The organism is Nocardiopsis sp. NPDC101807, from assembly GCF_044766605.1.
GTDB lineage: Bacteria > Actinomycetota > Actinomycetes > Streptosporangiales > Streptosporangiaceae > Nocardiopsis > Nocardiopsis tropica.
Map to the genome: position 1 here is coordinate 890,659 of NZ_JBIWMK010000002.1, position 56,419 is coordinate 947,077.

Annotated in this window: 53 protein-coding genes (1 of these 53 cut by a window edge); 30 read left to right on the forward strand and 23 right to left on the reverse strand. The window is 72.8% G+C overall.

Annotated features, from left to right (window positions below):
• The first annotated feature begins 511 nt into the window (after positions 1-511).
• Positions 512-1,606: an NAD(P)-dependent alcohol dehydrogenase gene (locus ACIRPH_RS09190; RefSeq protein ID WP_402911394.1), complete on the forward strand. Its 1,095-nt coding sequence runs from the start codon at positions 512-514 to the stop codon at positions 1,604-1,606.
• 82 nt (positions 1,607-1,688) lie between these two features.
• Positions 1,689-2,771, forward strand: coding sequence for an MBL fold metallo-hydrolase (locus tag ACIRPH_RS09195; RefSeq protein ID WP_402911397.1), 1,083 nt, complete (start codon positions 1,689-1,691; stop codon positions 2,769-2,771).
• A 351-nt stretch (positions 2,772-3,122) separates the two neighbouring features.
• Here ACIRPH_RS09195 and ACIRPH_RS09200 read toward each other — a convergent pair whose 3' ends face one another.
• Positions 3,123-3,992 carry an alpha/beta fold hydrolase gene (locus ACIRPH_RS09200; RefSeq protein WP_402911399.1) on the reverse strand — a complete coding sequence of 290 codons (870 nt, stop codon included), beginning with the start codon at positions 3,990-3,992 and terminating at the stop codon, positions 3,123-3,125.
• Positions 3,993-4,099: 107 nt separating this feature from the next.
• Here ACIRPH_RS09200 and ACIRPH_RS09205 point away from each other — a divergent pair, with 107 nt between their 5' ends.
• Positions 4,100-4,603: a CGNR zinc finger domain-containing protein gene (locus ACIRPH_RS09205; RefSeq protein ID WP_402911402.1), complete on the forward strand. Its 504-nt coding sequence runs from the start codon at positions 4,100-4,102 to the stop codon at positions 4,601-4,603.
• A 193-nt stretch (positions 4,604-4,796) separates the two neighbouring features.
• Here the strand turns inward: ACIRPH_RS09205 and ACIRPH_RS09210 are convergent, their stop codons facing one another.
• The 4 genes from ACIRPH_RS09210 to ACIRPH_RS09225 all read right to left on the reverse strand — a co-directional run bounded on the left by ACIRPH_RS09210 (position 4,797) and on the right by ACIRPH_RS09225 (position 8,635).
• Positions 4,797-6,032, reverse strand: a complete 1,236-nt coding sequence (locus tag ACIRPH_RS09210; RefSeq protein ID WP_402911405.1) for an epoxide hydrolase family protein — start codon at positions 6,030-6,032, stop codon at positions 4,797-4,799.
• 232 nt (positions 6,033-6,264) lie between these two features.
• A complete protein-coding gene (locus ACIRPH_RS09215) occupies positions 6,265-7,161 on the reverse strand; it encodes a lysostaphin resistance A-like protein (RefSeq protein WP_402911407.1) in 897 nt (298 codons plus the stop codon).
• A gap of 424 nt (positions 7,162-7,585) precedes the next feature.
• The gene (locus ACIRPH_RS09220) at positions 7,586-8,089 is read right to left on the reverse strand and encodes an NUDIX hydrolase (protein WP_402911409.1); all 504 of its coding nucleotides are present in this window, start codon (positions 8,087-8,089) and stop codon (positions 7,586-7,588) included.
• A gap of 177 nt (positions 8,090-8,266) precedes the next feature.
• Positions 8,267-8,635 (reverse strand): hypothetical protein, encoded by a 369-nt coding sequence (locus ACIRPH_RS09225; RefSeq protein WP_402911411.1) that lies wholly within the window; start codon positions 8,633-8,635, stop codon positions 8,267-8,269.
• On the opposite strand from ACIRPH_RS09225, the gene ACIRPH_RS09230 reads away from it, so the two are divergent.
• Positions 8,622-8,894: a hypothetical protein gene (locus ACIRPH_RS09230; protein WP_402911414.1), complete on the forward strand. Its 273-nt coding sequence runs from the start codon at positions 8,622-8,624 to the stop codon at positions 8,892-8,894. The genes ACIRPH_RS09225 and ACIRPH_RS09230 overlap by 14 nt on opposite strands.
• Before the next feature lie 553 nt (positions 8,895-9,447).
• On the forward strand, positions 9,448-10,137 hold the full coding sequence (locus ACIRPH_RS09235; RefSeq protein ID WP_402911416.1) for a hypothetical protein: 690 nt from the start codon (positions 9,448-9,450) through the stop codon (positions 10,135-10,137).
• 343 nt (positions 10,138-10,480) lie between these two features.
• On the opposite strand, the gene ACIRPH_RS09240 is transcribed toward ACIRPH_RS09235, so the two are convergent.
• On the reverse strand, positions 10,481-11,077 hold the full coding sequence (locus ACIRPH_RS09240) for a YdcF family protein (RefSeq protein WP_402911419.1): 597 nt from the start codon (positions 11,075-11,077) through the stop codon (positions 10,481-10,483).
• Between the two features lie 176 nt (positions 11,078-11,253).
• A complete protein-coding gene (locus tag ACIRPH_RS09245; RefSeq protein ID WP_402911422.1) occupies positions 11,254-12,159 on the reverse strand; it encodes an NADP-dependent oxidoreductase in 906 nt (301 codons plus the stop codon).
• A gap of 146 nt (positions 12,160-12,305) precedes the next feature.
• On the opposite strand from ACIRPH_RS09245, the gene ACIRPH_RS09250 reads away from it, so the two are divergent.
• Positions 12,306-12,671, forward strand: a complete 366-nt coding sequence (locus ACIRPH_RS09250; protein WP_402911425.1) for a MerR family transcriptional regulator — start codon at positions 12,306-12,308, stop codon at positions 12,669-12,671.
• Between the two features lie 201 nt (positions 12,672-12,872).
• Here ACIRPH_RS09250 and ACIRPH_RS09255 read toward each other — a convergent pair whose 3' ends face one another.
• Positions 12,873-13,322, reverse strand: a complete 450-nt coding sequence (locus ACIRPH_RS09255) for a hypothetical protein (RefSeq protein ID WP_402911427.1) — start codon at positions 13,320-13,322, stop codon at positions 12,873-12,875.
• A 36-nt stretch (positions 13,323-13,358) separates the two neighbouring features.
• On the reverse strand, positions 13,359-13,733 hold the full coding sequence (locus ACIRPH_RS09260; RefSeq protein WP_402911430.1) for a hypothetical protein: 375 nt from the start codon (positions 13,731-13,733) through the stop codon (positions 13,359-13,361).
• A 302-nt stretch (positions 13,734-14,035) separates the two neighbouring features.
• Here ACIRPH_RS09260 and ACIRPH_RS09265 point away from each other — a divergent pair, with 302 nt between their 5' ends.
• Positions 14,036-14,548, forward strand: a complete 513-nt coding sequence (locus ACIRPH_RS09265; protein WP_402911432.1) for a DUF5956 family protein — start codon at positions 14,036-14,038, stop codon at positions 14,546-14,548.
• Positions 14,549-14,785: 237 nt separating this feature from the next.
• The gene (locus tag ACIRPH_RS09270) at positions 14,786-15,595 is read left to right on the forward strand and encodes a hypothetical protein (RefSeq protein WP_402911435.1); all 810 of its coding nucleotides are present in this window, start codon (positions 14,786-14,788) and stop codon (positions 15,593-15,595) included.
• A gap of 353 nt (positions 15,596-15,948) precedes the next feature.
• Here the strand turns inward: ACIRPH_RS09270 and ACIRPH_RS09275 are convergent, their stop codons facing one another.
• Entirely contained in the window at positions 15,949-16,707 is a 759-nt protein-coding gene (locus ACIRPH_RS09275) for a hypothetical protein (RefSeq protein WP_402911438.1), read from the reverse strand.
• 137 nt (positions 16,708-16,844) lie between these two features.
• Between ACIRPH_RS09275 and ACIRPH_RS09280 the strand changes: the two genes are divergently transcribed.
• The 8 genes from ACIRPH_RS09280 to ACIRPH_RS09315 all read left to right on the forward strand — a co-directional run bounded on the left by ACIRPH_RS09280 (position 16,845) and on the right by ACIRPH_RS09315 (position 27,835).
• Positions 16,845-18,449, forward strand: a complete 1,605-nt coding sequence (locus ACIRPH_RS09280; protein WP_402911440.1) for a flavin monoamine oxidase family protein — start codon at positions 16,845-16,847, stop codon at positions 18,447-18,449.
• 39 nt (positions 18,450-18,488) lie between these two features.
• On the forward strand, positions 18,489-19,769 hold the full coding sequence (mtnK, locus tag ACIRPH_RS09285; protein ID WP_402911442.1) for an S-methyl-5-thioribose kinase: 1,281 nt from the start codon (positions 18,489-18,491) through the stop codon (positions 19,767-19,769).
• 895 nt (positions 19,770-20,664) lie between these two features.
• Positions 20,665-22,161: a GMC oxidoreductase gene (locus ACIRPH_RS09290; RefSeq protein ID WP_402911444.1), complete on the forward strand. Its 1,497-nt coding sequence runs from the start codon at positions 20,665-20,667 to the stop codon at positions 22,159-22,161.
• Positions 22,162-22,170: 9 nt separating this feature from the next.
• Positions 22,171-23,478: an aminotransferase class III-fold pyridoxal phosphate-dependent enzyme gene (locus tag ACIRPH_RS09295; protein ID WP_402911447.1), complete on the forward strand. Its 1,308-nt coding sequence runs from the start codon at positions 22,171-22,173 to the stop codon at positions 23,476-23,478.
• Entirely contained in the window at positions 23,475-24,389 is a 915-nt protein-coding gene (locus ACIRPH_RS09300) for a sulfotransferase family protein (RefSeq protein ID WP_402911450.1), read from the forward strand. Before ACIRPH_RS09295 ends, ACIRPH_RS09300 begins: the two co-directional genes overlap by 4 nt.
• On the forward strand, positions 24,373-25,119 hold the full coding sequence (locus ACIRPH_RS09305; protein ID WP_402911452.1) for a TSUP family transporter: 747 nt from the start codon (positions 24,373-24,375) through the stop codon (positions 25,117-25,119). Before ACIRPH_RS09300 ends, ACIRPH_RS09305 begins: the two co-directional genes overlap by 17 nt.
• A gap of 323 nt (positions 25,120-25,442) precedes the next feature.
• Positions 25,443-26,126 (forward strand): NAD(P)H-binding protein, encoded by a 684-nt coding sequence (locus tag ACIRPH_RS09310; protein ID WP_402911454.1) that lies wholly within the window; start codon positions 25,443-25,445, stop codon positions 26,124-26,126.
• Between the two features lie 635 nt (positions 26,127-26,761).
• The gene (locus tag ACIRPH_RS09315; RefSeq protein ID WP_402911456.1) at positions 26,762-27,835 is read left to right on the forward strand and encodes an RICIN domain-containing protein; all 1,074 of its coding nucleotides are present in this window, start codon (positions 26,762-26,764) and stop codon (positions 27,833-27,835) included.
• Between the two features lie 271 nt (positions 27,836-28,106).
• On the opposite strand, the gene ACIRPH_RS09320 is transcribed toward ACIRPH_RS09315, so the two are convergent.
• Positions 28,107-29,054 (reverse strand): Mur ligase family protein, encoded by a 948-nt coding sequence (locus ACIRPH_RS09320; RefSeq protein ID WP_402911458.1) that lies wholly within the window; start codon positions 29,052-29,054, stop codon positions 28,107-28,109.
• Between the two features lie 494 nt (positions 29,055-29,548).
• On the opposite strand from ACIRPH_RS09320, the gene ACIRPH_RS09325 reads away from it, so the two are divergent.
• Complete coding sequence (locus ACIRPH_RS09325) at positions 29,549-30,595, forward strand: hypothetical protein (RefSeq protein WP_402911461.1); 1,047 nt, start codon at positions 29,549-29,551, stop codon at positions 30,593-30,595.
• Between the two features lie 150 nt (positions 30,596-30,745).
• The gene (locus ACIRPH_RS09330; protein ID WP_402911464.1) at positions 30,746-31,399 is read left to right on the forward strand and encodes a hypothetical protein; all 654 of its coding nucleotides are present in this window, start codon (positions 30,746-30,748) and stop codon (positions 31,397-31,399) included.
• A gap of 281 nt (positions 31,400-31,680) precedes the next feature.
• Here ACIRPH_RS09330 and ACIRPH_RS09335 read toward each other — a convergent pair whose 3' ends face one another.
• The 3 genes from ACIRPH_RS09335 to ACIRPH_RS09345 form a co-directional block, all read right to left on the reverse strand.
• Positions 31,681-32,223: a hypothetical protein gene (locus ACIRPH_RS09335; RefSeq protein ID WP_402911467.1), complete on the reverse strand. Its 543-nt coding sequence runs from the start codon at positions 32,221-32,223 to the stop codon at positions 31,681-31,683.
• A 209-nt stretch (positions 32,224-32,432) separates the two neighbouring features.
• Positions 32,433-33,890, reverse strand: coding sequence for an MFS transporter (locus tag ACIRPH_RS09340; protein WP_402911470.1), 1,458 nt, complete (start codon positions 33,888-33,890; stop codon positions 32,433-32,435).
• Positions 33,891-33,990: 100 nt separating this feature from the next.
• Positions 33,991-35,106 carry an FAD-dependent monooxygenase gene (locus ACIRPH_RS09345; RefSeq protein ID WP_402911472.1) on the reverse strand — a complete coding sequence of 372 codons (1,116 nt, stop codon included), beginning with the start codon at positions 35,104-35,106 and terminating at the stop codon, positions 33,991-33,993.
• Between the two features lie 240 nt (positions 35,107-35,346).
• Here ACIRPH_RS09345 and ACIRPH_RS09350 point away from each other — a divergent pair, with 240 nt between their 5' ends.
• A complete protein-coding gene (locus tag ACIRPH_RS09350) occupies positions 35,347-35,952 on the forward strand; it encodes a TetR/AcrR family transcriptional regulator (RefSeq protein WP_402911475.1) in 606 nt (201 codons plus the stop codon).
• A gap of 99 nt (positions 35,953-36,051) precedes the next feature.
• Positions 36,052-37,596, forward strand: coding sequence for a trypsin-like serine protease (locus ACIRPH_RS09355; RefSeq protein ID WP_402911478.1), 1,545 nt, complete (start codon positions 36,052-36,054; stop codon positions 37,594-37,596).
• Positions 37,597-38,039: 443 nt separating this feature from the next.
• Here the strand turns inward: ACIRPH_RS09355 and ACIRPH_RS09360 are convergent, their stop codons facing one another.
• The 4 genes from ACIRPH_RS09360 to ACIRPH_RS09375 are packed head-to-tail and all read right to left on the reverse strand — an operon-like array spanning position 38,040 to position 41,762.
• The gene (locus ACIRPH_RS09360) at positions 38,040-38,825 is read right to left on the reverse strand and encodes an ABC transporter ATP-binding protein (RefSeq protein ID WP_402911480.1); all 786 of its coding nucleotides are present in this window, start codon (positions 38,823-38,825) and stop codon (positions 38,040-38,042) included.
• A complete protein-coding gene (locus ACIRPH_RS09365) occupies positions 38,822-39,970 on the reverse strand; it encodes a FecCD family ABC transporter permease (protein ID WP_402911482.1) in 1,149 nt (382 codons plus the stop codon). The genes ACIRPH_RS09360 and ACIRPH_RS09365 overlap by 4 nt, the downstream gene beginning before the upstream one ends.
• Entirely contained in the window at positions 39,967-40,758 is a 792-nt protein-coding gene (locus tag ACIRPH_RS09370; protein WP_402911485.1) for a class I SAM-dependent methyltransferase, read from the reverse strand. Before ACIRPH_RS09370 ends, ACIRPH_RS09365 begins: the two co-directional genes overlap by 4 nt.
• Entirely contained in the window at positions 40,758-41,762 is a 1,005-nt protein-coding gene (locus tag ACIRPH_RS09375) for an ABC transporter substrate-binding protein (RefSeq protein WP_402911487.1), read from the reverse strand. Before ACIRPH_RS09375 ends, ACIRPH_RS09370 begins: the two co-directional genes overlap by 1 nt.
• 381 nt (positions 41,763-42,143) lie before the next feature.
• Between ACIRPH_RS09375 and ACIRPH_RS09380 the strand changes: the two genes are divergently transcribed.
• The gene (locus ACIRPH_RS09380; RefSeq protein ID WP_402911489.1) at positions 42,144-42,719 is read left to right on the forward strand and encodes a snapalysin family zinc-dependent metalloprotease; all 576 of its coding nucleotides are present in this window, start codon (positions 42,144-42,146) and stop codon (positions 42,717-42,719) included.
• A 149-nt stretch (positions 42,720-42,868) separates the two neighbouring features.
• Here ACIRPH_RS09380 and ACIRPH_RS09385 read toward each other — a convergent pair whose 3' ends face one another.
• Positions 42,869-43,789, reverse strand: coding sequence for an alpha/beta fold hydrolase (locus ACIRPH_RS09385; protein WP_402911492.1), 921 nt, complete (start codon positions 43,787-43,789; stop codon positions 42,869-42,871).
• A gap of 83 nt (positions 43,790-43,872) precedes the next feature.
• On the opposite strand from ACIRPH_RS09385, the gene ACIRPH_RS09390 reads away from it, so the two are divergent.
• Positions 43,873-44,565 carry a TetR/AcrR family transcriptional regulator gene (locus tag ACIRPH_RS09390; RefSeq protein ID WP_402911494.1) on the forward strand — a complete coding sequence of 231 codons (693 nt, stop codon included), beginning with the start codon at positions 43,873-43,875 and terminating at the stop codon, positions 44,563-44,565.
• Between the two features lie 198 nt (positions 44,566-44,763).
• On the opposite strand, the gene ACIRPH_RS09395 is transcribed toward ACIRPH_RS09390, so the two are convergent.
• The 3 genes from ACIRPH_RS09395 to ACIRPH_RS09405 all read right to left on the reverse strand — a co-directional run bounded on the left by ACIRPH_RS09395 (position 44,764) and on the right by ACIRPH_RS09405 (position 49,230).
• Positions 44,764-47,289, reverse strand: coding sequence for an FtsX-like permease family protein (locus tag ACIRPH_RS09395; RefSeq protein WP_402911496.1), 2,526 nt, complete (start codon positions 47,287-47,289; stop codon positions 44,764-44,766).
• The gene (locus tag ACIRPH_RS09400) at positions 47,286-47,936 is read right to left on the reverse strand and encodes an ABC transporter ATP-binding protein (protein WP_402911498.1); all 651 of its coding nucleotides are present in this window, start codon (positions 47,934-47,936) and stop codon (positions 47,286-47,288) included. Before ACIRPH_RS09400 ends, ACIRPH_RS09395 begins: the two co-directional genes overlap by 4 nt.
• A gap of 697 nt (positions 47,937-48,633) precedes the next feature.
• Complete coding sequence (locus ACIRPH_RS09405; RefSeq protein ID WP_402911500.1) at positions 48,634-49,230, reverse strand: TetR/AcrR family transcriptional regulator; 597 nt, start codon at positions 49,228-49,230, stop codon at positions 48,634-48,636.
• A 142-nt stretch (positions 49,231-49,372) separates the two neighbouring features.
• Between ACIRPH_RS09405 and ACIRPH_RS09410 the strand changes: the two genes are divergently transcribed.
• From ACIRPH_RS09410 to ACIRPH_RS09440, 7 genes are all read left to right on the forward strand, one after another.
• Positions 49,373-49,798: a RidA family protein gene (locus ACIRPH_RS09410; RefSeq protein WP_402911503.1), complete on the forward strand. Its 426-nt coding sequence runs from the start codon at positions 49,373-49,375 to the stop codon at positions 49,796-49,798.
• A gap of 257 nt (positions 49,799-50,055) precedes the next feature.
• Positions 50,056-50,967, forward strand: coding sequence for a MerR family transcriptional regulator (locus ACIRPH_RS09415; RefSeq protein ID WP_402911505.1), 912 nt, complete (start codon positions 50,056-50,058; stop codon positions 50,965-50,967).
• 441 nt (positions 50,968-51,408) lie between these two features.
• A complete protein-coding gene (locus ACIRPH_RS09420) occupies positions 51,409-52,308 on the forward strand; it encodes a serine protease (RefSeq protein WP_402911507.1) in 900 nt (299 codons plus the stop codon).
• Positions 52,309-52,363: 55 nt separating this feature from the next.
• On the forward strand, positions 52,364-52,867 hold the full coding sequence (locus ACIRPH_RS09425) for a hypothetical protein (RefSeq protein WP_402911509.1): 504 nt from the start codon (positions 52,364-52,366) through the stop codon (positions 52,865-52,867).
• 49 nt (positions 52,868-52,916) lie between these two features.
• Positions 52,917-53,282 carry a CU044_2847 family protein gene (locus ACIRPH_RS09430; RefSeq protein ID WP_402911512.1) on the forward strand — a complete coding sequence of 122 codons (366 nt, stop codon included), beginning with the start codon at positions 52,917-52,919 and terminating at the stop codon, positions 53,280-53,282.
• 152 nt (positions 53,283-53,434) lie between these two features.
• A complete protein-coding gene (locus ACIRPH_RS09435; protein WP_402911514.1) occupies positions 53,435-53,794 on the forward strand; it encodes a metallopeptidase family protein in 360 nt (119 codons plus the stop codon).
• Between the two features lie 83 nt (positions 53,795-53,877).
• Positions 53,878-55,272, forward strand: coding sequence for a VTT domain-containing protein (locus ACIRPH_RS09440; RefSeq protein ID WP_402911517.1), 1,395 nt, complete (start codon positions 53,878-53,880; stop codon positions 55,270-55,272).
• A 100-nt stretch (positions 55,273-55,372) separates the two neighbouring features.
• On the opposite strand, the gene ACIRPH_RS09445 is transcribed toward ACIRPH_RS09440, so the two are convergent.
• A complete protein-coding gene (locus tag ACIRPH_RS09445) occupies positions 55,373-55,945 on the reverse strand; it encodes an NADPH-dependent FMN reductase (protein WP_402911519.1) in 573 nt (190 codons plus the stop codon).
• A 416-nt stretch (positions 55,946-56,361) separates the two neighbouring features.
• Between ACIRPH_RS09445 and ACIRPH_RS09450 the strand changes: the two genes are divergently transcribed.
• Positions 56,362-56,419 carry the 5' end (the start) of a WD40 repeat domain-containing serine/threonine protein kinase gene (locus tag ACIRPH_RS09450; RefSeq protein ID WP_402911522.1) on the forward strand. It continues 1,952 nt past the right edge of the window, so the window shows 58 of its 2,010 coding nt (coding positions 1-58); the start codon lies at positions 56,362-56,364; its stop codon lies off the right edge, out of view.

A 56,419-nucleotide genomic window follows, 5' to 3' on the forward strand; every position in this document is an offset into this window, starting at 1 on the left:
CGGCCCCCCCGGGGGGCCCCGCCCCGGGCGCCCCCCCCACCCACCCCACGGCCCCCGGCCGGGGGCGGGGGGCGCGCCCCCCCCCCCCCGGGGGGGGGGCGGGGGGGCCCGACGGTCGCGGCGCTCACAGCAGGCCGGGGGCAACGTCCCCCTCGCTCGGGGCACCGGCCCGAAGGCCGAAGGCGCGGTCCCCGGGCGCGTGAGGGGCCCCGGTCCGGAAGAGCGGGTCGGGCCCCGTGCGCGTGCGGACGACACCACGGCGGGAACGCGTTCGGGGTGTCCCGATCCACCGGGCCGCACAGGCGTGCCCCACAACGCGCGGCCGTGACCGATACGGCGACCGATTCGCAGGCCCGGACGGCTGCCGTAGGTTCAGTCCCGCTCGAGGGTCTTTCGACCCGCACCACACCGATTTCCAGGAGTCGTCGATGAATGCTGTCCCCGGTCGCTTCGGCGTCGGCGGGGCCCTGTGAGAGGGCGACGCCGTACGACCACACCAGCGCTGGCCGCCGTGATCGAGAAGCAGGACGGGCCGTTCGAGTTCCGCGACATCGAGGTCGAGGAGCCCCGGCCCGACGAGGTCCTGGTCCGGATGGTCGCGACCGGGATATGCGCGACCGACGCCCATGTGCGGGCCCAGCGGATGACGACACCGCTGCCGGCGGTGCTGGGGCACGAGGGCGCGGGGGTCGTCGAACGCACGGGAAGCGCCGTCACCTCCGTCGCACCCGGTGACCACGTCGTGCTGTCCTACCACTCGTGTGGACGGTGCAAGCCGTGCGTCTCCGGGCACGCGGCCTACTGCGACAACCTCTGGGCGGCGAACTTCGCGGGCGCCCGCCTGGACGGGTCGAACGGGCTGCGCACCGCCGGTGGCCCCGGGGCCGGTCCCGGGCCCCGCGGACACTTCTTCGGGCAGTCCTCCTTCTCCACCTACGCCCTCACCCACCAGCGCAACACCATCAAGGTGCCCGCCGACCTGCCCCTCGAGGTCATGGCCCCGCTCGGCTGCGGTCTGCAGACGGGCGCCGGGGCCGTGCTCAAGGCCCTCGCCGTTCCGGTGGGCGCGTCCCTGGCCGTGTTCGGCGTGGGCGCCGTGGGCCTGGCGGCGGTCATGGCGGCGCGCGTCGCGGGTGCGGCCGTCATCGTGGCCGTCGACGTCGACGCCGACCGGCTCGCACTCGCGCGCGAGCTGGGAGCGACCCACACCGTCGACCCCGGACTGGTCGGGGACCTGGCGGCCGAGCTCCGCGCGGTCCGGGAGCGCGGCATGGAGTACGTCCTGGACACGAGCGGCCGGGCGGAGAACCTCGACGCGGGTGTCGGCGCGCTGGCGCCCATGGGGCGGTTCGGCTTCGTGGCCTTCCACGAGGGCGCGGGCGCCGTGGTCGACGCGGGCCGCCTCGCGGCGGGCCAGTCGCTGCAAGGCATCATCCAGGGCGACGCCGTCTCGCCGCTGCTGGTCAACGAACTCGCCGAACTCCACCGGGCGGGCCGGTTCCCGATCGACCGGCTGCTGTCCTTCTACGACTTCACCGACATCAACACCGCGTTCGACGACGCGGGCTCGGGTCGGGTCACCAAGGCGGTCCTGCGGTTCACGTGACCGGAACAGCGCGGCCGGTCGTGCGCCGCGCCGAGGACCGCATGCTCCACGAGAGCGAAGAACGAGGAAAGGCATTTCACCGATGTGCACCAGCGGTCAGAAGACCATCACCGTCGACAGCACCCCGGCCTTCTACGGCATCGACCACTACGGCTTCCCCCGGGTCGGGGAGGACGACCCCTCCGACCCCGAGGGTTACTACCCCCCGTATCTGCGGAGTGAGCGCTTCCAGAAGTACGGCTACCACGTGGAGGAACTGCGCGACGGCTTCTACTGGGTCACCAGCGCCGGTTACGACGCCGCGTTCGTGGTGACCGGCGAGGGCGTGGTCGCCATCGACGCACCGCCGACGCTGGGCGAGAACATGCTGGCGGCGATCGAGGAGGTCACCGACCTGCCGGTGACCCACGTGGTCTACAGCCACTGGCACGCCGACCACATCGGCGCCGCCTCCGTGTTCGGCCCCGACGTCGAGATCGTCGCCCACCGCATCACCAAGGAACTCCTGGAGCGGTTCCCCGACCCCAAGCGCCCGGTACCGACGCGCACGTTCGAGAACGACTACGTCCTCGACGTGGGCGGCGTGGAGCTGCACCTGTCCTACAAGGGCGAGAACCACTGCCCGGGGAACATCTTCGTCTACGCCCCCCGGCAGAAGGTGCTCACCGCCGTGGACATCCTGAGCCCGGGCTCCGTGACGTTCATGCACTGCGACGCCTCGCAGAACATCTCCGGCTGGTACGAGGCGCACTCCCAGATCCTCGAGTACGACTTCGACTTCTTCGTCGGCGGGCACCACATGCACTACGGCACCCGTGAGCAGGTGGAGCTGTGCGTGGAGTACTTCGCCGACGTACTCGAAGGGGCCACCGCGGCGGTCGAGCGGTTCAGCGGCTCCGACGCGCTGGTCGGCATCCTGGCCGACGCCGGCCAGGACAGGGTCTTCGTCGGCACGGAGAACTGGATCAGCTCCATGGCGAACTACACCACCCGGCACGTCCTGGAGAAGCGGACGGGCAACGGGCAACTGTGGTGGGAGCGTCTGGCGGGCGCCACCACCCAGACCAAGTACCACGCCTACACCGTGCTGGAGTCGATCCGGTTGGAACGGCCCCGCCCCGACTACCGCATGCGCGGGACCAACCCCCCGCCCTTCCAGACCTGACGCGGCCGTGTGCGGCAGGTGTGCGGTGCGGCCGCCCCCTCCGGGTCGACCGCACCGCTCATCCCCCCGCCGGTGCGGGCCGACGGTGTCCGTCCGCATCCGGGGTTGCCGGGGTCTCACCGGCGGGCGCGGGAGAACTCCGATGCCCGCCCCGCCGGCGGGGGTGTGCCACCGTCCCGGCCCGGACGGGGCCCGGCACGGGCGTTCCCCGCCGTGCGCGCCGAGGGGCGCCGGCGCTCACGGCGGGGTGCGGCGGGTGTCCGGGCCACGCCGGCCGCCGTGGCCGCGCGCGGGTCGGGGAGCGTCACGGCCCGCGTCGGCGCCCCGTCCCGGTGCCGGCCGCGCTCCGGGTCATGGCAGCACGCGGCCCAGGAAGTCCCGCATGCGGTCGGCCACGGTGTCCAGGTGGCTCTCGAGCAGGAAGTGGCCGCCTCCGTCCACCAGGTGGATCTCGGCGTCCGGCAGGTCCCGGGCGAAGGCGCGCGCGCCGTCGGGGCCGAAGATGAGGTCCTCCGCCCCCCACACGGCCAGGAGCGGGACGCGGCTCTCCCGGAAGTACGTGTGCAGCCGCGGGTACAGGGGCCGGTTGGCGGCGTAGTCGCGGAAGAGGGCGAGCTGCGCGCGGTCGTTGCCGGGGCGGCTGATGTCGCGGTGGTCGGCCGTCCAGGTGTCGGGGTCGACCAGTTCCGGGCGGTCCACGCCGTGGAGGTACTGCCAGCGGATGGCGTCGAGGCCCAGAGCGCTGCGGACCGCCGGCTCCGTCCCGGGTCCCGGGTCCTCTGCGTAGGCCCACAGGGGAGTCCAGAACTGCGGGACGAAGCCCTCCTCGTAGGCGTTGCCGCTCTGGGAGACCACCGCGGTGATCGCCTCCGGGGCGCGGAGTGCGAGCCGCCATGCGATGGGGGCGCCGTAGTCCTGCACGTAGACGGCGTAGCGGTCGACGCCGAGCTCGGCGAGGAGCGCCTCGGTGACGTCGGTGAGCGCGTCGAAGGTGTAGGGGAACGCGTCGGCCGAGGGGGTGTCGGAGTGGCCGAACCCGAGGTGGTCGGGGGCGATGACGCGGAACCTGTCGGCGAGCCGCGGGATCAGGTGGCGGAACATGCGCGAGCTGGTGGGGAAACCGTGCAGGAGCACCAGGGCCGGCGCCTCGCGGGGGCCGGCCTCCCGGTAGAAGACGCGGTGCCCGCGAACGGTGGCGTGCTGGTGGCGGACCTCGACCATGACTAACCCTATCAATACGTTTTGGTGGTTATCGATGCCCCCAGTGGACCCCATGCGAGGTAACCTGTCAAGTGGATTGAGAAGGTTAGGCGGGGAGGTGGGTGGTCGTGATCGACGAAGGGGCGCTGCTGGAGGCGCTGAACAGCACCCCGGTGGTGGACGGCCGGCCGCGGGACCTGTGGGCCGATGACGCCGTGCTGCGGCGGTGGGCGCGGGAGCACGGCGGCCCGGACGAGGCGCCGGCGCTCGACTGGCTGCGGACGGCCAGGGACGCGGTCCAGGCCGCCACCCGCGGCCCGCTGCCCGAGACGGAGCTGCGGCGGATCCTCAGCGGCGCCCACCGGGTCCCCGAGGTCGGCCGGGAGGAGCTCCGGTGGCCTCTGCACGGGCCGCCCGAACGGAGGCTCGCGGTGGAGCTGGTGCTCGCCTGGTACGAGGTCCGGGCGCACAGGCCCGGTCGGCTGCGCCCCTGCGGCAACGACGAGTGCCGCCTCTTCCTCCTGGACCGCAGCCGCGCCAACACCGCCCGCTGGTGCTCGATGAAGACCTGCGGCAACCGCCTGAAGGCCCGTCGCCACCAGGAGCGCGTCCGCCGGGAGCCGGGGGCCTGAGGGCGGTCCGACCGTGCCCGCCGTCCTCCCCGGCCCGGCGGACCCCGCACGGCCGCCTCCGGGCACGGCGACAGCGGGGGGACGCATGCGCGCGCAGGGGGCGCGGCGACGGTAGTGGCCGGTCAGGGGACGCGCACTCCCCCACCGGACGGGGTCCGCACGGCCCGCCGCCGTGGGAGCCCGCGGAGGCCGGTCAGGGCCTGAGACCGCGAAAGGTGCGGCGCAGGTCGTCCACCCAGGCTTCGGGGTTCTCCCAGGGGATGAAGTGGCCGCCGTGGTCGTGGGCGTTGACGTTGACGTGGTTGAACCAGGCGCCCTGCGGGCCGTTCCTGAACGCCCGGACGCGCTCGGCGGCGGTGTGGACGCCGGGCGGGTTCTCGTAGGTGACGAGGGTGAGGCCGACCGGGGCCTGCACGACCGGGGTGCGGTCGTGGGAGGGGGTCCAGGGGTAACGGTTGGCGTTCGCGTAGTAGCGCATCGACGTGGCGATGGAGTTGTTCGCCCAGTAGATCGTGGCGTGGGTGAGCAGGTCGTCCCTGGTGAAGACGGATTCGACGTCGCCGCCGTTGTCGCTCCAGGAGTTCCACCGCTCCAACAGCCAGGCGAGCAGCCCGGCGGGTGAGTCGCTCAGCCCGTGGGCGAGGGTGGCGCCGTCGAGCATGTGCACGGCGAGGTGGCTCGCCGAGCGGTGGTCCATCTCGACGATCCGGGCGCGGACGTCGGCCGGCTGGTCGTCGGTGAGGGGCCGGTTGCGGGCGAAGTCCCAGGCCCGGGGCCCGTTGAAGAAGTCGAGCGGCAGCCCGGAGCCGATGTGGACGCCGTACAGCTCGTCGGCGTACTTGTGGCCGAGCTGGCTGGAGACGATCCCGCCGATGTCGCAGCCCCCGGCGGCGTACTTCCCGTACCCCAGGGTGCGGGTCATCAGGGTGTGCCAGAGGTCGGAGACCTTCCAGAAGTTGACGTCCGGAAAGCCGGTGAGCGGTCCGGGGAAGCCGAAGCCGGGCAGGGAGGGCACGATGACCTCGAAGGCGTCGTCGGGGTCGCCGCCGAACGCGGCCGGGTCGGCGAGCGGGTCGATCACCTTCGACCAGTGCCAGAACGTCCACGGCCAGCCGTGGGTGAGGATCAACGGGATCGGTCTGGGGCCGCGGCCGGGCTTGCGCATGAAGTGCACCGGGACACCGGCGACGTCCACCCGGTAGTGCTCGTGGACGTTGATGGCGGCTTCGGCCGCGCGCCAGTCGTAGCCGTCGCGCCAGTAGGCGACCAGGTCGCGGAGATAACCGTCGGGGACGCCGTAGGACCAGTCCTCGTTCCCCTCGTCCAGCGGCGGGCGGGTCGACGCGAGACGGGCGCGCAGGTCGTCGAGGACCTCGTCGCGCACATGGATCGGAACGGGCTTCAGGGGGAAGGCGTGCGGGATGCTCATCGCGTGGTTCCTCACGGGGGTGCCGTCTGACGATCGGGCAGCGGGCAGGTACGGCCTCTCGCCGGAGATACTCCGGCCGCCCGTCCCGCCGGCAGCCGATCGAAGGACGGCAGCATACCGGGCACCAGACGAACCAGGGCGTTCCTGCGCGAAGGCGCGTCGCCCCCACCACGGCCGTGCCGCTCCGTGACGGAACGACGGCGGCCATGCACCCATGGCCGCCGTCGCCCCGTCAGACCCGCACGGGGTGCGGGTCGGAAGGGGTGAGCGCCGGTCCCGACCTGCGCGTGCGCAGCCACACCGCCGCAGCGATCGCGGCGACGGTGACGCTCGGCACGAGCAGGACGGCCGACCCCGTGCCCACCGACCGGTCCGTGACAGCACTGCCGATGTCGGAGTGCAGAGCGATGACGATGACGAAGGTGAGCGTGTTGAGCAGGGCGTGGACGACGACAGCGACCTCGATGCCGCCGGTGCGCCAGGTGATGACGGCCAGGCTGACGGCGAGGGTGAGGTACCAGAGGTTGATCCACGGGTCGTCCGCGCCGTGGATGCTCGTGAACAGCAGGCTGGAGACGAGGACGCCGAGGACCAGCCCGGTGCGCGGCCCGCGGCTCCAGCTCCCGGCGACCCGGAAGACGAGGCCGCGCAGCCCGTACTCCTCGCCGGCCGACTGCAGAGGCGTCAACAGGAGGGTTCCGATCAGCACGCCGACCAGGTCGGCGACCGGCCAAGAGGTCTGCTCGACGGGCATCGAGGCGTTCATGACGAACACGGCGACCAGCCAGAGGGGGCCGATGAACAGCAGGGCGCGGCCGAACACGTCGAACCGGAAGCCCGAGACCACGGAGTGCAGCGAGGCGCCCCGCACCCCGTAGAGCCACCGCTGGAGGAGCATGCTCCACGGGATGAGCAGGGCGAGGGAGAGCATGCCCGCGGCGTGGTAGAGCGGCGTGTAGTCGGTGCCGCCCGCCGCCGGGTTGGCGTTGCCCATCCGCGCGTCCAGGAACGTGGCGGCCTGGACGAAGGCGAAGCTGAAGACGAACAGCCCCGCCACCAGGAGCACGATCGCGAGGACGCCCCGCCCGATGCGGCGCTCGTCCCCGGCGAGCACGCGGTGGTACTCCACGCCCGGGGGAACCGCCCGCGGGCCGCGTCGACGCGGGGCCGGTGCTGAATGGACGGGCTCCCCGGACGGCGGGGACGGCGGGGCCTGCCCCGCACCGCCGCTCCACGCCGCGCGGAACGGCTCGGCGGCCGGCCGTGACGGTGGAAGGGGACTGGAGAAGTCATCATCGCGGTACATGCCACGAACGTATTTCGGAGCGGGGCCGTGACCGAGTGCCACCGGTCACGGGATCCCTCTGCGATCCGCACGGGCCCGTGATGACAGATGTCATGCGTGGTCGCGGTTGCCGGCGGAGCGGCCGGGGCCGCCGCCGGTGTGGGTGGGCACGGCCCGACCCGGAACTCGACGCCGGATCACGGGGTGCCATGTGCGAGGCCGCGCGACCGTTGGCAGCCGCGACGACGACAGTGGATGCGGTCTGGCGTCACCAGCGGGCGACAAGCCTCTCCTGCGTGCCCCGGTTGCGGTACAGCCAGGTGGTCCCCGACGCGACGGCACCGGTCAGGTAGCCGACGACGGGCTCCCGCTGTGTCGCGCTGTCCAGTTCGCCAAGCAGCTTCAGGACGTCGGGCAGGGGGAAGAAGGCGGCCTGTTCGATGTCGTCGTCCTGCGGGGCGATGTCCCCTGACCACTCGTCGATCTCGAAGGCGGCGGCCACTGCGGAGGGATGCTCCTCGGAGTCGATGTGCATGAGGAACGCGGTCCGCACCGGGTCGCCCACCAGCAGCCCGGTCTCCTCCCGCAGCTCGCGGCGCAGGGCTTCGTGCATGAGCTCGCCGTCCTCGACCCCGCCGCCGGGCAGTGACCAGCGCATCTCGCCGCCGCTGCCGAGGCTCTCCCGCACGAGCAGGACCTCGTCGCCCCGGCGGACGATGCCGATGACCAGTTGCACCCGGGGCCTGGGGGCCTTCGCACCCTCTGCTGTCATGCCGCAGACCGTACAGGAGAGACCGTTCGCCGGTGGACGGGGCCGACGTGGAGACGGATGCGGCCTCCGCCGGATTCGTTCCCGGCGTTCAGCCACCGGTCCAGGCCCTCTACCGCCCCGGCCTGTGACGAGACCGTGCCATCCCTCGTACGCGGTGCGTTCCTTGAAGCAACCCGGTTACCGACTGTGGAGGTGGCTTCTGACCTGTGTGGTGATCAAGGCGATCAGGGCCTGGAACTGTTCATCCGGGCTCGGCGTGGGGAGGGCGGCGGCTTCGCGGAGGGTGGGGATGTCGAGGTCGGTGTGTTCCTCCAGCCAGGGGGCGGGAATGAGTGGTCGGTTCGCGGTGGTGGTGCGGTCGGCGGGGTGATCGACCATCAGGGCGAAGGAGAACACGAGCAGGGACAGGTGCCGGTGGACGTCGAGCGCGGCGGTGGTGTCGAGGCCGATGTCGCGCAGCAGTGTCAGGAACCGGTCGAGGTTGGTCAGCCGGTTGGGGTGGGCCGAGGTCGGCGGGGTGCTGGTGCTGGCCGTGGCGGTCAACATCACCGCACCCGAACGCGTCGGCATGGTCGCCGGAAGCGTCTCCACCCTGGCCTCCGTCGGAGCCGGTATCGGTACCGCAGCGCTCGGCGCCGTCTACACCCTCTACGGCGGCGCCGACCGCGAAGCCGTCACCGGCGGGGTTCAAGCCGTCCTGACCGTATCCGCCCTCCTGTCCGGCCTCGCCGTGGCGACAACGTTGATCCTGATCAGCCCCCGCCGAATACCCCGCCCTGCACGTCACGAAGAAGCCGCAGCCTGATGCGGGCAGCGACCTCGATGCGTACTCATCGTGCCCGAGCGCGTTGCGCATCCCGATCGACTCCGGCACCCCGGACATGGCGCAAGGCGTCAAAAGCGAGACGTTCGCCGCCGAGCTGGAGCCCTACGTCATGGCGGATCTGGGCTGACTCCACCTGCTGGCTGCACAACCGGCCCTGCGAAGACCGACTCCGGCGATGTCGACAGGCTCGTGGGCCTCGCGCTCGGGGTCGGCTTCCCCAGTGGGCGGGCCCGGCCGGACGGGGCCGGGGCAGGGCGCCCTTGCGACCGGACACCCGCGCTCTGAACCCTTGTGCGGTCCGGTCATAGGCGGTTCGCAGCTGGGGGCCGTCGGTGGCGTGTCCTCCGCGAGCAGGCGCGTCCGGTGCAGGGCGATGACCTCGGTGAGGGCCTCGGGCGGCCATGCCTTCCGAGTGTCGGCCGGGCCGGTCGGGGGTGCGGACTGTCGGAGGGAGCAGCCAAGGTGGGGGTGGCCGCCTCCGCCGCACCCGTGCGGACACCCCACCACCGCCCCCGACACGATGGAGACCCCCATGCCCGGCCGCCTCACCCCGGCCCGCTTCGTCGACCTCTACGACCTGGGCGCCAGACCGCACATCCTCGCCTACCGCACCTCCGTCGGCGACCGGCGGCGCCGGGAGTGGCTGATCGACGCCGGGCTCCTCGCCCCGTGCGATCCCCCCAGCCGCGGCTACGCCTTCCGCATCACGCAGACGGGTCTGGCCGCGCTGCGCGAGCACCTGGACTACCTGGAGGAGCGCGAGTCCCAGGGGCTGCCGCACCGCTCCGGGAACGAGTACGGCATCCAGCGCGGGGTCCTGGCCTCCCGTGCCGGGCTGGACGCGGCCCTGGCGCGGCGCGCACGGGGCGAGGCCGCGCCCGTGGAGGCGCCGGGCATGGAGTGGTGGGGCGGGCAGGGGACACCGGCGTGGGAGGGCTCGCCCCCCGAGGTGTTCCGGGCGGTGGCCGTGTTGCAGGCGGCCGGGCACGCGCCCATGGACTGGACGGCGGTGGGGGAACCCAGGGGCTTCTACGTGGAGCCGCGCGGGCGGCTCCTGTATGTGTACCACGGCGAGGCCCGACGCTCTCAGCGGGAGGACGGAGAGTGGTTCACCGCGGAGGTCGGCGCCTACGCGGAGGCGCTGCGCGCCGCCGGGTGGCAGGTGGACGCGGACACGGGCCGATGCGCGCACGTGCGGGTTCCCGACTCCGGCCGAGGATGAGCCCGGACCGGCTCTCCCCTTGCCCGCTGACCAGGCCGGCTCCTCTTCCGGGCTTGCCTCAGATCCTGTCGTCGTCCCCCTCGACCCCCGCAGCCGACGGGAACAGGCCGGTGAACTCTCGGCCTTCCCCGGTACAGCTTCGTCGTGTTCGGTACAGCGGTGGGCAGACCCGCCCCGCAGAGGCGCAGCGCCGTCCGCCCCGGCCCGCCCAGTCCGTGGTGCTCCACCACAACCGCTACCACCCCGTGGACACCGAGCAGTGGGTCGACGCCTACGAGGGTGCCTTCCGGCAGTTCCGCCGGAAGCAGGGGATGCGTCCCAAGACCTGGCTCGACGCGGCTGCCTACGGCGATGGCTTGCGTTCGTCGTTCCCGAGACGGCGCAGCGCCCACAGCCCGTACAGGGCCAGCAGGGGTTTGACGAGCACCCACTCGCCGGGGCGGTAGTCGTCCGCGCGCACCAGCCTCGCGGCCAGGTCAGGGCGCAGGCGCCGCAGGTACGCGCGGGCCTTGAGCGCGTGGGCCGGCTGGGAGACGATCGCGATGCGTTCGGCGTCCTCGATCAGCGGGATCACGTTCGCGACGTTCTCCCAGGTCGTCGTGCTCCGGTCCTCGAGGAGCACCGTGCCGTCGAACCCGAGGGACTTCGCGTGGTCGGCCATCAGTCGGGCCTCCGCGACGCCGCTGCCGACCGCGCCGCCGCTGAAGACCAGGCGGGTGGCGTGCGCTCCGCCGGCCGGAATGGAGCGGAGTGCGGCGCGGACCCGCCACCGGTTGACGGCGTTCGCCCTCACCTGGGGGTTGCGGTAACCGAGCACGACCACGGCGTCGGCGGTTCCGCCACCGCTCCCCAGGAGGGCCCGCGACCAGCGCCAGTTCAGCCACTCGCTCCAGGCCAGGGCCAGGGCCCCGACCATCACCAGTCCCGTCCTTGGCCGCATACGGCCGACTCTAGGGCACCCCGGGTATCGGGCGGGGAAAACGGTCGCCGAGCGGGCCTGATCGGCGGGAACGCATCGGAGCGCCGCTCCCGCCCGAGGGGCGTCCGAGCGGCCCCGCCGAAGGTGCGGGCTTCCCGCAGCCGAAGCCGCGGGAAGCCCTGGACCGTCGGACGGGCTCAGACGCGGACCACGATCTTGCCCCGCGTGTGTCCGCGTTCGGCGTGGGCGTGCGCTTCCGCGAGCCGTTCGAGGGGGTAGGTCCGCTCGATGCGCGGTGTGTAGCGGCCCTCTCCGCCGAGTTCGCCCGCTTCGGCGAGGAGCGCGGAGTCGTTCTCCGCGTTGGCCAGGTGCGTGCCCAGGCGCTGGGCATTCGCGTGGTCGGCGATCGTCGACACGCGGGAGGGGTCGCCCACGATCGCGACGAGGTCGCCAAGGGAACCGGAGGCCGCGGTGTCGAGTGCGAGGTCGACGCCGCCCGGGGCCAGGGAGGCCAGGCGCTCCGCCAGGCCGGTGCCGTAGGTGGTGGGAACGGCCCCGAGGGAGGCGAGGAACGCGTGGTTGCGCTCACTGGCCGTCCCGATCACGGTGGCCCCGCGGGCCACCGCGATCTCGACCGCGGCGCTGCCCACTCCTCCGGCGGCGCCCTCGACGAGCAGGGTGCGCCCCCGTAGGGGGCCGAGCACCTTCAGTCCGCCCATCGCGGTGACGGATGCCAGACCGGCGCCGGCGGCCTCCTCATCCGTCCATGCGGTGGGAGCGTGGGCCCAGGCCGAGAGCACGGCCAGCTCCGCCGTCGCGCCGGTGACGCCGCCCAGGCCGAAGACGCGGTCGCCGATGTCCACCCCCTGCACACCGTCACCGATTCCGTCGACGACGCCGACGGCGTCACGCCCGGGGATCGCGGGCAGGTCCACGGGGAGCATCTCGCGTACCGCACCGGAGCGCACCTTCCAGTCGACGGGGTTGACGCCGGCCACCGCGACGCGGATGCGGATCTCACCGGGTCCGGGGTGCGGGTCCGGCACCTGCTCGACCACGAGGGTCTCCACACCGCCGTACTCGTGATAACGGACTGCGCGCATGATGTTCTGCCCTTCCACGCGGCCGGGACCGGCCGTTCGTGAGATCGGTGAGGTGAGCGTTCGGCGAGCGCCGACGCCCACTACGCTAGAACCTGACGTTGACGTCAGGTGCAAATCGGGCAGACCGCCCGAGCAGAGGAGGACCGGTGCGTATCGGTGAGGTCGCCGACAAGTCGGGAGTGAGCGTCCGGGCGCTGCGCTACTACGAGGAACAGGATTTGCTCCCGGCCGACCGCAGCCCCGGAGGCCATCGGCACTACCCCGACACCGCCGTCGGCCGGGTCCGGCTGATCCAACAGCTGTACGCCGCGGGCCTCCCCAGCAGGGTGATCCGCGATGTGCTGCCGTGCGTGGACTCGGGTGAGGCGCACCCGGCGCTCCTGGACCAGCTGGAGTCCGAACGCGCCCGCATCGACCAGCGGATCACCGACCTGCTCGACGTGCGCGACCGGCTCGACGACGTGATCGCCATCACGCGGGATCCCGATGCCGACTGCTCCCCCCTGCAGTGAGGACTAACGCCGCGACGACGCCAGGCGTCCCGGCCCGGCAAGGAGGCCACATGAGCGAGGCGTGATCCTCGGTCCTCGCACACCGACGGCCAGCGGTGGCCGTGCCCGTCTCTCCGCCACCCCCACCAGCGAGATCACGTTCTACGGCTGGAGCAGGAGAGCTTTCGTGGATGTCGCCGCGCATCTCCCCGCCCCCGAGGGTCATCCACGCGAACCGGGGACCACCTCGACCTCCACACCCCTCTCGCGAAGAAGCCGGGACAGAAGTTCCACCTCCACACGCGTTCCCGCATATCCGGGGCCCGTCGCCTCGCGACCGAATTCCTGGGCTTCGGTGATGGACGCGCCGAAGACCTCCCTGAAGACCTTGAGCAGCACGCCCCTTTTCCGCACCCGGCCCACGATCTTCAGATGCTCCACGCCGTGCCGGTCGATCAACAGGTCGCGCACATGGGCAGGGGCGGGGCCCCACACCCACTGGTGGGTGACCTGACAGCCGACGCACTCCCACTCGACCTCCCAACGGAGCCTGCCGCCTCTGACCAGTTGAACGACCCAGCCCTTCCGGACACCGCCGCACTCCTCGCACGCATCACTCAGGCACACAGCCTGCTCGACCATCACCACTCCCATGGACGCGAGGACGATCACCTCTTTCCAGTTCGCCGACCCCGGTCCGAGACGAGATCACTCATCCAGGAAAGGCGACCACGAAGAACCCCTTATCTCTGTCAGGAGGCGCCGAGCCCTGTCCCTCACCACGTCCCACTGCCCGGCGGAAACCATGGACTCGGGGCTCCACAGTTCCGGATCGACGTCGATCAGTCGCGTGAAGAGATCGAGGACCTCCTGGATCCCCTCATCGAGGAAGTCGGGGAACTCTTCCTCCTCGTCATACGTGACATAGCTTTTCACAGCGATGTAACAGTCTTCCAGCTGCAGAACGATCTCGTCCTCGGCAAAGCCCGTGCGCCTGATCCAGTCCAGTTGGCGTTCCCCGTTCCAGGATGCCACCCGGATCGAGAGCATGAGGCTCTCCATGTTCGGCGTCTTCTCGATCACTGCGACCCCGAGAAAAGCTCGGCCCGGTCCGACTCGCCGACCACGTCATCCGCCTTCCAGCAGGGAACACTTCCATGATGCGCGGTTTTGGGATACCGGAAGGCCATCGGCGACCGCCCGGAAGACGCTCTCCAGTACGATGCACCGTGACGGGATACGCATGACCGCGGGCCCAGGGTGTCACGGACATTCGTCCGCTGGAAAAGCGTTTTTCACGGCCCTCCGTTCACGGCGGGGGCGATTCCTTGCCGTTCCCCGGGCAGAAGGCGGCAGACCGCCGCGAGGTCGAGGAGAGTGCTCCGATGCACGAACGTTCATGGTCGGCGGTTCCGATCGTCGCGCAACCGCCGGCCGGGACCGGAACGGACGGTGGAGGGAGGTTCTTCGAGGTCCCCGAGTCCGGTTGGCATGCCTTGCTCGCCTGGGCCGTCGGCCCCGAGCACATGGTCCGGTGCCTGGACGTGCGTCCCCCCGAACCCGTGCACGTGGTCTGTGAGAGCAGAGGCGAGCGCACTGTCAGAATCGAGGAGAGGACACGCGGCGATCGGTCGGCCGTGGACGGTGGCATCCACGACTACCTCACCGATGCGCGGGTGCCCTCCCAGCCCTGCGGCTACCGGTGGTTCATCGCACTGCCGGACGGCATCGACGGCGCCGATCAGTTCTTCGCCCGTTTCGGACGCGCGCTGATGGACCTGCCGCCCGGCCCCCGTCCGCGGCGGGAGCGTGAGGCCATGATCGCGGTCGCCGAGACCCTGTACGCAGCCGCTCCCCAGGAGAGCAGCAGAGAGTCCGTAGGAGACGGATCAGGGTGAACCGATGACAGTCCCCTCGGGCTCGGGCAGCCCCCGGTTGCCGTCGGGCATGTCCGGGAGCGGGGAAGAGGAGCTCCCGCGCAGGTCGACACCCCGCACAGCCGGCGTCCCACAGCCGAGGGGCGCCCTCGGTCACCAGCACCCCTGGGTACTCTCCGTCCTCTGTCACCGCCTCCGGGCATTATGGACGGCGAACCGCTCTGTCCCCCTGCCGCAGACGAGGAGCACCCCCACCACATGAGTCGCCCCAGGGAATTCGGACCGGTCCAACTCGCCCGCTGGCTTGGACTTGACCACGACCAACTCCGCCGCGCCCTGCACCGCGGCCTCGTCCCACCCCCCGACATCGACGACCGCAAGTGGTCCGAGGCCCTCGCCAAGACCCTGCCCGAACGCACCGAGGCCGTCCTCGCCGACCTGGCCGCCAGCCCCACGCCCGAGAACTCCCCCGCACCGGAACCGACCCCTCTTCCCAAGAAGAAGACACCCGGCCGACGCGGCAGCTACGGGTCCCTCCAACTCGCCCGGCTCATGGGCCTGAAGGAATGGCAGGTCAAGAGGGCCGCGCAGCGCGGTCTCATCCCACCTCCCGACATCGACGGGCGCCGCTGGTCCCAGCACGTAGCCGAGACCCTGCCCGAGCACGCCGCCGACGTCGCGCGCGAGATCGGCGACCACCCCGGCCTGGGATCGCAGAAGGCCGCCGACCGCGTGGCCGCGCGCACCGGCCTGACCGTCACCAGGGACGACGTCGCCGAACTCGCCGCCCGGGGCACGCTGCCTCCGGTCGGCGACTACATGGGCTCGGCCCTGTACTCCCTGCGAGACCTGGACGCCCTGACCGAGGAACACCTGGCCCCCGTCATCGAGCAACGCCGGGCCTGGATCGAGGCGAGCCTGACCGGCAAGGAGGCCGCCGACCTGCTGGGCTGGTCCGTCGGCAGGTTCGAGGTCACCGCCGAGCGCCACGGCCTGCTCCCCGGCAGACTCGACCGCTACCCCAGAGCCGACGTCGAACGGCTCGACGCAACACGCGCCCCCGGCTGAGGCCTCCCGCCCTCCCAGGAACCCGGCCGCCGAAGGCAGCGCCTGCCCACGGGCCACGTCCGCCCCGGGCCCCGCCGCCCGGGTGCGGAGTGCCCGGGGTGTGGTCCCCCCTGGACCCCGGGCGTACGGTCAAGCGTCCTGCGGCGTGCCCCAGGGGCAGCCCGCCTCAAGGCGAACGCTCCTCGGGGCCCCCGGGACGGAGGTCAGCACGCACGGCCGTCGTCGGTGTCGTGGCCGCAGAACCGGCGCAGGCCTGCGACAGGCCCCGGTCGCCGCACGGCGGGCAGGGATCAGAGCCGGGCGTGCCACCTGCCCGTGACGGAGCTGCACCACGGGGCTCTCGGGACGAGCCCTCAGGGGATCTCCGAATTCGACCTGCTCCCGTTCGCACCGTTGCCGGAGAAGGGCCCCTGTGTTTTCCCGGGCGAGAGGACGGCAGTGCTTTCCCGCGCGGCGCCGGAAAGCTCGGTGAATTTCTCGCCCAGCGGCCGAATCACGTTCTTCTCCACCTGGTAGTAGTCGGTGAGAACGGACAGGGGGACACGGCGCAGGTACCAGGTGCCGGTCAGGTTGCAGTCGATTTTCGGCTCTGGACGGAAACCACCGGTGAGCCAGCCCCCGCGCTCGGCCTCGAACGTTTTTTCCAGGCGAAAGTGGTTGAAGAGGTTCTGGGCGGTGGTGAGAACCGGCTCGTCAGGGTTCTGCGGACGCGGGTCCGTCACCCCGAACCAGCATTCCGGGTGCGGGGAGTTCTGCACGTAGGCGTCGCCGAAGCCGAGCCAGGGCCAGACGAAGGCGACGAGTCCGGCGTCGGCGATACGGCAGTCGTCGGCGGTCCTGCCCTCGGGGATGCGCTCGGCGTCGATGTAGAAACGGCCCAGCCAGCTGGGAAGCCACAGGTAGTAGGGGTAGGCGCTGTCGTCCGACAGGAGGTAGCTGTTGGCGTTGGAGAAGAGCGCCTTTCCCGCCACGGGGGTGAGCCGGGTCCCGTATTCGGGGAGGGAGAACCGGACGCCGAGGACCTCGAAGAATGATCTGATGTCGCGGAAGTACTCGGAGAACTGGTCGTAAGCGTTCGAGGTCTCCTGAAGCACCTGCGGACGGAAGATCATGCAGTTCCCCGGTCTCAAGGAAATATGAACAGCATATTATGCCCTCAGTATGCGTGCGGTGCCCTCGGTTGACAAGAGCGCGGTGAGGCGGAAGTGCAGGTGTTGATTCTGTGGTTTCAGGGGAAACAGATTCCGGTGTGCAATATCTGGATGTAGCGGTCGTCGGCGCCGGCCTCGCCGGATGCCATGTCGCGGCCAGGTTGGCCGAGGCAGGGCGAGGGAGCAGGATCGGCCTTTTCGAGAACGACCACAGGATCGGCGGAAGAATGCACTCCGTCCGGATTCCGGGCCCGTCCGGGGCCTGGGCCGACCTGGGCGCCATGAGGCTGCACACGGGCCTGCGCCGGGTCCTGGGGCTCGTCGATGACCTGGGGCTGGGACCGGACCTGGTGCCGTTCGAGTTCGGACGGCCGGAGAACCTGTTCCACCTGAGGGGGAACAGGGCGCGTCAGGGGGACCTGACGGGCGCCACCCTCCCCTACCGGCTGCGCCCGGACGAACGCGGGCTGTCGCCAGGGGAGCTGGCGGACAGGGTGGCTCAGACCCTGGTGCCGGGGTTCGCGGAGAGCCGCCGCACCCACCACGAGGCCCGCGCCCGAGGGGACCGGCCGGTCGCCGACCACGCACTGGCCGCCTTCAGGTCCCGGTGCCGTACGGGGCGGCTGCACGGCCGCCCCCTGGAGGAGGCGACCTGGCCCGACGCCCTGCGGGCGGTCCTCAGCGGCGACGCCGTCGCCTTCGTGCACGACGCGGGCGGCTACGACGTGTCGACAGGGGGCGAGGGCGCGACCGCGCAGCTCGACCTGCTCTACCGGACCCCGCCCGACGCCGAGTACGTCTGTCTGCGGCGGGGCATGGAGAGCCTGCCGCGGGCCCTGCACGAACGTTTCACGCGGGCCGGCGGCGCCACCCGCCTCGGCCACCGGCTGGTGCGGGTCGAACGCGGGGACACGCCCGGCGAGGGCTCCGGACGGGGACGCCACCTGCTGCTCTTCCGGCGGTCGGACGGGCGGGGTCGCCTCCTGCCCGGCCACGTCCGCGTGCGCGCCGACGCCGTCGTGCTGGCCCTCCCTCCCGGGCCGCTTGGCGCTCTCGACCTCACCGGCCTGCCCGTGGGCGCGCACCTGTCCGCCGACCTGGCGGCGGTCGAGGCCGTCCCCGCCCTCAAGCTCTTCCACCTCTACCGGCGCCCGTGGTGGCGGGACCTGGGGCTGAGCCGGGGAAGGAGCACCACCGACACCCCCCTGCGCCAGCTCTGGTACGGAAGCGCCTGCCGGCCCCCCGACGGTGATCCGCACCCGTCACCCGCACCGATGCTCGCCGCCTACCCCAGCGGCCCCTCGGTCGGGCCGTGGCTCCGCGGCGGGGCCGACGAGGGCGCGGCCGGTGGCCACGCCTTCCCCGCCGCGGGCGACGCGCCGGCGCCCGCCGCCGTGGTCGCCCGCGCCCATGCCCTGCTCCGGCGCGTCCACGGCCTGCCCCTCCTCGAACCGCCCCTCGCCGCCTGCTGGCGGGACTGGAGCGGCGGCGCGTGGCACACGAGGCGCCCCGGCCACGACCCGCGCGCCCTGGCACGGCGCATGGGGCAGCCGGCCGCACGCGAGCGCGTGCACGTGGTCGGCGACTGCTGGACCCATGACCCGGGGTCCGTCGAGGGAACCCTCGACGGCGCGGAGGCCGTCCTTCGTGAGCACTTCGCCCTGCCCGCCCCGGAGTGGTACCGCGACGCGGGCGCCCGCTGAACGCACCCTGACAGGAAGCGCACGACCGGAGGAGCCGCCGTGGAGAACACCGATTCAGCCCTGCCCGGACGCACCGCGTCCACTGCCCGTGACCTGACCGCCTACCTGGAGACGCTCCCCCGGCCGCGGGCGCGGCTCGGCGGAGGGGCCGGCGACTGGCGGGTCGAGGAGGTCGGCGACGGCAACGTCAACTTCGTGTACCGGGTCCTGGGCCCCTCCGGCTCGGTGTGCGTCAAACAGGCCCCGCCCTATGTGCGCGTGGCGGGCGGGTCCTGGCCGCTGACCCCCGAACGCGTCGTGCACGAGTACCGCGCCCTGGAGGAGCACGGGCGTGCGGCCCCCGGGGCACTGCCCGCACCCCTGCACCTGGACCGCGACCGCCACCTGCTCGTCATGGAGTACGTGGAGGACCACACCGTCCTGCGCCACCGCCTCGCCCGAGGGGCCCTCCACCCGGGGCTGGGCGAGCAGGTCGGCGACTACCTGGCCCGCACGCTCTTCGCCACCTCGGACCTGGCCCTGCCCGCCGCGGACAAACGGGCCCTGGTCGCTGAGTTCGAGCTCAACACCGAGATGTGCCGGATCATGGAGGACATGGTCTTCACGGAGATCTACCGCGACTTCCACCGCAACAGCTGGACCTCTCCCGAGCTGGACGCGGAGGTGGCCGCCGTCCGGGCCGACACCCGCGTCCTGATCGCGGCCTCCCGCCTCAAGGACCGCTACCTCACCAGCAGACAGGCGCTGCTGCACGGGGACCTGCACACCGGCTCGGTCATGGTGGGAACGGCGGGGAGCCGGGTCTTCGACCACGAGTTCGCGTGCTTCGGGCCCATGGGCTTCGACGTGGGCGGGTTCCTGGCGCACCTGCTCATCGCCTACTTCGCCGCGGACGGTCGCCGCGCAACGCCCTCTCCCCGCGAGGACGAACAGCAGACCTGGCTGTTGGACCAGGTGGAGCTGACCTGGAACGTCTTCCGGGAGCGCTTCCTGTCCCTGTGGCGCTCGTCGGGCCACGGCGACTCCTACCCCGCCGCGCTCTTCGCCGACGCCCGCGGGGCCGCCGCCCTGGAGGGTGAGCGCGGCGCGTATCTGGACCGGGTCCTGTGCGACTCCGTCGGTTTCTGCGGAGCCGAGCTCATGAGGCGCCTGATCGGTTTCGCCCGCCCCGCCGACCTGACCGGCATCGCCGACCCCGGGGCACGGGCGGGCTGTGAACGCGCGGCCCTGCGGCTGGCTCGGGGACTGCTCGTGGACGCCTCGGACCACAGGAGCGTTCGCGACGTCACGAACGCGGCCCGGCGCGCCCGGACGGGGTGAGGAGGGCGCGGCACGACGCCGCGTCCGGCCCGGGTCGCGCACCCGGGATCGGCCGGGCCCCTCGGGAGCCGTCCCCCCGGGGGGACGGTGTCGGACCGGTGGCTCCGACCGGCGTGCCGCGGCGGACGCGGGCGGTGTGCACGAGGGCCCTGCGCGCCGAGGGCCCGGCGCGCGGACACACGGGTCCTCGCACGAAAGGGCATTGGCCGAGCGGTCGGGCCGGCGGGAAAGGCGCACCGAACCGCCGTTGCGCCACACCTCCGCCGGAGGGGACCGCCGCGGGACGGAGCCGAAGCGAAAGGGGATGCGCGAGAAAATGACGGAGCGCGTTTGCGCCTCTGTCCCCGAAGGGCCGCACCGACCTTCGGAGCGAGTGGAAACAGAAGGGAAACACCACCCCTTTCCCGCGGGCGGATATGGTCCCGCGACCGCACAGGGAATCCCATGGACCACAGCACACCCCCACGATTGTGCACGACCTCGCCGAGAACCGCCATCACCTGCAGGACAGAAGTATCTGTCCGCCTCCCTGCCCGGACCACCCCCACAAAGGAACAATAAAGTCCCACACCAACACTAATTCGGGTAAATCAACGAATAAGGGACTGCTATTGACTGGAACGATTGAGGGAACTAATGTTCCGCAGGGGGCTTCTCGCCCACGACCGAGAACGGGCAGTGAACAGACCGAACGACCCCGGAGTGCCGGCAGACCCCATTCCCGCCAACGTACCGAGCGCCCCGGAACCCGGCGCCCCAGCCGGAAGAATTCGCTCCAGATTCACTACTCCCTTTCACGTCGAACGAGAACCTGTCGGAATCACGCGGTAATCCGAGGCCCCTCACTCGACCATGGCCTCCGGCCAGCCACGCCCCAGCACGGGACACCGAGCCAGTGAAGCATTTCGTCCAGCTCAGTCAGATCCCACGAAACCCCGACTACGACTACTGCGTCATCGGCGGAGGACCCGCGGGCCTCATCGCCGCGCACGAGCTCTCCAGGCGCGGCGAGACGCTGCTCCTGGAAGCCGGAGCGACCTCGCCCGAGAGCTCCTACGCCGCACTGCGCGCCGCGACGACCGACAGCGTGCTCGTCAGCGACCACGGCGTCCATCCGGCCAACCCGTGGACCCTGCGCGGCCCCGGCGGCGGCATGGAGCGGTACGCGGGGATCCTGGTCCGCTACCGCACACAGGACTTCGACAGGTCCGCGGCGTTCGCACACGCCTCGGCCGACCCGCGCTGGCCCATCGGGTACGAGGACCTGCGCCCGTACTACGACGAGGTCGAGCGGCGCTTCGGCATCGCGCGCACCACCGGCCTCGATCCCACCGAGCCGCCCTCGTGCGCGCCCCTCCTGCCACCGCATCCGCCCAGCGCACGGGCCGAGCTCATCAACGAGGCGTTCGACGAACTCGGCATCGGACACTTCCCCACACCGCTCGGGGTCAACTCCCGTCCTTTCGCCCGACGCCCCGCCTGCACCCGGTGCGGTCCCTGCAACGAGACGCTCTGCCGGACGGGCGCGAAGGCGTCGGTGCTCCCCCTCGTGCTGGGATCCGGATCGGAGCACCGGCTGCGACTCGCGCACGCGGTCACCGCCGAGGCCCTCCGGGTCGGTCCGACGGGCCGGGTCAGCGCGGTCGAGTGCCTGGACACGGCCGGGGGCCGCCACGCGACCATCAGGGCCCGCAACTTCGTCATCGCGGCCGGCGCACTCAACAGCTGCGCCCTGCTCCTGCGCTCCACCAGCCGCCTGCACCCCCACGGACTGGCCAACGGGAACGACCAGGTGGGACGGGGCATCCAGTTCAAGCTCACCGGGTACGCCGAGGTGCGGGCCCCCTCCTCGGCACGGCTGCGGGAGAGCCCCACCCTGTTCAGCACCACGGCGACCACGGACTTCTACCACCGGCTGCCCGGGGGCGGATGCGGCGGCTTCCTCTACGAGGCGTCGGCCCCGGACCGGCCCGACACGCTCCGGCTGCACTTCGTCGTGTCGGAGACGCCGATGTCCGAGAACTTCGTGGCGCCGGCCCCCTCCTCAGCCGACGGGCCCAACGTCGTGATCCGGCACAGGAGCCACCGGGCCGACCTGCGGCGGCTGCGCTCCCTCCGCTCGATCGCGGTCGACACCCTCGCACACATCGGACGCGGCGTCCGGGCCCAGGAGGAGTTCAACGCCACGGGCATGGCGCACCTGGCGGGCGGCTGCCGCGCGGGCACGGATCCCAGGACCTCGGTGGTCGGACCCGAGGGACGACTGCACCAGTGCGACAACGTCTATGTCGCCGACTCCGCCTACTTCCCGTACGCGGCCGCCGCCAACCCGACGATGACCGTGATCGCCAACGCCCTGCGCATCAGCAGGCAGCTCGCACAGCACTCCTAGGAGGTCTCCTTGGACGGAATACGGCAAGCACTCGACACCACCTGCACACGGACGCGGGACATGGACCGCAAGAACCCGCTGCTGCTGGTGCGGGGCCGGGGCGCGACGTTCACCGACGCCGAGGGCAGGTCCTACGTCGACTTCACCTCGTGCACCGGCGCCGCGCCCCTCGGCATGGGGCACCCCAAGATCGTGGAAGCCGTCACCCGGCACCTCGCCGACGGGGGCGGCATCCTCCCCGGGACCATGAGCCGGATCCGGGTCGACCTCGCGCAACGACTCCTGGACCTGTTCCCGCACAGCGAGAGGGTCGCCTTCATGCGGACCGGCTCCTGCGCGACCACGGCAGCGGTGCGCCTGGCACGGGCGGCGACCGGCAAGAACACCGTCCTCACCAGCGGGTACCACGGATGGCACGACTGGCAGCTGCAGTACCAGGGCGATGCCAGGCAGTACGCGTACGACCCCCGGGTGCACCACTTCGGCTACGACGCCGACCAGCTGCTCGCGCTCTGCCGCGAGTTCGCCGACGACCTCGCGGCCGTCGTCGTCTCCCCCGAGCACGACGTCATGCCGACGGGGCACCTGGAGGAGCTGATCTCGATCACGCACGGGTTCGGCGGCGTCGCCGTCCTGGACGAGGTGATGACGGGGTTCCGCGTCGGCCCGGGCGGGCTGACGGCGCGCCTGGACCCCAGGCCCGACATCACCGTGCTCAGCAAGGGGCTCGCGAACGGCACCGCCCTCTCGGCCGTGCTGCTCGGCCCCCGGGTCGCCGGCGCCCACGAGGCCACCGACCTCGGGAACACCTACCTGCGCGAGACGACGCCGTTCGTCGTGGCGCTGGAGAGCATCGACCTGCTGGCCGAGGAGACGGCACGGGTGCACCGGACCACCGCGTCCCTGGGGGCGGGGCTCAACGAGGTGTTCTCCGCCGCCGGCTACCCGGCGTGCGCGGTGTGGGACGACGGGATCCTCCACCTGGTCTTCGCCACCGGCGATCTCGCCGGCGGCTTCTACCGGACGATGCTCGACGCCGGGCTCTTCCTGGGGAGCGGGGGGACGATCCTGCCCGGGGCCGGGGTGACCGACGACCACGTGGCCCTCGCCGTCCGGACTGCCCGCGCGCTCGCGGAGGGGCCGGCGGCGACCGGCCTCACGAGCCCCTTCGAGGCCCCAGGCGGCGCGCCCTGGCAGCCGTTCGCCGACTTCTGCGCCGACGCCTTCCGCGCCACCCCCGCGGTGGCGGACCTGTGGTGGACCGCCAAGGCCGCCGCGCGGGTGAAACCCGCCCGCGAGAAGGGAGCGCTCCGATGAACCCCGTCCTGCTCGGCGGGGAGAACCGCTCCGGCACCACCCTGCTCAGCATCGTCCTCAACTCCCACCCCGACCTGTGCGTGGGCCCCGAACTCGACTTCGTCGAACCCCCCAACCTCGGCACGCACGTCCTGGAGGCGATCGAACTGGTCCGGTCGCGCGACCCGCGCGCGGTCGGCCCCGGCACCTCCAGCGGGGACCCGTACTGGTACGACGCGGCCCATTTCGTCAAGCAGTGCGAACGGTTCGGCATCGGCTACGCCGAGCTGGCCGGGGCGATCCGCGCCCGGCTCGACCAGGGTGGGGGCAACCTCGTCACGCTCCCCCAGCGGTGCGAGCTGATCAGGGCCCTCAGCGAGGCCCGCGCACGCGCGCAGGGCGCGCGGATGTGGGGCATCAAGCTGCAGCGCAAGATCAGGGACGTGGACGAGTTCGCCAGGATCTGGCCCCGGGCGCGGTTCATCCACATCGTCCGCGACGGCAGGGACGTCATCACCTCCCACCTCCACACGGTGCCCGACTGGGGCCACCAGGACGTCGAGACCGCGGCCCGGGACTGGGTGGAGATCATCTCCTTCGCACGCCACCGGGCCCCGTCCGGCCGCTACCTCGAAGTGCGCTACGAGGACCTGGTCTCCTCCCCCGAGCCGGTCACCCGCCGGATGTGCGACTTCCTGGGCGTCGGGTGGTCCGCCCGTATGGTCCGCCACCACGAGCTGGAGCACCCCCTCCACCGGAACCCGTGGTCCCATCCCGCCGCCGAGAAGACCAAGGCGCGGCTCACACGGAACTCCGTGGGCCGCTTCCGCCGCGAACTCGGCCACACGAGGACGGCACAGTACGAGAGCGTCGCGGGGGACCTGCTGGCCGACTGCGGATACGAGCGGAGCACAGGTGCCCCCGCCCGATGACACCGCCCTGTTCGCCGGGCTGTTCGCGCTGATCCTGTTCAGCGCCGCAGTCCAGTCCCTGTCCGGGTTCGGCTTCGCGCTGCTCAGCGCGCCGCTGCTCACGGCGGCGCTGGGCGGTCCCCAGGCCGTCTCGACCATCATGATCACCGGCACCGCCTGCGACATCGCCATCCTGGCGGTGCGGCAGGGCGTGCCTCGGCCGGCGGTGCGCGAGACGTGCGCCCTCGCGCTGTGGTCGGCCCCGGGGATGCTCCTCGGGGCCTGGCTGCTCACGGCGCTGCCCGCGCTCGGGCTCCAGGTGTTCGTCGCGTGCGTCGTCATCGCCGCGGTGCTCCTGAGGGTCCTCTCGCGCGAGGACGCCGCCGTCCTGAGCCCGGTCTGGGCGGCCCCGGCGGGCCTCCTGTCGGGGGCGTTGAGCACCTCGACGTCCCTCGGGGGCCCGCCCAGCGTCTACTACCTCGTCCACCGGGGCCTGACCCCGCACACCATGCGCGACACCCTCGTCACCCTCTCCCTGGTGCGCCTGCCCCTCAGCGTCGCGGCGCTCCTGCTCACGGGCGCCTGGGAGGCCTACCCCCTGTGGCTGCCGCTCGTCGGCGCCGCGCTCCTGGGGCAGGCCGCGGGCACCCGGGCCTTCCACCGCTTCGGCCACACCCGCTACGAGCACATCGTCCTCGGCCTGCTCACCACGTCGGCCGTCGTGTCCCTGGGCTCCCTCGGCCTCACGTGAGGCCCCGAACCGCCGCCGGCGGGCGCCGGCCCGACCCCCTGCCGTCCCCGCCGGGCCCCGGCCCCGGGGGTCCGGGGCCCGCCGGCAGATCCCGGTCTTCCTCCTGGAACCCGCGCAGCACGGCTGATACCGGGGCCACGGCCTGCGCGGACGAGCGGGTACGCGGAGACGGGCGGGCCCCGCCCGCCCGTAAAACTTACGGATCACTTCGCCCTCCTCCAGGACGGCCCGGGGAGAGGGGGCCGGGGAGCGGATACGTTGTGGCACCAGGAGTCGTCGGCCGGGACCGTCCGGCCCCGCGACCGGTACACAAGGAGGCGCTCATGTCGGATGCCGAGCGCGTGGTCGTCCTCGGCGGCCACGGCAAGGTCGCCCTGCTCACCGCGCCCAAGCTCACGAGCGCGGGCTATTCCGTCGACTCGGTCATCCGGGACCCCGACCAGAGCGCCGACGTCGAAGCCGCAGGAGGCAACCCCGTCGTGCTCGACATCGAGCGGGCGGACGTCGAGGCGCTCACGGAAGCCTTCGACGGCGCGCGGGCCGTGGTGTTCGCCGCCGGCGCGGGCGGGGGCGACCCCGCACGCACCGCCAGGGTCGACCACGAGGCGGCCGTCCGCGCGATGAGGGCCGCCGAGAAGGGGGGCGTCAGGCGCTTCGTCCTCGTGTCCTACGCGGGCGCCCGGGTCGACGTGGACAGGATCGACCCGGACAACCCCTTCTACGCCTACGCGAAGGCCAAGCACGACGCCGACGCGCACCTGAGGGGAACCGAACTGGACTTCACCATCCTCGGCCCCGGCAACCTCACCCTCGAACCGGCGACGGGGAGGATACGGCTCGCGGACGCCGACGGCACGATCGACGGCCGACCGCCGGGTGACGAGGGCCGCACCTCCCGGGAGAACGTCGCCGAGGTGATCACCCACGTCATCACCGCGAACGCCGGCGTCCGGCAGACCGTGAACTTCTACGACGGCCCGATACCGATCCCCGAGGCGCTCCCCTGAGCCGTGGTCCCCGGCCCGGTGCGGATCCGCCTCCGCCGGCCCGGGCCCTCCCGTGACGGCAGCCGGTACCGGCTGCCGGGCGGTCACGCCGGAGCGGTCCTCCCCCGAGCGTCGACACACGGACACGTCCGTCGCACCGCCCGCTCGCACACCGCCGACGGCACCAAGCAGCAGACCACGGGAGACGGGCGGGTCGGCACGGCCCCGGTGTCCTCCTCCGCCCCACTCACCGATGTCGGGGACCACCCGGCCGGTGAGGACCGCGGTGCGGACGCGGCGTCCGGGGCCGGGCCGGCCGGGGGAGGTTAACGGCCAGGTCCGAACACCGCCCCCCAGCCTTTCCGCGCCTGCCCCGGGTCCTCGCCGGGCGACCGCTCCCGGGCCGCGCCACCCCCGGGGTCCTCGCGTTCGGGGCCGGACCCACCGCCCGGACGCCCCCGGAGCGCACATACGCGGCCATGAACACCAGAAGGCGTATACCCAGGCGTAGCGCACCGGCGGGGCGGGGCCGTATTCCCGCGAGTTCGCGAAACCCCCCGCACCTTCCTCCCCCCGGGTCCAGGCTGGCGGTGGCACGCGCCTTCCCTCGGCGCCCTTCACCGCTCCCTCCCACGGGTACCGGAAGGAAGAACTCCTTGGACATCGCCGTCGGAGCACCCCACATCGTGCGCAACAAGCGCAGCGGCCTCGTCCTGAGCGTCCGGGACAGGGCCCTCGCCTCCGGAGCCCGGCTGGAGATCCGTCCCCTGAACGGCGACGACGCCAGCCAGCTCTGGTACGTCTTCGCCCTGGACGGGGCCGTGCTCCTGGCCAACAAGGCCAGCGGCCACCTGGTCCGTGCGGGGGACGACCACGGTTTCAGCGACCACCTGGAACAGCACAGCTCCACCACCGGCTCCACCCACCTGTGGCGCCTGCGCAAGCTGCCGGGGGACGGCGGAGTCCACCTGGTCAACAAGAGCACCACACAGCTGATGAACGTCAGGAGGAACAGCGTCGAGCCCGGCTCCACCGTGGAGATGTGGCGCAAGCAGGGCCCGGCCGTGGGCGCCCAGGCGTGGTCGCTGGAGGTCCACGGGGACATCGACCCCGTCGTCGAGGAACTGCGGCGCACCCGGACCGCCTCTCCCACCGACATCGGAGACGTCCTGCGCCTGAGCGACTACAAGATGCCCGCCAGCGACAGGACCGAGGAGGTCCTGGTGGGCCAGGTCCTGCTCCCCTTCCCCCTGGTCCAGGACCGCGACCTGACCGCGCGCCAGCGCGCGGACGAGACGCCCTGGTACGTGCTGCGCCGGTACGCCTACTGGCACATGGTCTACTACTTCGAGCACAGCGGCGCCTCGGACCACACCCGGACCAAGTCCGTGACCGTGGGTATGACCAGCAGCAACTTCAGCGAGGTCCACAAGACCACGGGCATCTCCGTGACGGCCGACGCCGCCTTCGGCTACTGGGGCCTGTCCGCCGCTCTGGGCACGACCATCGGCCGCGACCTCAAGGTCACCAGGGGCTCCAGCTCCAGCGAGAGCACCACCTCCAGCGAGACGGTCACCCGCTCCTACCCGGCCGGCAAGCGCGTGGCCGACGCCGTCTGGTTCCGGGAGAACCGGTACGTACTCAGCCGCCTGGACGGGGAGACCGTCGTGGAGTGGACGGTGCGCGATCCGGACATCAACGTCGTGGACTCCCACCCCGACCCCGTCTGACCCCGGAGGGCCCGAGGCCCCACCGCGACGGCCCTCGGGTCCCGGCGGTCCTCACCACCCGCGCCTCCGAGGGGGACGGGGCGTCCGTCCGCGCGGTCCCCCGGGCCCGGCCGTGCGCCCCTCCGCCGGGTGCGTCCACCGCCCCCGGCGGGACGGTCACGCGGTCCTTCCGCTCCTGCCCCGGGTGCGCCGGCGTGCGCGGCGCCGTGCCCACGGCTTCGGCGCCGTCGGCGCCCCCGGACAAGGCGGGGCCCGCCGCGGACATCACCCCCTACTCCCCCTCCCCCACCGCCGTCGACAGCATCTCCCCCACCTGGAGGACGTCCATGCCCACCGCCCCGGCCGCCGCAGCCGCGGCGAGCGCGTTCACCACCTGGTGCCCGCCCGCCGCCTGAAGGCAGACCGCGGAATCCCCCGCGCGGGTCCGGAGCGTGAACGAGGCCCGCCCCCGCTCGTCCGGGGCGACGTCGACAGCACGCACGTCCGCTCCCCTGGCCGTGCCGAAGGTGACCACCCGGGCCGTGGTCCGGTCGGCCAGCGCCGCCGCCCCGGGGTCATCGGCGTTGAGCACCGCCACCCCGCCGTCCCTCGCCGAGGGGAGCGCTTCGACCAACTCCACCGCGGCCTTCGCGATCGGATCGGGGCCGCCCGACCCCCCTTCCCGCGCGGTGCCGACGTCGAGGACCACTCCCGCCGTCGGAGGGGTGACCTGGGTGAGGTAGGTGATGTGGCCCGGCCCGCGGGCACTCATCCCGGCCACGAGGTACCGGGTGCCGGCGTCGGCCTCCAGGGCGGTGAGGGGAAGCCCGGTCTCGTCGTCGCACCGCCCACGGGTCGCCACGGTCGGTCCGATGGATTCGAGGACCCGGGAGAGCAGGTCCCGGGTGGCGGTCCTCCCGGAGGATCCGGTGATGGCGATGACGTCCAGGTCCGGCAGTTCCTCCACGTGGGCGCGGGCCCAGCTGCCCAGCGCGAGCAGCGGATCACCGACCACGATCGCGGGCGCGCCGACCGGGTGGGCGGTGAGCACGGCGGCTGCGCCGGCCTCCAGGGCGCACAGGAGGGAGCCGTGCCCGTCCCGCCCTTCTTCCCGGAGGGAGATGAACAGGTCGCCGACCCGGACCTCACCGGGGTCGAAGGCGATCCCGCCCACCGGGGTCGCCGGATCGGCGCCGGTGATCCGGCCACCGGTGGCGGCGGCGATCCGGGCGAGGGACAAGGGCTGTATGACGGCCTCCGGGCTGCTCGTGCGTGATGGTCAGACAGTATCGGGAAAGCCGCTCTGAGCAGGTGATTTCCGTGATGCTGCTCCGGTGCCCCCTCTTCACGGGGGTTCCGGACGGGGACGGTGTCGTGCCCCTCCGCCTCGCACGCGAACGCCCCCTGGCCCGGTGGGATCCGCGGCGGACGGGGAAACGTCGGCGGCAGAGGCCCCACGGCGCGCGGCGGGGCCGGGGCGGCACCGCCACGTGGCACCGGTCGGCACGTCCCGGTCCTCCTGAGACCGGGCCGCACCCCGCGCCGCTCTCGCACCGGACCGGGAGGAGGAGCCCCGGGAACGCCGGCGCCGCACCGGTCCCTGTCACAGGTGACCGCTACTGTCGGGCACCCGGCGGAACGAGCCCGACCGCCGGTCAGCGCAGTCGTCGTCCGGAACGCCGGGACCGCCGGTGCACCGGCCTCCGGGACCGACCTGTCCCACAGAGAGCCGGCATGCCCCGCACCACACCCCCGCGACCGGTCGACGTCACCGCTGTCGTCCCCCGACTGGCGCCGCTGGCGCGCACCACGACCCGGTTGCACCCCTACCCCGGATCGCCGTCCGTCCGCGACAGTTCGATCGGCGGTCCGCTGCTGTGGCCGACCGCCGAGCCGTGGCCGCACTGCGACGGCCCCCACGAGCGGGGCTTCGCGGTGGACATGTCCCTGGTGGACCTGAGGCTGGAACGGCTACGCGCCGCCGTGCGCGGCAGGAACAGGACCCGGCGGGAGCAGAAGGCCCTCGGGCGGCTGGAGTCCCGGGCCTATCCGCTCACGAGCCCACCGGTCGCGCCGCACCACGGCTCGGTGGCGATGCTGCCGCTCGCGCAACTGTACGCGCGCGACGTGCCCGACCTGCGCGCCCCAGAGGGGGCGGACCTGCTCCAGGTGCTGTGGTGCCCCTTCGACCACCCACCGGACACGTTCATGCCCAGGACCGCGCTGGTCTGGCGGTCCTCGGCCGCGGTCACCGGTGTCCGCACCGAGCCCCCGGAACCGGCGGCGGTGCAGTACCCGGGCTACCTGCCCGAGCCGTGCCTGCTCGAACCGGAACAGGTCACCGAGTACCCCAACCCCCTGGAGTTGGACAAGGACCTGCAGGAGCTGCTGGGGCGGTGGAGCACGTGGGAGGCGGCCGGCGCCGCCCCGGACAGCTCCTACGAGCCCGCCCCGGAGGAGTTCTACCTCGACCAGCTGTCCGTGGCCCCCGGCTGGAAGGTCGGCGGCTGGGCGCCGTGGGGCCCCACCGACCCCGTTCCCCGGTTCTGTCCCACGTGCGACACCGGGATGGACCCGCTCCTGACCATCGCCACGTTCGAGTGGGACGGCAGCGACCGGGGGTGGGTTCCGCACGGGGACCGGGCCGCTGTACCGTCCGACCACCCCGACTGCCATGACCCGAGGATGCCGACCGCGGTCCAGATCGCCAGCGGCTACAGACAGCAGCTCTACATCTGCCCGGCGGACCCGGAGCACCCCCACACCGAGCTGATGCAGTAGGCGCCCGGGCGGCGGGCGACCGCGCGCCGCTGTCCGCGGCCCCGCTTTCCCCCGGGGAGGGAGCGTCCGCCCCGCGTCCACGGGCGACCCCGTGATCTGCGCTCTCGGCACGACGTCATGAACCGGCGGCTCCCACGGGAGAATGACCGCGTGATCGATCCCGGGACCATCGACCTGACCACGTTCCTGCACACCTGGTACGGCGCCCCCGGCAGACGCGCGGCACCGCTTCCCGATTCCTGCGACTGGCTCCCCGGTCCGCTGAAGGACTGGCACGTTCTGGCCCGCCGGTGGGACACCCGACTCACTCACACGACGTCGATGATCCCACCCGGGAGAATCCGCCCCGACGACGGCAAAGCCGTTTTCATGGTGGACTCGGCGGCCGACTGGCGCTGGTGCATCGACCCGGACGAGCCGGACAGCGTCTTCGACGCCGAGGAATACGACCCCGTGGAGAGGAATCCGGAACGGCTCGCGGACTTTCTCGTCCACAACACCGTCAGAGAAGCCCTTTTCGGCGCCGCAGCCAGGACGTGGGCGCTCGCGGTTCCCGACGAAGCGTTGCCGGAGATCCTCTCCCCCATGGAAGAAGTAGCGTTCGGCGCCTGGAAGTGGCCGGTGCCGGGCTGCAGGATCTTCCTGGGAGGCGGTGTGCTCGCGGAGATCGTCGAGGTCGACCCCGGCTCCGGTTGGGAGGTCCACGTCGCCGCAACGGGCTTCGCCTCCCTGTCCCGCCTGGCGAACATCTCCGAAACACACTGGCGGACGCCTGGAGGCTCGGCAAAAACCACCCAGAAGTGAGGCCGGGCTCCTGAAGGAACTCCATGGGCATGCCCTCCCCGGACCGCCGTTTCCTCGACGGTGTGCTTCCCGGGGTTCGGCGGGAGCCGAGAATTGTCGGCGTCGCCGTCGCGGGTCGATCGCGGGAGGACTGTCCGGCATCCACTCCGATGTCGATCCGGTCGTGGCCGTCGAGGACGAGGCGTTCGGCTCCGTCATGGCCGGACGCCCCGCACCGCCCGGTCCCGGTGCGCCCAGGTCCGCGGGCTCCACCCGCCCGTCGGGGCTCCGGGGTCCATACGTCATCGGAGGGGAGAGAGCTCCGTGTCCTCGTCGGGCCAGCCGTCCTGGACCAGCGGAGGACAGGACAGGTTCCTCAAGAGCAGGGAGACGAGGAATGCGGTGATCCCCATGTCGAACACGTACCACGAGCTCGTATCCCCCACCACGATCCCCCACTCGTGAGGGTCGTCCGAGGAAGTGTGCCAGTACAGGCTGTAGGCCACGTCGGTCGTTCCGAATCTCAGCAGGTCGTCGAAGTAGACGAACTCACCCTCGACCTCCAGGCGGGTGGAGCCGATTCCGCTGCCGCTGAAGAAACCGTCCTTCCCCCCGGTCGCCCGCCCCAGGTCCTCCCGGTCCCCCGCACGGACCCGCACAATGGCGGCAGGGCCCAGGACCGCGAAGCCGTCATCCAGGGCGAAGGGGCCGAAATGATCGTGCAGAGCCTTGTAGTCCTCGGGGAAGGAGATCCCGGATTCGGCCTCCAAGGCATCCCAGTCGGCAGGGTCTTCCCCTGACCCGACCCCGGGGAATCTGTCCTTCATCCACTGCAGATGGTTCATGAGAACTCCTCGAAACGACACGGACGCCTTCGCTCCAGGCGTCCGGCAAGGACGTGCGCATCCACGTGCCGGACGGCCGCACGCCCCTCGAAGAGAAGGCGTGCGGTTCCGTCATCGCCGTGCCCGCGGATGGACTCGGCAAGGAAAGCACCGCCGCCCGTGCCGGGTCGGGCCGGTGGGCCCCACCGCCGCCGGGCCGGGCCCCCGGGCTACCGGCCGACCGCGGGCGAACCCGACGCCTCGGGCGCGGACGGCGCGGCGGTCCGGTTGCGTACCAGCATGGTCGCGGGCACCGCGGCGAGGACGAAGAGCACCCCCGCCATGGCGACGTAGAGGTACACGCCGGCCGCCGTGCTCACCGGGGCGCCGTCGGCCGAGATTCCGGCGATCCGGGTCGCCTTGAGCACCTCTCCCCCGGCGAAGTTGAAGACGACCGAGCCGAGGGCGAGCACGACCGACACCAGGCCGGCGACCGTGCCCTGCCGCTCGGGCGCCTCGATGCCGGTCGCCAGGTTGTAGCCGGAGGCGCCGATCGCGCCGGCGGCCACGCCGACCATGGCGCCGCAGGCGATCGCGACCGGGAGCACCGACACCCCCGCCAGCATCGCGAAGGTCGCCGCCGCCCCGACGGCGATGCCGCCGAGGAGGGGCAGCGCGGGACCGAACCGCCCGGCGATCCATCCGGCGCACGTGCCGCCGACGACGATGCCGAGGTTTGGCGCGGCGAGCAGCACGGCGACCGCCTCGCCGTGGCCCAGCCCGTAACCGAGCCCCAGGTCGGGGGGCACCTGGGCGATGATCCCCGTCAGCTGGAGCATGCTGCGGAAGGACCCCGCGGCCAGGACCAGTGCCAGCAGCGTGAGCAGGATCGGGCGGCTGAGGGCACGGATGTCGATGACGGGCTCCTCGACCCGCAGTGCGAGGAACGCCCAGCCGGCCAGCGCGGCGGTCCCGGCCGCCAGCAGCGCGACCATGCCCCCGGACAGCCATCCGAGGTCACTCCCGAGGCTGATGTAGGCGAGCACCGCGCCGAGGCCGCCGCCGAGCAGGAGCGCCCCGCCCACGTCGATCCGGCCGGCGCCGCGGATCGGCGACTCCGGGATGAAGGAGCGCACGCAGAGCGCCGCCGCCGCGGCGAGCAGTGCCGCCGCGACGAACACGCTGCGGTGGCCGAACACCTCGATGACCGGCTGCATCAGGAACGGCTCGGCGATGCCGACGACCGCGGAGCCGGACGTCACGATCCCGACCACGGCCATCGCCACACCCGGGGTGCAGATCTGTCGGACGAGGGCCACCGTGATGAAGACGGCGGCGAAGGCGGCGCCCTGGAGGAAGCGCCCGGCCAGGAAGACCCAGACGTTGGGGGCTACGAGGCAGACCAGCGCTCCCGCGCAGGCCAGGAGCAGGGTGGCGACGAGTACCCGGCGCTGTCCGAAGATGTCGGAGCTCTTCGCGAGCAGCGGCGACCAGAGGGCCCCGGCCAGCATCGCGCTCGCGTTCAGCCAGGCGGCCTGGTCGGTGTCGAAGTGGGCCAGCAGCTGGGGCAGGACCATCATGGGCGAGCCGATGGCCACGTCGGCCAGGACGTTGGCGAGGGTGAGGACGGCCGCCCAGAGGAGGAGCCGCTTGCTCCAGCGGTGCTCCTGGGCGCCCGGGGCGGGCATTGCCGGCGTGTCTTTCACTGTGGGTTCTCTCCAGTGCAGGGGGCGGGGGCCCGGCGGAGGGCGCGAACCGCGAGGGGCGGGGCGGGTCCGGGCGCCGGTCTCAGGGGGCGCCGGCGCCGGAGGCGCGCAGCGCCTCGTTGCGGGCGGCGATGTCGTCCCAGGTGGCGGGCAGCATGCGGTCGCGGCCGCTGTGGACGCGGCCCTGGGCGGAGGTGACGTAGGGGCGCTGCCGGGCCTCGTACCGGGCGAACGCGGCGGTGTGGTCACCGCCGCTCCGTTCGAGTTCCTCGGCGAGGAAGCGGGCGCCGGTGAGCGCGAGCGAGGTGCCCCGGCCGGACAGGTAGGCGGGGCTGTACCCGGCGTCCCCGACGAGGGCGACGCGGCCGCGGTGCCAGGAGGGCAGGTGGATCTGGCTCGCGGAGGTGAGGTAGAAACCGGGGTCGGCGCGGGCGGCGTCGAGCAGTTCCGGGATCCGCCACGACCGGTGGCCGGCGAAGGCGTCGAGGAGGATCCGCTTCTGGGCGTCCGTGTCGCGGTGGTCGTGGTCGATCGGGTCCGAGCGGAACTGGAAGACCGCGACGGCTCTGCCCTTGTACCGGAAGATGCCCGCCATCCGGCCGGGGACGTTGTGGATCGGGTTGATGCCCCCGGTGCGGGCCTCGGCGGGAAGGTCGGCGAGGGCGAAGTAGACGCCGAGGTGTCGCAGGTGGTCCTTCTCTGGCCCGAACACGAGCCCGCGGACGGCGGAGTGCTGGCCGTCGGCGCCGAGCACCAGGTCGTACCGGCCGGTGCGGCCCGAGGCGAAACGCACGTCGACGCCGCTGCCGTCGTCGGCCAGTGCCTGGATCGAGTCGCCGAAGCGGATCGCCGCGGTGTCCGGGAGCGCGTCGGCGAGGATGCGCACGAGGTCCTCGCGGAGGAGTTCGACGTCGTCGTCGGAGTCGTTGATCTGCGCCAGCGGGAGCGGGGCCACCGGCTCACCGGCGCCGTCGACGAACTGGGCGAGCTCGGACATCCGGATCCGCTGCTTCCGGATCTTCGCGAGCACTCCCATCCTGTCCGCGGCCTCGATCGCGTCACCGCGGACGTCGACGGGTGTTCCTGTGAGCCGGAGGTGGTGGGCGTACTCGACGAGGGTGACGTCGTGGCCGCGGGCGCCGAGTCCGAGGGCGCAGGCGAGCCCTGCGACACCGGCTCCGGAGACGAGGATGTTCACGTGGGCGCTCCAGGTTTCGCTGGGGGTGGGTGCGCGAGCGGCCCGGTGGCCGTTCGCGGGCGGTGCAGGCGGAACCGCGGAGCAGGGCGGCCGTCGTCCGGGCCGCTGCTACGTCGACCCGACGACACTAAAGCAATTTTCCGTTGCTTTTAGCGAGCTTACCGACGACCGGCTTGCACCGCAACGCCGCACCGGGCGACAATCGGCACCCCAGCAGAGGACCAGGAGGTGGGCGCGGCGATGGCCGACGGGAACACTGACCGGCCGCCCGCACGGCGCCCCGGTGGCCGCAACGCGCGGGTGAGGGCCCAGATCCTCACCGCGACCGCCGAGCTCGTGGCGCGCGACGGCATCGCGGGCTTCCGCTACGAGGAAGTCGCCGAGTTCGCTGGCGTGCACAAGACCAGCGTCTACCGCAACTGGCCCGACCGCGAGGAGCTGGTGGTCGAAGCCCTGCTGCGCTACGCCGAGGACCTCGCCTCGGTCGCCGACACCGGCGACATCCACCGGGACCTGGTGGACTTCCTGGAGGCCCTCGCCGGCGGCCTGGAGACGCCGTTCGGCCGGACGCTCGAACAGGCCCTCCAACCCGCCCGCCAGGGCCCCACCGTCCAGGCGCTGACCAGGATCCTCGACCAGCGCGTGGCCGCCATGCGGCGGCGGGTGGACACCGCCGTGGAGCGGGGCGAGCTCCCCCCGGTCGACAGCTCCTTCCTCGGCGAGATGATCTCCGGACCGGTGCACCTCATCGTCAACCGCGGCATGCGCACGTTCACCCGCGCGGACGCGGAGCGCATCGTCGGCGTGGTGCTCGCCGGCCTCCGGGCCACGGCGGCGCACGCCTGAGCCGTCGCCCCGGCCGGGGGCCGCAGCGCCCTCCGGACGCCTCCGCCGGGGCGCGACACCACACATTCGCGCAACACGGCCCCCGGTACCGTCCGGCGCATGCGTAGACAACTCCTCCTGCTCGGCGCCCTGTGCGCGCTCGCCGTACCCCTGTTCACCGCGGTCCCGGCGCAGGCGATCGTGGGCGGCACCGAGTCCACCCGCGCCTACTCCTTCATGGGCTCGTTCCAACCCTCCTATCCCGCGCCGCCGCGCGAGGACGGCCACGGCTGCGGCGTCCTGCTCCTGGCCCCCCAGTGGGTGCTGACCGCCAGCCACTGCGCCGGCAAGAACCCGACCAACGCGAAGGTGGGCGTCCCTCAGGGTTGGAAGGTCCGGATCGGTTCGCTGGACAGCACCTCCGGGGGCGAGGTGGCCGAGGTCGACCACTACTACCGGCTGGCGACCAGCGAGGACGAGGGCGGTTTCTGGGGCAGGGACCTCGCGCTGATGCACCTGGCGGCCCCGGTCGGGGCCGAACCCGTGCGGATCGCCCGGAGCACCCCGGCGGAGGGCTCACCGGCCCGGCTCCTGGGCTGGGGCATGACCTGCGAGGACAGCGGCGACCCGGCGTGCTACCCGAACCGGTTGCACGAGGCCGACACCGTGGTCCAGCCGGTCTCGGCGTGCGGGGTCACGGACCGCACCGACGAACTGTGCATCGGCAGCCGCGACGGCAGCGTCAACGCGGCCAACATGGACTCGGGCGGGCCCGCGCTGGTCCGCGAGGACGGTGAGTGGGCCGTGGCCGGCGTGGTCAGCGGCCCGAGCGGGAACGACGCCCCGGTCTGGTTCACCGACGCCACCCTGCACACCGCGTGGGTCGACGGCATCGTCGACGGCACCGACGTGCCCGCCGACGACGAGATCCCGGACGTGGAGGGGGCGGCGTACCTGGGCGGCTGTGCGGGGTCGGTGGTGCGCACCGCCTCCTCGCTGCCGGAGGACCCCGCGCTCATGCTGACCAACGGCCACTGCGTGCAGGAGGAGCGGCCCGCCCCGGGAAGCGCGCTGGTCGACCGCCCGGCCGACGGCGAGGTGCACGTCGGCGACCCCCGGGGCTACCCGCAGGCCACCGCCCGGCTGGAGCGCCTGGTGTACGCGACGATGACCGGCACCGACGTCGCCCTCTACCGCCTGGACACGACCTACGGCCAGCTGGAGGCGGAGGGGGCCAAAGTCCTCGAACTGGCCTCGGACCCCGTGCGCGCGGGCGATCCGCTCAGCATGCTCGTCCCCTACACCCGGCTGGAGTGCTCGGCCGAAGCCGTGGTCCCGCACCTGCGCGAGGGCGGCTACGAGCAGGACGACGCGATCCGCTACGCCTCGGGCGAGGGCTGCCATGTCTTTCCGGGCATGTCCGGTTCGGCGCTGCTGGCCCCCGACGGCTCCACGGTGGTGGGGGTCCACAACACCCACAACCGGGACGGCGGGGAGTGCACCGACGACAACCCCTGTGAGGTGGACGGGGACGGGAACATCGCCTTCGAGCAGGGCCGCGCCTACGGCCAGCAGGTGCACATGGTCACGGACTGCCTGACCACCGGGTCGGAGCTGGACCTGGCGCAGCCGGACTGCACCCTCACCGGGGCTTCGCGCTCCTGAGCCCCCCGTCCGGGTCGGGCGCGTCCGCCGGTCCGCCTCCGCGGCGGGCCCGTCGGCGGACCCCTCGGAGCCTCCCTCCGACCGGGGTCCGCCGACGGGGCTCCCCTCCTTCCCGACGGTCTCGGGCCTCACCCGAGGACTCGTCTCGAGAGCCGTCGGCGTGCTCGTGGCAGACGGGCGTGCGGGCGACACCGGGCACGGCCGGGAGAGGCGGGGCCCTTGCGCTCCGCCTCTCCCACGGGATCCGCTCACCGCGGGCCCTCCTGAACCGGGCGACGGCCCCCGCTCGGGCGCCGCGCCTGCCCGCCCGGCGGACGGGGCGCGGGCAGGCGCTGACGCAGCGCCCTCGGCGGGCGCGGGCAGCCCCGGGAACCGCTACGCCCCCGACCACGGCTCTCCGCGGTCGTTCGGCAGGAGCCCGGCCCCGATCAGGCGCCACTCGACTACGGGAGCCTGCCGGTCCCGGCCCCCAGGTAGGTCGCCACCGGCGCACCCGTGTGCGGAGAGGTGTCGACGACGGCCTCGACCGCGTAGACCGAGCGGATGAGCCCGGGTGTCAGCACGGCGGCGGGCGGTCCGGACGCCGCCACCCGACCCGCGTGCAGGACCGCGACCCGGTCGCAGTAGCGTGCGGCCAGGTTGAGGTCGTGCAGGGCGGTCACCACCGTCATGTCGAGCGAGCGGAGCAGGGTGAGCACCTCGAGCTGGTAACGGATATCGAGGTGGTTGGTGGGCTCGTCCAACACGATCACCTCCGGCTGCTGCGCGAGCGCGCGGGCGAGCTGGGCGCGCTGCTGCTCACCGCCGGAGAGGGTCCGCCACGACCGCGACCGGTACGCGCGCATCCCGGTGAGGGAGAGCGCGTGTTCGATCGCGGCACGGTCCTCGCCGTCCAGTCCGGCGAAGGTGCTGCGGTACGGCGTTCTGCCGAGCGCAACGGCCTCGTCGACGGTGATGTCGGTGTGCACCTCGGGCGACTGCTCGACGATCGCCATCCGCCGGGCGACCGCGCGCCGGGGCAACGAGCGAACCGGTTCCCCGCCCAGGAGCACCGTCCCGGCATCCGGCCGCCGAAGCCCCGCCAGGATGCGCAGCAGTGAGGACTTGCCGGCCCCGTTGGGCCCGAGCACGGCGAGCACCTCGTTCGGGCGCACCTCGATCGAGACCCCGTCGAGGATGCGTGTTCCGTCGACCGACCACGTGATGTCGTTCGCTGCCAGTGCCGTCATCGCCGAGCCGCCTTGCGCAGAACGATCGCGAACATCGGCGCACCGAGCAGCGCCGTGATCACCCCCACCGGGATGTCGTGCGGCGAGAACGCCGAGCGGGCGAAGGTGTCGACCCACACCAGGAAGATCGCGCCGCCGAGCCCCGCGAGGGGAAGCAGGAGGCGGTGCGTGGGCCCGGCCAGCAGACGCACGATGTGCGGCACGAGCAGCCCGATGAACCCGATCGCCCCGGACGCCGCGACGGCCGCCGCCGTGATGAGGGCGGTCAGGACCATGAGCGCCACCCGTGCCGTGGTCACGTCGACCCCGAGCGAGGCAGCGGTGTCCCAGCCGAAGGTGAACGCGTCCAGGGCCGACGCGAAGAACAGGCAGCCGAGGGCTCCGAGCACGATGACGGCGGACGCCACGATCAGCGGCTCCCAGCGTGCGCCCCCGAGTGAGCCGAGCAGCCAGTAGGTGAAGCCCCGGGTGGCGTCCGCGTCGCCGTCGAGCATCAGCACGAGCGAGGTGATCGCCGAGAAGAACTGCGACACGAGCACACCGGTGAGCACCACGCGGGCGGGGTTCGAGACGCGTCCGCCCCCGATGAGGAACAGCACGATCGCGAAGGCGGCCAGCGCGCCGGCGAACGCGCCCGTCGAGAGGGTCACCGCGCCCGAGCCGAGCCCGAGGACCATGACCGAGACCGCCCCGGTGGACGCCCCGGAGGAGACCCCGAGCAAGTACGGCTCGGCGAGCGGGTTGCGGGTGACCGACTGCAGCACCGCGCCCGAGACCGAGAGTCCGAGCCCGACCACGGCGGCGAGGAGCACACGTGGCAGGCGCGACTCCCACACGAGGGCGTCGATGAGCGGCGGCGCCGGCGGAACGGGGGCGAGGGCGCCCAGCCCGATGTTGCGCAGGATGATCCCGAGCACGTCGAGCGCCCCGATGTCCGCCGTTCCGACGAAGGTCGCGACGACGATCGACACGCACAGCGCGACGATGAAGGCGCCGACGAGGAGGGACGAGCGCAGCCGGCCCGGTGCGCGTGTCGGAGAGGCCGCGGCACCGTCTGCCGTCGCTCGCGCCGCCAGGGGATCGGCGCCGGACGGCGCGCCCGTGTCGCGCGAGCCGGTCTGTGAGGGATGGGTGGGTTTCGTCATCTTCGCGCGAACACCACGACATCGTCGTAGTACCGCCAGATGACACCGGTCTCGGCGAAGCCGGCGGTGCCGAGCGCCTGCAGGTGCAGTTCGAGCGGCGCGTGCGGTGTGGGCGGGCGGTCGGCGAAGCGGCGCTCGCGCTCGGCGTGGTGCTGTCCGAACGCGTCGTCCGCGACGGCGTCCGCCCACCACTCGTCCCAGGTCTGCACCCCCCGCGCGTGCGCGTCGTGCTGGGTGCGCTCGTCGTCGGCGGCCGCCGCCTGCGTGAGGAACGGCTGTGAGCGCGGGTCGTAGCGCAGGTGGTCGGCGTTCATGAAGACGCCGTCGGCGGGGAGCAGGGCGCCCAGGGTGTCGTAGACGGCGACGAGCTGCGCCGGCTCCAGCCAGTGGAGCGCGGTCGAGGAGACGGCGACGTGCACCGGCCCGTCGGGCAGCTGAGCCCTCCAACCGATCGTTGCCAGGTCGGCGTCGACGGGCGTGAAGCGTGAACCGTGGCGTCGGCCGAGCCAGGAGCCCGCGATCGCGAGCAGCACCGGGTCGTGGTCGACTCCGATCACCCGGGCGCCCGGAAACCGGTCGAGGACGCGCTGCGAGAGGCTGCCGGGGCCGCACGCCAGATCGAGGACGGTCATGCCGGTTCCGTCGGCCCCGAACTCGTCCGAGGAGGCGCACGTCCGCGCGATGACGTCGAGCATGATCTCGAACCTCTGCTCGCGGTGGGTGATGTACGCCGCCTGCTGGTCGTCCCAGGCACGGATGAGCCGCTCGAGGGCGTTCGTGTTCGTCATTATTCGGTCTCCATGTCGATGAGGCCCTGCGCGACGGTCGGGACGGCCTGCACGCTGTGGACGGAGGGGTCCATGTGCTGCCCGGGCACGACGATGAAGCGGTCGTCGACGACCGCGTCCATGGTCGAGGTCAGCGGGTCGTTCTTGAGGAACTCGATCTTCTCCTCGGCCGTGTCGCCGGGGTATCCGCGGCTCAGGTCGGCGAGCACGAGCACGTCGGGGTTGCGGGCGGCGACCTCGTCCCAGCTGACCTCCGGCCATTTGGTCGAGGCGTCGCTGAAGGCGTTCTCGGCGCCGAGCATCTCGGTCACGGTCTGCGGGAGCCCGCCGGGGCCCGCGACCGACGGGGTGGAGGAGGACGACGCGGTCGAGTAGAACCAGACCAGGCTCGGCGTGCCCTCGATCCGTTCGGCGGTCGCGAGCCCCTCGTCGACCACGGCCCGCTGCTCGGCGACGAGCTCTTCGCCGGCGTCCGGCACGTCGAAGATCTCGGCGATCGTCTCGATCTCGTCGAACAGCATCTCGAAGGTCGCGCCGCCCTCGACGGCCTCGTGGTAGGTGCAGTCGAACTCGCTGAGGTAGGTCGGGACGCCGAGTTCGTGGAGTTCGGCGCGCTCGCCGGCGTTCTCGGCGGTGAGGAACGAGGCGAACGACGAGTAGACGAAGTCGGGCTGCGCCTCCAGCAGCGTCTCGTGCTCGAGCAGGCCGTCCGTGAGCAGGGGGATGCCCTCGTAGGCGTCGGCGATGTCGCTCGGAACGGGGTCGGTCTCGTACGAGGTGCCCGCCATGCGATCGGCGAGGCCGAGCCGGATCATGATCTCGGTGGCCGACTGGTTCAGCGAGACCGCGCGCTCGGGGGCCTGCTCGACGGTCACCTCGGCGTCGCAGTTCTCGACGCTGAGGGGGTAGGGGGTCGCGCCCCCGCCCGCTGCCGCCGTGGAGTCGGCTTCGGGGACGGGCGCCGTCGCGCAGCCGGCCAGGGCGAGGGTCGTTGCGACGCCCATGGTTCTGATAATGATTTTCAATTTCATGACCGTAGGTTACAGTGCCTCTGCCACCAGGCCGTACTCCGCTGCGTGACGGCCGAGGAGACGCCCCCGGGCCGCCGCCGGACTCTCAACCCGTGTCCCGCGACGGCTCCGCGCCGCCGACAGGACCTCCCGATGGGGCGCCGGCGCGCTCCCCCGCCGCCGGGGCAGGGCCCCGCCCACCGGGGCCTCCCGCCGGGCGGGACCGACTCCCCCGCCCCGGCCGTCCACGCCGGGGGCACCGCGCCGCAATCAGACGTTCTGCCCGTCTTGTGGCGGCACGGCACTACGCATAGCATCAGGGCGACCTCACCGGGTCACCAGAGAGATCAGCACCCTCACCCCAGGGAGACCCCCATGCTGAGACGCATCCTCACACCCCTCCTCATCGGGCTGAGCGCCCTGGCGCTGACGCTGGTGGGCGCCGTACCGGCCTCCGCGGAACCCGCGGAGCAGGTCCAGCCCCTGCGCCAGACCACCCTGTACTACGACGCGAGCCAGTCCGCGGAGTACGCCTCCGCCGTCGCCTCGGCCGTGGGCGTGTGGAACTCCAGCGTCAACAACGTCCGCCTGGAGCCGGCCCCCACCGGGCGGCGGGCCGAGATCCGCATCATCGCCGACGACGGCTGGCCCCGCGCCCACCTGGGCCCGGTGCGCCCGGGCGGGCAGGTCACCGTCTGGATGGGCCGCCAGGGCACCGCCCAGGGCTACGACGCGGTGCGCATCGCCGCCCACGAGCTCGGCCACAGCCTGGGCCTGCCCGACGTCAAGCCCGGCCCGTGCTCCTCGCTGATGTCGGGCTCCACCGGCGGCGTGAACTGCACCGTCCGCGCCCCCAACGCCTCCGAGCGCGCGCGGGTCGAGGCCAACTACGGCGGCGGCCTGGCCGGCCAGCGCGCCGCCGACGGGCGGCTCCTGGTCGACCGCTTCTGACCGGGCACACCGGATCGGCGGTCACCGGCCTCCGGCGCCGGCCCCCCAGGGGTCGGCGCCGGAGGCGTCACCGCTCTCGCGCAAGACCGGTCGCCGTCGCTCCGATCCCCGCCACCCGCTCCCCGTCCTTGGCCGGGTCCGCGATGTGATCAGCCCCGGTTCGGCCGATCCGGAGAGCCGTCGGCGAGTGTTCGCACCTCGGCTGCGACGGTGCGCCACGCCGGTGCGGGGATGTCGTGGCCGACGCCCGGCAGGGTGACCAGGCGCGCGCCGGGAACGCGGGAGGCGATCGCGGCGGCGGCGTTCGGCCGGATCAGGGGGTCGTCCCGGCCGTGCAACACCAGCGTGGGGGCCGTGATCGTGCTGATCGGCGGGCCGTGCCACTGGGCCCCGATCTGGCGGCTCTGCGCCCGGGTGTCGCGGGTGCCGGAGTCGGCGAGGCGTTCGGCCTTCGCCCTTTCCTCCTGCTCGTCGAAGGGCTGGGCGGGTGAGGCGCAGAACCGGGCGATGGCCAGGCCGGCCCGGACGGTTCCCTCCTCGGTGTCGGGATAGCGCATCCGGCTGAGCCTGGCGACGGCGGGAACGCGGATGTAGCGCAGAACGCCCAGCCCCGCCGCGTCCGCGGGGACCGCCGACATCGAGGTCAGGGTGCGGACACGGCCCGGGTGGCGGATCGCGACGCGTTGCGCCACGGCGCCGCCGAGGGACACACCGAGCAGGTGCGCCGTCTCCCAGCCGAGCTCGTCGAGCACGGCGACCGCGTCGTCGGCCATGTCCTCGGCCGTGTAGGCCTCGCCGCGTCTGCCCAGCAGGGCGGTGGCGGGCAGGCGGGTCCTCGTCGGCGGCAGGTGCGTGGACTCGCCGGCGTCGCGGTGGTCGTAGCGGGCGACCGAGAAGCCGTGGTCGGCCAGGGTCCGGCACAGGCCGTCAGGCCACCACCGCCGGTTGACGCCCATGCCCATGACGAGCAGGAGCGGCTCGTTCCCGTCCGTGCCGGCCCACGTGTCGAAGGCCAGCCGGACGTCGCCGTTGTTCGCCCACCGGGTCGGTGTCCACGGTCGTCGGTCCATGTGCTCCCACTCCCCACAATACTGCGATCAGCGTTCTCAGTATTAGGATAGGGGGCGTCGCAACAGGAGTGGAACGGGGACCGATGGCCGAGGAACCGACGACCGTGTGGAACCGCCCCGAACGGGGCGCACGCGGTCCCGCGCCGGAGCGCAGCCGGGCACAGATCACCGCCGCCGCGATCGGGCTGGCGGACGAGGGCGGCCTCGCGGCGGTCTCCATGCGCCGGGTGGCCGGACGGCTGGGCACGGGACCGGCCTCGCTGTACCGCTACATGTCCACCCGGGACGACCTCCTCGACCTCATGGCGGACGCCGCCGCCGGGGAGATCGACCTCGGCGTCCCCTTGACCGGGGGCCCGGTCGAGGACCTGGCCGCCCTCGCCGGCCGGGCCAAGCGGGTCCACCTGTGCCACCCGTGGCTGCTCGACCTGCCCGTGGAACCCGCGGTGGGCCCCCACGGCATGGACTACCTGGAGTACGCGCTGCGCGCACTGGCGCCGACGCCGCTGTCCTCCCCCGCCCGGTTGGAGACCGTCGGGGTGCTGAACGGGCTGGTGACCCTGTTCGCCCGCACCGAGCTCCAGCGCCGGAACGCGCCCGCCGACCCCCGACGGGCGCACGCCTCCCACCTGGCCTCCGCGGCGACCGCGGAACGGCATCCGCTCCTGCTGGCCGCGCTGGCGGACGGTCCCGGCGCCGAAGCGCCCCAGGACACGCACGCCCTGTTCGAGCGGGTGGTGCGCCGGGTGCTCACGGGGCTCGTCGACAACCCCTGAACCGCCCGGCGCGGTCCCGGCCGCACCGGCGCCCGCGCACCTTCCGTGAGCTCGCCGGCCGTGGACGGCCGACGTGTCCCCCCACAGGTCGCGGCGGCCCGGCGGAGAGCGCAGGGGCTCCCCGTGCGCACGCGTCCCGCGCCCCGCCGGGCCGACCGGACGGCGCCGGGCGGCCCGGCGCGCCCGGGCGGCGGGGGCTCACCCCGTGGCGGACGCCACGTGCAGGGGCCGGGCACGCAGGGCCGCGGCCACCGGCGCCAGGTTCGCCGCCAGGCCCAGCGCCAGGACCGCCGAGGCGAGGAGTGCGTACCGGCCCGGGGAGACGGACAGGACCACCGCGTCACCGGTGAAGGCGTACCCGGAGGCCGCGAGCCCGGCCAGCGCGGCCGCGGTCCCCAGGACTACCGCCGCCGCCGACACCGCCAGCGCCTCGGCGGCGACCATGCCCACGACCTGTCCCCGGGAGGCCCCCACCAGGCGCAGCAGGGCGAAGCTCCCCTTCCGCGCCGCCACGGAGAGGACGAGCGTGTTGACCGCGCCGATCCCGGCGAAGCCCGCCACCACGGCCACCATCAGGTAGGTGATCCAGTCGTCGCCCTCCCCCTGGGCCGCCACGTCGGCCAGGTGTCCGGGCCGGTCGGTGACCAGGGTTTCGGGGCCGGCGTCGATCGCCCCCTCCAGCCGGCGCGCGACCCCGGCGGGGTCGGCCCCGGGGTCCAGCGTGACGTAGACGGCGCTCTCCATCGCGTCCAGCATCCGGGGGGCGAGCACCTGCCGGGGGAGCAGGACCTCGGGGAAGTCGAGCCCCGCCTCGTAGAGAACCGCCACCCGGGCCCGGATCGGCCGCCCGTCGGGGCCGGAGAGCGTGGCGGTGTCGCCCACCCGCCAGCCCTCCTGCCCCGCGGTCCCGGCGTCGAGTGCAACCCCGCCGGAGTCGAACGCCTCCCACGCCCCCTGTTCGGCGTCGACCCGGTAGAGGTCCGCCACGGTCGCGGGGTCGACGAGGTAGGTCGTCAGGGCGGCTCCGGCTCCGGCCGTGACCGTCTGCCGGAAACCGCCGGCGGCGGACACCCCGGGGACCCCGGCTGCCGTCTCCGCGGCGGTCTCGGGAAGCCCGACCCCCAGGGGACCGGACACCACCAGGTCGGCGGCGAGGCGCTCCCCGTAGGAGTGCATACGCGCCTGAGCGGTGGTCGGCCCCTGGAACAGCAGCACGCAGGCGACGGCGGTGGTCACCAGGAGCGGCGTCATCACACCCGCCACCCGGCGCGTGTCGGCGTACGCCTCCCTGTGCGCCAGGAGGGGCGCCGGTCCCCTCGACGTCAGCGGACCCGCCAGGCGCAGCACGCCCCGGACCAGGGCCGGGGCGAGCAGAGCCGCCGCCAGGACGAGGACCATCGAGGCGGCGAGCGCCGCCACCACCGCCCCCCGGCTCCCCGCCGCCGCCCAGGCCACGGCGAGCAGCGCCACGGCCCCGCCCAGGACCGCCCCGCCCAGAGCGATCCGGGCCCGGGACAAGGGCGCGGACGCGGCCTGGGCCGCGCGCATGGCCTCGACCGGCGCCGTCCGCCCCGCCGCACGCGCGGGCGCCCAGGAGGCCAGCAGCGGCACGGCCAGCGCCAGAACCGTTCCGGCGGCGAGCGCGGGCGGCCCCACCTCCGGCTCGAACCCCGGCGGGAGCACCCCCACGGCCTCGAAGAACCGGGCCAGGAGGAACGCCAGGAGCGCACCCGCCGCCCATGAGAGCACCGCGGCGACGGAGCCCAGGACCAAGGCCTCACCGAGGACCAGGCGCCGGACGAGCCCGGGTGCGGCCCCGGCCAGGCGCAGCAGGGCGAATTCCCGGACTCGGTTGCGCACCGTCGTGGTGAGCAGGCCGGCGACCATGACGGCGGCCACGGCCAGCACGAGTCCGGACACCGTGCCCAGGAACCGCCCCATACCCGAGGCCGTCTCGCGGCCGGTCCGGCCCGGTGCGAGGGCCTCGCTCCTCTCGCCCCCGGTCAACGCCCTGACCTGAGGGACCTCCTCCCGGATCGTCTCGGCGAGCCGGGAGGGGTCCGTCCCCTCCCGGGGCCACACCGCCGCCAGTACCGGGTCCCCGCCCCGCGCGGCGGCCTCGCCCAGCGTGAAGAAGACGCCCCGGTCCTGCCCGCCGGCCGTGTCACGGTCCACGATCCCGGTGACGAGCACGGTGGCGGCGCCCTCGGGGGTGAGGACCCGGGCGCGGTCGCCGGGGGCCGCACCGGCGTCGGCCGCGGTCCCGGCGTCGAGCGCCACCTCCCCCTGCGCTCCGGGCGGCTGACCCTGGGCGAGCGTGAGGGGTTCGGCCCCGGCGAGCGCCCACGAGTGCCCCCAGGAGCGCTGCGTCTGGCCGCCCAGCGTGCGCTCGTCGGTCACCACGTAGGCGGGGAAGGGCGCCTCCACCACCATCTCCGCGACCCCGGGGATCCCCGCCAGTGCCTCCACGGTCGCGGGGGGCAGTCGCGCGGGCTCCCCGGAGGGCGTCGCGGTGAGACCGGCGTCCTCGGGTACGGCCACCACGACGATCGGCGCTTCGGAGAGCCGCCAGGGCGCACCCGCCCCCTCGGCGGCCACCCGGTCGGCCGAACCCTGCAGGGACAGGGCGGCCACGGCCAACCCGGCGCCCAGGGCCACGGTCAGGACGGACAGGGCGAGTGGGCGCGCCCGGTCGGCCACGCCGCGCAGCACGAGCCTGATCACGCGGACTCCAAGCGCCTGATCCGCTCCAACACGGTGTCCGGAGCGGGGTCGGGCAGTTCGTCCTCGACGCCGCCGTCGCGGAGGAAGAGCACCCGGTCGGCGCGCGCCGCGGCGACCGGGTCGTGGGTGACCATGACGACGGTCTGGCCGTGCTCGGACACCGCGCGCCGCAGAGCCTCCAGGACCTGGCCGCCGGAGCGGGAGTCGAGGTTGCCGGTGGGCTCGTCCGCGAAGAGCACGCTCGGCCGGTGCAGCAGCGCACGCGCCACGGCGACCCGCTGCTGCTGTCCGCCGGAGAGTTCGGAGGGGCGGTGCCGGAGGCGGTCCTCCAGGCCGAGCGAGTCCACGAGTTCGGCCAGCCGGGCCTCGTCCGGGGGCAGGCCGGCCAGGCGCTGCCCGAGGGTGATGTTCTCCTCCGCGTCGAGCACGGGCAGGAGGTGGAAGGACTGGAACACGAAGCCGAACGCGCGTGCGCGCAACCGTGTCAGGTCCCTCTCGGAGAGGCCCGTGATGTCCCGCCCCTCCACCAGCACCGCGCCGGCGTCGGGACGCTCAAGCCCGGCAGCGCAGTGCAGGAGGGTGCTCTTCCCCGATCCGGAGGGCCCCATGATCGCGGTGAACCCCCCTCGGGGGAAGACGGCGTCCACCCCTCTCAGGGCATGGACGGGAACGACACCCCGGGAGTAGGTCTTGGAAAGTCCCGTGATCCGCAGGACCGTCGGGTCGTCCTTTTCTTTTCCGTGTGGCCGGTCGTGGACGCCGATCCCCTTTTTCGAGGATCGACGACCTCTGTTTCTGCCCATGCCGATGTTCCGTTCGCTTGCGCGGGTCGAAGGACCCGGGTGCGCCCTGTCGCCCACTCACGACGAGTCAAACAAAGCGGGCCGCGAACGTCACTGGCCCTGGTGGGAGTGGCCGGGTAGAGGAAACTCGACCTCCGGGGGCGGCCTTTCTTCCCGCCTGTGGGATGCGTCCGCCGACCGGCCTTTTTCGTGCTCGTGAGACCGCGTGGGTGACACCGGGGAGAACCGGCGTCGGCGTCGCCGAACCTCCCCCGCACGCGAATTCCGCACGAGCATCCGAGGAGAGGGATCTGCCTGCCGTGAACACCCGGGGTCCGTTTCCCCCTTCCCCGGGTTCCCCGCCCGAGTGCGCACGGGGATCCGGAGGGGACGACGACGCATGGCGCGGAGGCGTTGACCGGCCGGGCGGGCGGCCCGGTGCGGGGCAGGCGGGAAGGCGGCTGCGGCGTTCCGACGCCCGCCGGGACGGCCCGGGCGGGGCGCCCGCTTCAGCCCCCCGGCAGCGCTCCGCCCCGACGCGCAGCGGCCGGGCGCCGGCCGTTCACGCCGCGTCGGGCCGGGGCCGCAGGCCGAGCAGGACGTCCTGGACGAGATCGGCGCTGCGCCTGACCGCGTCGTCGCCGAAGCCCAGGAAGTGCCGGTAGTGGATCGGCGCGTAGAAGAGGTCGACCATCACGTCGGTGGGCACGTCGGAGCGGAGCTGCCCGGCGGCGACGGCGGAATCCAGGCGGGCACGGCACTCCGCGATGCTGGGCTCGAGGATGGTCTCGCGGAACGCCTTCATCAGCGCGGCGTCGTTCTGCGCCTCGGCCATGACGCCCTTGAAGGCCTCGCTGATCCTGCCGGTGACCAGTCGCCGACTCACCGCGGTGATCTGGGTCGTGAGGTCGGCGGCGATGTCCCCGGTGTCGGGGAAGGCGAAGTCGTCGCCGAGCTCCTCGTGCATCGCCTCCAGCACCACCGCGCCCTTGGAGCCCCACCAGCGGTAGATCGTGGGCTTGCCCACGCCGGCCTGGGCGGCGATGCCCTCGATGGTCACCTTCGCGAAGCCCTTGCGGCTCACCAGGTCGAACGCCGCGTCGAGGATGGCCCGGCGGGCGCGCTCGCTACGCCGTTCACTGTTCGGGGCAGAGGTCATGGGCCACAGCCTACCGCCCGCGTGACGTTACGTTTCGTTTTGACAAGCCGCCCGGGATGACCTAGCTTTCGTGGCGTTACGGAACGTTTCGTAACGTCAAAGTTCGGGCCGGTGCCGGGCACCGCCGAGACAGGGGAGAAGCATGTCCAGCGAAGAGGGAGCGGCCGCCGTGGGGCGCGTCGAGAAGATCGCGACCACGCCGGACTGGTACGCGCCGTACCGGATATCGCAGGCCGTCCGGGCCGGGGGCTTCGTGTACGTGTCCGGACAGGCGGGCTTCGAGGAGGACGGGACGACCGTCGGGGGCGGCTTCCTCGCGCAGGGGCGGCAGGCGTTCAGGAACGTCGGACGGGTGCTGGAAGCGGCAGGCCTGGCCTTCACGGACGTGGTCAAGGTCGGCATCTTCGTACGGGACATGGCAGCGAACCTCCCGCACGTGATCACGCTGCGCGGCGAGTTCCTGGCCGAGCCCTACCCCGCCGACACCCTCGTCGAGGTCGTCTCACTGGCCCGGCCCGACTGGCAGATCGAGGTCGAGGTCATCGCGCTGGACCGGAGCACCGCATGAACGCCGGGGACGTGACAGAACGGGCGCCGGACACGGAAACGCCGACGGAGGGAGGGGGACGCGGGAGTCGCTGGAGCCGTACCGGGCGGGGCGGCTGGAACCGGTGAACCGGGTGGTGACGGACCTGCGGCCATGACGGAGGAGGGTCGCGTTTCCCGGCCTTGGCTCGGGGGCGGTGCGCAGGGGTTTGCACCTGCCGTAGCGGCATGTGGTCTGGTGGACTCACGTCCCGATCCCTCGAGGAAAGGCCCCTGCCCATGCACTCGTCCTTCATGCCGCCCCGCCAGGTCAAGATCGGTGACGCGGCGGCCTTCGCCGGCACCACGCCACGGGCGATCCGTCACTACCACGAGATCGGTCTGCTCCCCGAGCCCGAGCGGGGCGGCGACGACCGCCGCCGCTACGGGTACGAGGACATGATCCGCCTGCTGTGGATTCGCAGGATGGCCGACGCCGGGATCGCCCTGGACGACATCCGTGACGCCTTCACCACCGGCACGGCTTCCGCCGGCGCCGGCAGCGGGGACGGTATCCCGGGCATCCTGGAGCGGTTGGAGGAGACCCTCGCCGAGCAGGAGGCGGAATTGAGGCGGCAACGGGCCGCCGTGCAGCGGATGCGCACCGAAGGCAGCCGGATGGGCCTGCTCTCCGACTTCGTCACCGACCGCCTCAAGAACCTGCCCGAGGGCTCCCTGCGCCAGGCGGACCTGGACACTCTGCTGGTCACCGAGCGGATCTTCGGCCCGCTCGGCGCGGCCGTCCAGGCCACCCGCTTCATCGCCCTGGCCACGCATCCCGCCCTGCGGGAGGACTCCGACCGCATCGACGAGGCCGAGGAGGCACTCGACGACAGCGTCGCCGTGGACGATCCGCGGGTGGCTCACCTGGCCGCCGAACGGCACGCCTTCGAAAGCGCCCTGCAGGCCGTCATCGAGGAGTCCGGTCTGGAGGAGGAGGACGATGCCCTCTTCGACGCCTGGGACACCTTGCACCCCCTTCCCGCCGATGAGGGCGAGGACGGTGCCGGCAGGCGGGAGGCCGGCTCCATGAGCGCGGGCGAAGCCGTCGGCAAGATGCCCTACGACGTCTCCCCGGCCCGATGGCGCTGTATGGAACTCGCCCTGGAACTGTCCGCCCAGGACTCGCCCGCCACCCGGAACACGGACTGAGACACCCGGGGGCGGGCCGACCCGGTCTCCCGCCCCTGCCCGAGGGCTCTCCCCCGACGGGTGCCTGCCCGGGCCCGCACCCGCCGACCGGGCGTGGACAACAGATCATCCGACGATATGAATTCCCGACGCCCATGACGAGACCATGAAAATCCTACAAACCCCTTCAAGGCCGCGTTCGCCACCGCACTCGCGCCACCGAATTCGACGATCCGTGGAGGCTTTTTCACGTTCATCCCTGCACCCGCACCCCCGTTTGGGTGCAGGAATTCCAGGGTATGGGCGGTGTACCAGTTTTTCCCGCCGGGCCCGGCCCGACCCGCACCCCCGCGACGCGAAACCGGCACCCTGCCCCGCCCGCGTTCCCCGCCGCCCTCCCAGCATGGTGTTTCGAGTGAAAGGAACACCGGGGTGGCCGAATCCCCGCACGTTCCGCGATACATGGGAAGAATCCTCACCTCCGACGGCGCGCCACAGGGAACCTGTTTCCAGATCGACCCCGACGGCTATCTCGTGACCGCCTGGCACGTCGTCCACGCCACGCTCGGCCTGGAGGACACGTCCGCGGAGATCGCCGAGGTCACGGTGGACAGCCTCGCAGACCCGGGCCTCGAACCCGCCCGGGCGTGGGTGGTGGCCAGGAACCGCAGAGCCGACCTGGCCCTGCTCAGGACGGACACGGCCCTGCCCGGCAGCGCACGCCTCCTGCGCGCCTCGGGCTCGGCGGAGCAGGGCGAGGAGGTGACCCTGGTCGGCCACGCCGTGATCGAGGACATGACCCGGGCGCCCCGGCCGCGATCGGTCCAGGCCCTGGGGCGGTGGCAGGGAGAGGTCGCCCGCACCGACGGCCTGCGCCTGGGCCGGATCCAGTCCGCCGACGTCATGCCGGGCATGAGCGGGGCGCCCGTCCGCCGCCGCGGCGACGACAGCGTGCTCGGGGTGGTCTCGTCCCGCCACAACGCCGGTGACGCGTGGATGACGCACACCGTGTGGGTGTCCCGCACCGAGGACCTGCTCGAACTGTGCAAGGGGCACGTGCCCGTGCGGAAGGGCCGGTGGCTCGGGTTCGCCAAAGCCGCGGCCGGCGGCGCCGCAGCGGGCTACACGGCGGCCGAGTACGTCCACCGGCGCGGCGGCACGGACGCGACGGCCCCCTCCGGTTCCACGGCTTCCGGGGCCGCCCCCGAGACGACCGCCTCCACCGCCGCGGGCCTCCCCGCCGCCGACCGGGAGCCGGGTACGTCCGTCCTCTCCGACGCCGTCACGGACGAGACGGCCTCCCGGGCGACGGAAAGCGTGCTGAAGAAGGCCGTCAGCACGTTCCTCGACTGGTTCCCGTGAACCGCCGGCAGTCGCCCATCCACGGTCTCCACGGTCGCACGAAGGGTGCACGACGTTGATCCTCATGAGTCCCCGGGCCTCCGGGTACCGGACCTGGCTCCACCTCGCCTCCTCCATCGACACCCCCGCCCTCGAACTCGCGTACACGAACCCGGACGGCAGCCGGGGAACGCTCCACATCGCGCGCGGAGACGCCTACGTCCTCCCGGACAGCGGGCTGATCCTCGGCTTCCACGTCAGGTACACGGACGGATCCAGCGCCTTCTTCGCCCTCGACCACTCCGGCCCGCCGGACTGGCACGAGAAGCGCGCCGCCAGGAAGGAGGCGGCCCACTTCGTCTGGGACGCGGTCGGCGTCGGCAGGATGATCATCGCCCGCTCCCCCGGCGGGCTCGCCGCCTCCGGGGCCGGCTACGTGCTGCGGCACACGGAGGCCGGCAAGGCGGTCCGGGAGGCCGTGGTCGGCCTCCTGCCGGACTGGGTCGGCTCCCCTCCCGACCCCGGCTACTACCGCCAGTCGGACGGCGCGTACATGATCCGGGGCGCCTACCACCTCTGAAGTTCTCCGGGCGCGGACCGGCGCCCTCCGTCCCCCGAAAGGTGCGAGCGTGTCCCTCCCCAAGAAGTTGGTACCGATCACGATCGACGGCGTGGACGTGTACGTCGCCGTCCAGCAGCTGCCCGGGGCCGAGCCGATGACCTCCGGAGCCACCGAGGCCGTCACGAAGAAGGCGGCGGAGGCCGTCGACCACGTCCAGGAGGCGGTGCAGGGCATAGCCGCCAAGCTCAGCGGCACGGTGCGGGAGCTCGCGCGGCAGGCCGTCCGCCCCGAGTCGGTGTCGGTGGAGTTCGGCGTGACGATCGCCGCCGAGGGTTCGCTGGTCGTGTTCAGCGGCTCGGCCGAGGCCTCGCTGACCGTCACCCTGACCTACCCGGTCCCCGGCCCCGCCGACGGAGGCGCCCCGGGCTCCTGACGGGCCCGCGAAGGGAAGCCTCCGGCACCGTCCCGGCGTTCCATCGGTGAAGGAGCTCGCGGCGTGCGAGGACTCGGGCGCGGTGCCGGCCCGCACGGTGGCGGCCGGACGCGTTCCCGCCGCCGCGGGGCTGCCCGCGGAGGTGATGGCGGATGGACACCGACACGATCGACCTCGACGCGTTCGAGGACCTGGTGAGCAGGTCCTTCACCGCTCTCCCCGAATGGGTGCAGCGCCTCATGGCCGACGTCGCCCTGCTCGTCGACGACCGTCCTCCGTCGCACGAGTCCGGGCAGCTGCTGCTGGGGTGCTTCGTGGGCGTGCCGCGCACACGGCGCGGGCGGCGCATACCGGGCAGCCTGCCCGACCGCATCGAGCTCTACCGGGTGCCGATCCTGCGCGTGTGTCGCTCACGGGAGGAGGTCGAGGAGAAGGTGACCATGGTCCTGCGGCACGAGATCGGGCACGCGTTGGGCATCGGCGAGGCACGTCTGCGGGAGCTGGGCTACTGACGCCCCCGCCTCCTCCCCAGCCCTGTCGACCGGGTTCCCCGTGTAGGGAGGCGCCCGTCGTCGGTCGAGGAGGGGGCCCTGGGGTGGGGGGTGGGGAACAGTGGCTCCTGGCCGTACCGGTCGGTGTGGTCTACGTCGTCGCCTTCGTGCTTCCCTTCGCCGAGGCGGCGGCCTTCGTCGGGCTCGTCGTTCCCGGTGAGACCGCTCTGCTGCTCGCCGGTGTCGTGGCGGGGCTGGGCAGGGCCGACCCCCTCGTGGTGGCGGCCTGCGGGATCGCCGGGGCGGTGGCGGGGGACTCCGTCGGTTTCGAGATCGGCCGCCGCCTGGGGCCGCGGTTGACCGCCGGCCGGCTCGGCCGCGCGATCGGCCCCGCCCGCTGGGCCCGGGCGGAGGGCTTCGTGCGGCGTTACGGCGCCCACGCGGTGTTCCTCGGCCGGTGGGTGGGGTTCGCCCGGGCCCTGGTCCCCGCCCTGGCGGGCGCCACCGGCCTGGACTACCGGCGGTTCCTCTTCTGGAACGCTTTGAGCGGGGCCGTGTGGGCGTCCACCGTCACCCTGGTCGGATACCTCGCGGGCCACTCCTGGCAGCACGTGGAGCGCGTCTTCGGCGAGGCCGTCCTGCTGGTCCTGCTCGTCGGCGCGGCTGTCTGGGCCACCGTGGCCATCGCCCGGTGGGTCGCCCGCCACCCCGACCGCGTGCGCGCCTGGGCCTCGCGGCAGGCCGCCCGACCGAACGTGCGCAAGGTGCTCACACACTACGACCGCCAGGTGCGGTGGCTGGCCCGCAGGTTCGAGCCCCGCACCGTCCTGGGGCTTCAGCTGACCACGGGCGTCGTCCTGGTCATGGCGGCGGGCTGGTTCTTCGGCTCGGTGCTGCAGGACGTGATCGTCGGCGAGGAGTCCGTACGCGGTGACGGACCGGTCCTGCGCTGGCTCGCCGCCCACCGGGACTCCGAGGTCACGGCGGCACTGGAGTTCGCGCACCGCCTCACCGGGGTGTGGGGCGCGCTGGCCACGGCCGCGGCCGGGACGCTGCTGACGCGGGCGGGGCCGCGCGCGCTCGTGTCCGCCACGGGCGGGTGGGCCCTCGCGGTGGGGATCGGACTGGCGGTCGCCGCCCTGGTCGGCCGCCCCGGCCCCGCACCGGAGTACGCGGTGGTCGGGGTTTCCGCGCCGGGGGCCTTCCCCGCGGTGGGCGTGGCGTGCACGACCGCCGTCGCCGCGGTGATCGCCCGTCTGGGCGGTGGGCGCGCGAGGACCTGGGGCCGGGCGGTGGCCTGGTGGACGGTGGCGGTGCTGTGGGCGGGGCTGGCCGGTGTGGCAGTGGCGTATCTGGGAGCGGGATGGGCGACGGACGTCCTCGGCGGATGGGTACTCGGGGGGCTGTCCGCCGTGATCGTGCTGACCCTGGGCCGCCTCCGGTCACGGTTGCGCGCCGAGGGCCCGCCCGCACAGGACACGCCTCCCCTCGCGCCCTGAGCACCGTGGCCGGAGGAGACGCGGCGCCGCCGGGCACCGCAGCGGGCTGCACGGTGTCCGAACCCGTCCACCGGCGCGGCGGGACGGACGCCACCGCGCCCTACTCCAGGAGCAGGCTCGCGGCCTTTTTCTGCCCGGAGTAGGACAGGGCCGTGGCCATCTCCTCCATGGACAGCCGCACCCTTTCGATCACCGCAGGGTCGGTGAAATCTCCCCGGGCATCCGCACGGGAAGGGGCGCCGGAAACCGTGACCGAGTCGACCAGGACGCTTCCCATCAGTGTGAGCGTGGGAATGAGCGCCAGGTGTCCGCGCATGCCGCCGGCCTGTCCGGGGGAGGCGCTCATCAAAAGCGTCGGCTTGCCGGCCAGTCCTCCCGATCCGATCAGCCAGTCCATGGCGTTCTTGGTGACCCCCGAGGGTCCGTGCGCGTACTCGGGGCTGACAATGATCACGCCTTCGGCCTGATCAGCGCAGGAGCGGAATTCGGCGACGGCCCCCGGGAGATCGTCGTCGTTGTCCAGGTCGGGGTTGAACAAGGGGAGACGGCCGACCAGCCCTTCACCGACGACGGAAACACTGGGGTTGCTCCTCCCCGCCAGTCGCAGAAGTCCGGCATTGTACGAGTTCCGACGGAGGCTTCCGCAGATCCCCAGTACTGACCAGATTGCCACAACCACTCCCCCAGACTGTGCACGCACGCGCTTCCACCCTACATCCCACCGAACTCCCTGATACTGCGATATTGACACTCCTTTCCCTTCCCTCAGAAATGGCTTCCGAAAATCCAGGGAAAACTCTCCGGCAAAGCTGGAATAGCCGCCCCGGAACCAGGGGAAGCGAAATTTCCCGCTCGTCTGCGCACCCCAGAGCCCGGGCACCCCACCGGCCGGATTCGGCCGTTCCCGCCTGAACCTCTTACTCCGCAGGGCCCAATGCACCACAATCAGAGGGAGTGCACGTACAAGGCCCGTGACACCTGCACGGCCACATCGCACACCCGAGATCTCACCTCAGCTCCCCTGCTCCGGGAAAGCCACTGCCCCGCCTCCCGCGCAACACCCCCGCTCCCCGGAATGAAAGCAACCCCGTGGAACCCCTCCACCCCACCGACCCGCCCCGTATCGGCTCCTACCGCCTCGTCTCAC

Coding starts and splice junctions, on each gene's coding strand:
- ACIRPH_RS09340 (WP_402911470.1), bottom strand. CDS start 33,890: ATGCCCGCCCCGGGCGCCCAGGAGCACCGCTGGAGCAAGCGGCTCCTC.
- ACIRPH_RS09335 (WP_402911467.1), bottom strand. CDS start 32,223: ATGAACCATCTGCAGTGGATGAAGGACAGATTCCCCGGGGTCGGGTCA.
- ACIRPH_RS09235 (WP_402911416.1), top strand. CDS start 9,448: ATGCCCGGCCGCCTCACCCCGGCCCGCTTCGTCGACCTCTACGACCTG.
- ACIRPH_RS09220 (WP_402911409.1), bottom strand. CDS start 8,089: ATGACAGCAGAGGGTGCGAAGGCCCCCAGGCCCCGGGTGCAACTGGTC.
- ACIRPH_RS09435 (WP_402911514.1), top strand. CDS start 53,435: ATGGACACCGACACGATCGACCTCGACGCGTTCGAGGACCTGGTGAGC.
- ACIRPH_RS09325 (WP_402911461.1), top strand. CDS start 29,549: ATGCCCCGCACCACACCCCCGCGACCGGTCGACGTCACCGCTGTCGTC.
- ACIRPH_RS09210 (WP_402911405.1), bottom strand. CDS start 6,032: ATGAGCATCCCGCACGCCTTCCCCCTGAAGCCCGTTCCGATCCATGTG.
- ACIRPH_RS09265 (WP_402911432.1), top strand. CDS start 14,036: ATGCACGAACGTTCATGGTCGGCGGTTCCGATCGTCGCGCAACCGCCG.
- ACIRPH_RS09355 (WP_402911478.1), top strand. CDS start 36,052: ATGCGTAGACAACTCCTCCTGCTCGGCGCCCTGTGCGCGCTCGCCGTA.
- ACIRPH_RS09225 (WP_402911411.1), bottom strand. CDS start 8,635: ATGTTGACCGCCACGGCCAGCACCAGCACCCCGCCGACCTCGGCCCAC.
- ACIRPH_RS09270 (WP_402911435.1), top strand. CDS start 14,786: ATGAGTCGCCCCAGGGAATTCGGACCGGTCCAACTCGCCCGCTGGCTT.
- ACIRPH_RS09245 (WP_402911422.1), bottom strand. CDS start 12,159: ATGCGCGCAGTCCGTTATCACGAGTACGGCGGTGTGGAGACCCTCGTG.
- ACIRPH_RS09195 (WP_402911397.1), top strand. CDS start 1,689: ATGTGCACCAGCGGTCAGAAGACCATCACCGTCGACAGCACCCCGGCC.
- ACIRPH_RS09405 (WP_402911500.1), bottom strand. CDS start 49,230: ATGACCTCTGCCCCGAACAGTGAACGGCGTAGCGAGCGCGCCCGCCGG.
- ACIRPH_RS09375 (WP_402911487.1), bottom strand. CDS start 41,762: ATGGGCGTCGCAACGACCCTCGCCCTGGCCGGCTGCGCGACGGCGCCC.
- ACIRPH_RS09350 (WP_402911475.1), top strand. CDS start 35,347: ATGGCCGACGGGAACACTGACCGGCCGCCCGCACGGCGCCCCGGTGGC.
- ACIRPH_RS09415 (WP_402911505.1), top strand. CDS start 50,056: ATGCACTCGTCCTTCATGCCGCCCCGCCAGGTCAAGATCGGTGACGCG.
- ACIRPH_RS09380 (WP_402911489.1), top strand. CDS start 42,144: ATGCTGAGACGCATCCTCACACCCCTCCTCATCGGGCTGAGCGCCCTG.
- ACIRPH_RS09275 (WP_402911438.1), bottom strand. CDS start 16,707: ATGATCTTCCGTCCGCAGGTGCTTCAGGAGACCTCGAACGCTTACGAC.
- ACIRPH_RS09420 (WP_402911507.1), top strand. CDS start 51,409: ATGGGAAGAATCCTCACCTCCGACGGCGCGCCACAGGGAACCTGTTTC.
- ACIRPH_RS09410 (WP_402911503.1), top strand. CDS start 49,373: ATGTCCAGCGAAGAGGGAGCGGCCGCCGTGGGGCGCGTCGAGAAGATC.
- ACIRPH_RS09240 (WP_402911419.1), bottom strand. CDS start 11,077: ATGCGGCCAAGGACGGGACTGGTGATGGTCGGGGCCCTGGCCCTGGCC.
- ACIRPH_RS09365 (WP_402911482.1), bottom strand. CDS start 39,970: ATGACGAAACCCACCCATCCCTCACAGACCGGCTCGCGCGACACGGGC.
- ACIRPH_RS09385 (WP_402911492.1), bottom strand. CDS start 43,789: ATGGACCGACGACCGTGGACACCGACCCGGTGGGCGAACAACGGCGAC.
- ACIRPH_RS09310 (WP_402911454.1), top strand. CDS start 25,443: ATGTCGGATGCCGAGCGCGTGGTCGTCCTCGGCGGCCACGGCAAGGTC.
- ACIRPH_RS09370 (WP_402911485.1), bottom strand. CDS start 40,758: ATGACGAACACGAACGCCCTCGAGCGGCTCATCCGTGCCTGGGACGAC.
- ACIRPH_RS09360 (WP_402911480.1), bottom strand. CDS start 38,825: ATGACGGCACTGGCAGCGAACGACATCACGTGGTCGGTCGACGGAACA.
- ACIRPH_RS09390 (WP_402911494.1), top strand. CDS start 43,873: ATGGCCGAGGAACCGACGACCGTGTGGAACCGCCCCGAACGGGGCGCA.
- ACIRPH_RS09200 (WP_402911399.1), bottom strand. CDS start 3,992: ATGGTCGAGGTCCGCCACCAGCACGCCACCGTTCGCGGGCACCGCGTC.
- ACIRPH_RS09300 (WP_402911450.1), top strand. CDS start 23,475: ATGAACCCCGTCCTGCTCGGCGGGGAGAACCGCTCCGGCACCACCCTG.